The following is a 53,715-nucleotide window of genomic DNA, read 5'->3' as shown; positions in this document are numbered from 1 at the left end:
GCTTCCATCACCTGGGCGCGCCGGAGCACCTCCTGCGAGGTGAGGTCCACCTCGAAGTCGACCAGCGCGGACGCGCCGGAGGCGCCGGGCTCGTCCGGGGAAGGGATGGGGTGGTGAGGGGCCATGGAATCGAACTTAGGTATCCCTTCGTTTCCAGGTCAAGGGAGGGTGGGCGGAGTCACAGACCAGGGCCTCGTGCTGCTGGGCGACGCGCGGTGTCCCGTGGGGTGCCGGCCGGGCTGCGGTGTGGGCGGGAGACTGCCGCGCATGGACGTGGACGTGGACGTGGAGTCGGTGGCGGGGCAGCTGTACGGGTTGCGGCCGGCGGAGTTCACCGCGGCCCGGGACGGGTACGTGGCCCGGGCCCGCAAGGCCGGGGACAAGCGGCTTGCCGCCGCGATCGCCGCGCTGCGGCGGCCGACGGTCGCGGCGTGGACGGCCGGCCTACTGGCACGCCACCGGCCGAAGGAGGCCCAGCAGCTCGTCCGGCTGGGCGAGGCGCTCCGTGCCGCGCACCGGACGCTGGACGCCGAGCAGCTGCGGACGCTGTCGCACGAGCAGCACGTGGTGATCGGGCGGCTCGCGGGTACCGCGCGTGCTCTGGCGGCCGAGGCGGGGCAGACGGTGAGCGAGCCGGTGCTGCACGAGGTCGAGCAGATCCTCCATGCGGTGCTCGCCGATGCCGACGTCGCCGCGCAATGGGCGGCGGGCCGGCTGGTGAAGGCCCCGGACCTGGCGTGGGGATTCACCGGCCTCGAACCGCAGCCCGGCGCCGCTCCACCCCGACCGAAGCGGCCCGACCGCCCCGCCGAGCCCGCGACGCGGCCAGGTCGACCCCCGGAACCGGATGCGGACACGCGGGCGGTGCGGGCACGCCGCGAGCGTGAGCAGCAGGCCCGGGCTGAGGCGGCCGAGGCTCGAACCGAGGCGGAGCGCCTGGAGGCCGCACAGGCCGTGGCGCGGGACCTGGCGGAACGGGCCCGCGCGGCCGTGGCCGCGGCCGACGAAGACGTACGGGCCGCGACGGAGCGTTTGAAGGCGGCGCGGGCGGCGAGCACGGACGCGGTCGCCCGCCACCGCGAGGCAGAGCGAGCGGCAGCGCGGGCGCGGTCGCGCGCTGAGACAGCCGCGGGCAAGGTCGAGAAGCTCACCGGCCGGAAAGAGTGACCGGTTGGCCGTGTGGCCCGGACTCCACCGCCCGTACGGTCAGGCCGAGTTCCCGTCTGAGCAGTCCGGCAGTCGACCGGGTGGCCACCAGGCCATGCCTCACCACGTGCTCACGGTTGGTGCGGATCCGGTCCAGCAGATCGGACTTCCGTTCGTCGTGCGCGACTAGAGAGCGATCATCGATCGAAAGCCGGTGCTTGGGGCGTGGCCGCGCTCCGTCTGGATCACAGCGGCTGTTCGACCGCGCTGGTCCCGCTGCCCTCCTGGGACTCCCATGTCCACGTCTCCTCCAGGCGGAGACGGCCGTCGGGGAGTTCCGTCACGAGGGAAACGCAATGCCCGGAGGCGGTCGTACCGTCGGGGCGGAGCTGGACGTAGCGGAAATCGATGGTGTCGTCGGCCCGGGTGCCGACCAGATGACCCCTGACCACGTCCCCGCCCGAGTACTCGGCCCAGACTCGGCCGTCCTGCTCGTGGTACGTGAACCGGGTCCGCGTACCGACTTGTCCGGGTGCCTGGTCGGCCACGGGGACGAAGACGAGGCCGTCGAGCGAGCTGGCCATGGGCGACTCCTGAAGGAAGGCGGTGCTCCGGGTCGGGGTCGGCCCCCGGTTACATGGACGGTCCGGGCCACCCTAGTGCTGTGGGGCGGGCCTGGCGGTGCCCGCACGGGGCAGGCAGGCCGGACATGCCAGGTGGTGGTGTCGAAAATGCGGTGCCGTGCGGTCGGTGGAGATGCAGACTCGCTCCATGGTGGACATACAGGCGTTCAGGGACGAGATCAGCCGCCGAGCGGCCGGCGAGACCGGCGGGTCGGCGGGCGATCCGGCCGTGCGGACGGCGGTGTTGCTGGAAGGGCTGAGTGACCTCGCGGCCGTCGAGGCGCTGGCCACGCGGCGCGGCCGGGACCTGGCCGCCGAGGGGGTGTGCGTGGTGTCGATGGGCGGGGCGATGAACATCGGCCGCTACGCCGAGTTGCTGGGGCCGCCCGGCCTTGGCCTGCGCTTGGTGGGACTGTGTGACGAGCGCGAACAGCCCTTCTTCGACCGCGGCCTGAAGCGGGCATCGGCGCCGCACGGGGACGTCTTCGTGTGCGAGGCGGACCTGGAGGACGAGCTCATCCGCGCGTTGGGCACGGAAAGGGTCGAGGAGATCGTCCGCGCCGAGGGGGACCTCCGTTCCTGGCAGACCTTCCTGCGCCAGCCGGCGCACCACGGCCGTCCCCGGCAGCAGCAGTTGCGGCGCTTCCTCGGCACGAAGAAGGGCCGCAAGATCCGCTACGGCAGCCTCCTGGTCGAGGCCCTCGACCACGAACAGGTGCCGACCCCACTCGACGACCTCCTCGCGAGCCTGTGACCGACCTGCCAACTGCCGGGTCCGGTGGCCCTGGGCCCCTACTTCTCCACGAGTGGTTCCAGGACCACGGAGCCGGGCAGCGCCCTGGCCATGTCGTAGGCGTACACCCCGGGCCGCACCCAGATGTACCAGTCGCCGGCGGCGACGATGGTCTGCCGGTACGGACCGCTTCGCCGCGACGCAATGGAGTCGCCGACCTCGTCCCGGCCGAACCTCGCCGTGCTCAGCACCGAAATCTCGTTGTAGACGGTCGTTCCCCGGTGCTGCACCCCGCAGGTGGCATCCGAGCCCAACTTGTTCTCGTTCCGCAGGGTCACCTTGCACTCGAAGCCGCCCTTCGCCATGGCGGCGATCACGTCATCGGCCGCCCTCTACTCGGGACCGGTCGGCACCTGGCTCGGCATCGGCGTCAGTGGCTTGGGACCCCGGCCACCGCCGACGAGGCCGCAGCCGCTCAGTGTCAGGAGCAGAGCCGGCAGCAGCGGGATGGGTCTCCGTGTGCGCATGAGTTCTTTCCCCGGGTCTTGATGTCGCCGCCGCGGCTGCCCGACTCGTCACCGTACTGCTCGTTCAGCTCCCGCACCTCAGGGGTGTCCGCCGCGTAGAGGGTGAAGAGCTGCTTGTCCGTCCGCGCCGGGTTCCCCTAGACGTACTTGGTGAGTTCCGCGTCACTGAGACGCCCCAGGAACGTCCCGTCCGGCAGCGTGAACGCCCCCGGGTGGTTCTCCATCACCGCCCGCGCCCCACCCGGCGTGGCTCCGGCCGGAGGGGCTCGGTTGGGGAGTCGGTCGGGGTCAGGTGCTCGCCGCGTCGTACTGTTCGCGTGCCTGCTCGACCGCCGTCATCCGCTGCGCTGTCCACAGCGCGAGGCCACGAATCTGGTCGGCGGCTTCCCGGCCGAGATCCGTGAGGGAGTAGTCCACGCGGGGCGGGATGACGGGCTTGGCGTCGCGGTGGACCAGGCCGTCGCGTTCCAAGGTTCGCAGGGTCTGGGCCAGCATCTTCTCGGTCACCCTGCCGATCTCCCGGCGCAGTTCGCTGAAGCGGTACGAGCGGTCCAGCAGCGCGATCAGCACCAGGACGCCCCATCGGCTGGTGATGTGCTCCATGACGACGCGCTCGGGGCACGTCGTGTCGCCGTCGGTGTTCCGCACGCCGTCTACGAGCGTTCCCTTGCTTACTCCCATGTAAGTACCTTACTTCAAAGTGGGTACTTCCTGTGAGTTAGTGCCATGCCTAGGGTTAGCGCACGTAGCCACCCACAGAGGAGATGTCCGACCATGAGCATCGTCGTCACAGGCGCCACCGGAAGCCTCGGCCGTTTCGTCATCGAAGGCCTGCTGGAGAAGGTTCCGGCGGACCACATCACCGCCGTCGTCCGGAGCGAGGAGAAGGCCGCGGGCTTCGCCGCCCGCGGCGTGAAGATCGCGGTGGCCGACTACAACACCCCCGAGACCTTCGACGGCCTCTTCTCCGCCGGGGACAAAGTGCTCCTCATTTCCGGCAACGAGATCGACAAGGGCCGCGTCGGCCAGCACAAGGTCGTCCTCGGCGCCGCGAAGGCGGCCGGTGTCGCGCTCTTCGCGTACACCAGCGCCCCGGGCAGCCTGAGCGCAGCCCTCGCGGACGACCACAGGAACACGGAGACGGCCATCCTCGACTCGGGTGTGCCCTACGTACTGCTGCGCAACGGCTGGTACAACGAGAACTACACCGAGCATCTGGCGCCCGTGCTCCAGGCCAACGCCGTCACCCAGGCCGCGGGCGAGGGCCGCGTCGCCACCGCCGCCCGCGCCGACTACGCCGCCGCCGCGGTCGCCGTGCTCACCGGCGAGGGTCACGGCAACGCGACGTACGAGCTGAGCGGCGACACCGCCTGGAGCTTCGCCGAGTACGCCGCCGAGCTGGCGCGGCAGACCGGCAAGGAGATCGGCTACAACGCCGTCTCCGTCGAGACCTACACCGACATCCTGACCGACCACGCCGGATTCCCCGCGCCCGTGGCGGCGATATTGGGCGGCGTGGAGACGTCCATCGAGAAGGGCGAACTGGCCGTCACCAGCGGCGACCTGTCGCGCCTGACCGGGCGGCCCACCACACCGATCGCCGACTCGATCTCCGCCGCGCTCAAGGGCTGAAACCGGAACCCGAGCCCTGACGTCGTGTCGCTCACAGCTCGGTAACCGTGTCGCCGTGACGGTGAGCGACCCTCCATTCACCACCCTCACGGCGGTACACCTGCGTGACCCTCAACGTGTACGTGCGCGGCTGTCCGTCGACAGAGGCGGACGTGTGTTCAAAGCCGGCCGTGTAGGCCATGTCGCCCACGACGTCGTAGGCCTGCAGCTCGAACTCGTACGAGGTGCATTCCGAGAAGCTCTCCCCGAGCGCGGCAAAGAGCTCGTCGAGCTCCCGCCGGCCGTTGGCGTTGCGCCACGCCCCCAGCACGCTCACGGGCTCGTTGCGCGACCAGAGGGCTCGGCGTGGCGCCGGGTTTCCGTTGTGCAGTGCACGCTCCGCCTCGTACAGGGCGGTGTTGACCCACGCCAGGAAGGAATGGCGGTCGCTCGTTCCCTCACCGTGATGGCTCATCGCAGCCGCACCCCGAATTCCTTGATCATTTCGCCGACGGCCCCTTCGGCGCCCTCGGAGACGGCGAACATGTTGAGGAAGCCGTGGACCAGGCCGTCGTAGTTGCGGACGAAGACGTCGACTCCGGCGTCCTTCAGCACCCGGGCGTACGCCAGGCCCTCGTCGCGGAGCGGGTCGTGTGCGGCGGTGGCGATGACGGCGGGGGCGAGCCCCTCGTGGCTCGCCGCGCGCAGGGGGGAGGCCCGGAAGTCGGTGGCGACGGAGGCGTCTTCACCGAGGAGGATCGTCGTGAGGTCACGGAGGTCCTGGAGCGTGAGCAGAAAGCCCTCGGCGTTCTCGGTGTAGGACGGGTATTCGACCGTGGTGCGGTCCGTGGCGGGGTAGGCGAGCAACTGGGCCGCGAGCTGTTCCCCGGCGTCGCGGAAGGCGAGGGCGACGGAGGCGGCGAGGGCGGCGCCGGCGCTGTCGCCCGCGACGGCCAGCCGGTCGCGTCGGCCGCCGTGGTCGTCGATGCGGCCGGCCGCCCACCGGGTCACGGCAAGGCAGTCCTCGAACGCCGCCGGGAACTTGTTCTCGGGCAGCCGCCGGTAGTGCACGGCGATGACGACGGCCTTGAGATCGTGGCAGAGCCGGCGGGCGACGTGGTCGTGGGTGTCGAGGTCCCCCACGATCCATCCGCCGCCGTGGAAGAAGACGAGGGTCGCCGCAGGCCCATTGCCGGCAGGCCGGTAGATCCGCACCGGTACGGAGCCGGCAGGGCCCGGGACCGTGTCATCCGACACCGATCCCACGGCGATCGGCGTCCTCGGTGCCACCATGGCGTTCGAGTCGCGTTCGCCTTCTCGGAGTTCCGCGGGATCAGTTGTGATGATGCGCTTCTTCGGGACGGCGGAGACCTGCTGGAGGAGCGCGGCGATGGCCGGGTCCAGGGGCATGACGAAGGCCTTCCCGAGTGCCTACGACGGGTTTGGTGTCCCGATCGACTTGAGCCGAGACGAAAGGACTCCGCCGTCCAGGAGACACACCCCGGCGGGGCGGTAGGGGGAGGCGCGCCCTGAGCGGCCGCGTCGACCCTCCATCGGACCGATCACGCGGGTCGGTCGAGGCCGCCCGCAGGGTGCGGGCGGCCTCGGAGCACGGGGACCTCGACGCGCGGTGCGTCGTGACGGGGAGCGGCGCGGTTCAGTAGTGCTGGGCCAGGCAGAATTCGTGGTCCTCGGGATCGGCCATCACGACGACCACGCCCTCGTCGTAGTCGTGCCGTTCGCCGGTGAACCGGCCGCCGAGAGCGATGACCTGGGCGATGCCCCGGTCGATGTCGTCGACCACGACGTCGAGGTGCAGGCGTGCCTTGCCGCGCTTCGGCTCGGTCACGGGCTGGAAGACGAGGCGAGGTTGCGGATCGCCCGGATGCCCGAGGTAGACCCAGCCGGGCCGGGTCGGTCCCGGCCGGCGGTCCAGGAGCGTGCTCCAGAAGCCCGCCACCCGCTGCACGTCGACACAGTCGATCGTCACTCCGCCCCATCGGTTCGCCATGGTGTCAGCCCTCCTGTGTGGTCGTGTGGGATGTCGAACGCCCCTCGCGGACCCGTTGCTCCGCGAGCTGCCCGGCCGCGATCGCGGGTGTGGTCCGGTGGGTCCGGGCCGAGTGGAAGACCTGTCGGAGCGTGTCCGCGATTTCCGCGATGCGCTCGGTGATCCGTTCCTCGGATTCCCGGCGCAGTTCGACACCGGTGGCGTGGATGACTCCGCCGGCACTGACGACCACGTCCGGAGTCCAGAGGATGCCTCGCGCCGCGAGGAGGCCGGCGGTGGCCGGATCGTCGAGTTGGTTGTTGGCCGGGCCGGCGACGGCGGCGCACCGCAGCCGCGGCACCGTGCGGGCCGTCAGCAGGCCGCCGAGCGCGGCCGGTACCAGGATGTCGACCTCCATGCTGAGGGCGTCGTCCGGATCCACCCAGGTCGCGCCCAGCTCCTCGGCCAGCCTGCGTGCGGCCGGGTCGATGTCGGTCACGACGAGCCGTGCGCCGGCCCGGTCCAGGAGCCGGGCAACGTGGGCGCCGACCGCACCGAGGCCGATCACCCCGAAGGTCCGGCCCGCGAGCCCCGGTGAGCCGAAGGCCTCCTCGGCCACCGCGCCCAGTGCCGCGAGGGTGCCGCGCGCGGTGTGGAGGGAGGAGTCGCCGCTGCCGCCGTCCTCGACCGGCCGGCAGCAGACGTGCGCGGTGCGCGCGCCGATCACGGTCATGTCGGCCGGGCTGCTTCCCACGTCCGGGCCCGCGATGTAGCGGCCGCCGAGCGCTTCGATCGCATCGCCGAGATCGTGGAACAGCGCCGTACGCGCCGCTCCCGTCGGCCGTGCCGCCGTCGGCAGGGCGACGACGGCCTTCGCGCCGCCGTGGTCCAGACCGGCCAGCGCGTTCTTCTCGGTCATCGCCGCGGCGAGCCGCAGCGCGTCCGCGATCGGGGCGGCGGGGTCGGCGTAGTGAGCGATCCGGCACCCGCCGGCCGCCGGGCCGAGAGAGGTCGAGTGGATCGCGACGGTGATCGCGAATCCGGTGCGGTGGCCGCGTACGACCTGCACCAACTCGTGTGAAAGATTCGGAATGTTGAGGGACAGAGCTTGCTCAAGTGCGGCTGTCATGGGGCGAAGCTAGCCCTTCAAACAATGCTTACGGCCATCGGTCGAACAAAATTCGGTAGGGGGGCCATACTCGCCCCATGGACGAACTTGATTCGGCGATCGTCAGGCATCTGCAGCGAGATGCGCGGCAAACCAACCGCGAACTCGCCCGCACCCTCGGCATCGCCCCGTCGACCTGCCTCGAACGCCTCCGGGCACTGCGCGCCCGCGGGGTCATCACCGGCTACCACGCCGCGGTCGACCCGGCCGCCCTGAACCGCCACGTCCAGGCGCTCATCCACTTCCAGATCCGCCCCCTCAGCCGGGCGGTCATCGAGGCGTTCAAGACCTATGCCGCCGGCCTGCCCGAGGTCAGCACCGTCTATGTCGTCACCGGCGGCGACGACATGATCGTGCACGTCTCCGTGCCGAGCGTGGACTACCTCCACGGCTTCCTCATGGACAAGTTCACCGAGCGCCGCGAAGTCGTCGGATTCCGTACCTCTGTGATCTACCAGCACACCCACAACCAGGTGCTCGCCCCGCTCACACCTTGACCCGCCAGGGCACGGTCGGATGAGATGATCCAAATCGTCACACGGGAGACGTCAACGCATGACTACGCCACCATCGCCACTCGGAGCGGAGCGGACTGACGGATCATCCGTCAAGATCGGCGCTCTCGTTCCGCTGACTCGGCCCGGCTGGGTCGAGGCCGGCCGACACCTGCTCGCCGGCCTCGAGCTGGCCGTCCGCGAGGTCAACGCCGCCGGCGGGATCGTCGGAAGACCACTCGAGCTGGTGGTCCGAGACACCGCGGCTGATCCACAGAGGGCCGCGGCGGCCGTGGACGAATTGGCCCGCATGGGCGTGGCCGCCTTGGCGGGGGAGTACCACAGCGTCGTCGCTCGCGCCGTTGCCGCCAGAGCCGACGCCCTCGGCCTGCCGTACCTCTGCTCGTCGGCGGTTCTCGACGCGCTCACCGAACAGCCGACGGATTGGGTCGCGCGCCTCGCCCCCGCGCAGTCCCACGGCTGGCAGATCTACGCGGACTTCCTGCTCGGCGCGGGCCACGGTCGAGTCGCCGTGGCAGCCGAGCCGAGTGTCTACTGGGCATCGGGGGCCCGCATTCTGCGGGACCACCTCGCGCCACGCGGCGGCACCGTCATCGAACTCGACATGCGCGCGCTCACCCCCGCGGCCCTGTGCGACGAACTCGTCGACCATGGCGCGACAGCCCTGCTTCTTCTGGTCGGCCACCCGGAGCCGGCAGTGCCGATCGTCAAGTCCGTCCGCCGCGACCACCGCCTCGCCGAGATCATGATCGGTGCTCCGGCCGGGCAACCGGAGTTCGCCGAATGGGCGACGCTGCTGGGCGGCGACGGCGCCGCGGTCCCGTTCCTGCGCTACCTGCCCGAGCGCCTCAGTCCGCTCGGTGCGCGAGTCGACACGGCCCTGCGCGAGCGGCTGGCCGAAGCGCCCTCCTTCGTCGCCTTCGAGGGCTACGACACGGTCGCCGTCCTCGCGGATGTGCTGCGTTCTCACGGCGCGGACCGGGCGCGCATTGCCGAATCCTGGCCGCGCGTCGCGGTCGAAGGCACCCGCGGCCGGATCCGTTTCTCCCGCACGCCCGGCATCAACGTGTGGCAATGGGCCTGGACGCCCGTCCAAGTCGTCGATCGAGATCCGGCGGTACCCGATCGCTTTCGGATCCTTCACGCCGGCTGAGCACACGTACGGGCCCATCATGGACGGCATGACGACCGAATCACGTGCTCGTTCATTCAGTGCGGCGGCCGCGCGCTACGCCGCGCATCGTCCTTCCTACCCGCCCGTGCTCTTCGACACCCTGGCCGAACTCGCCGGCTTCCCGCTCGCGGGCGCGCGAACCGCCGACGTCGGGGCCGGTACGGGCATCGCCACCGCCCTGCTGGAGGCGCGCGGGGCCCGCGTCGTCGGGGTGGAGCCCGGCGAGGGCATGGCCGCGGAGTTCCGGCGCCGCAATCCCCGTACGCCGCTGGTGCGCGCGGATGGCAACCGGCTGCCGCTGGCCTCCGGTTGCCTGGACCTGCTGACCTACGCGCAGTCCTGGCACTGGACCGACCCGGCCCGCGCCGTCCCCGAAGCACTGCGGGTGCTGCGCCCCGGCGGGGCACTGGCGGTCTGGTCGAACGACCCGGACGTCACCGTCGGATGGATAGCGGACCAGCAGACCCGCATCGAGGAGCGGTTCGGCCCGGGCTGGTACATCAACGAGCGCACCCGCTCACAGGAGGGAGTGCGGTTCACCCACCGCCGCCTGCCGTGGTCGCGGCGCGTCCCCGTCGACACACATCTGGCCAAACTGTCCACGCACTCCCTCTTCCTCGTCGGCGAGCCGGGCACGGACGCCTTCCTCGCCGACGAACGAGCCCTCCTCATGGAGCGGTTCCCGGACGGATGGGTGAACGAGCACTACGTGGTCGACCTGAGCCTCGCCGTCCGCTCGAAGACCGGCTGAGGTCCGGCGGTTACGCTTCCGCCGTGAGCAGCGCGCAGTGGAGCCGTAGACGGGCGATCGGTGCCGGACTCGGTGCGGCGGCGTTCGCGCTGACCGGATGCTCGGGGGACTCCGCCCCGGTGCGGCGCCTACGCCTCGCGACGGGGCCGCAGGGCGGCCCGTACAACGCGTTCGGGCACGCCCTGGCACAGGCCGTCGCCGGGAGCGGCGGCCCGCTGGAGGTCGTACCGGTGAGCACGGCGGCCAGTGTGGACAATCTGCGGAAGCTGGACGACGGCTCCGCCGACCTGGCGCTGGCCATGGCGGACGTGGCCGAGGACGCCGTGCTGGGGCGTGAGTCGTTCCCCCGGCCCGCCAAGGTGACGGCGCTGGCCCGGGTCTACGTGAACTACACGCACCTCCTCGTCCCGGCGGACGGGCCGGTGCGATCGGTGGGCGGGCTGGCCGGTCGTCCGGTCGCGTCCGGTGCGGCGGGGTCGGGGGCGCAGGTCGTGGCGGGGCGGGTGTTGAGGGCGGCCGGGCTGAGCGACGGCCCGACGCCGGCACACGAGCGGCAGCTGGGTCTCGCGGAGTCGGTGAGGGCGCTGCGTGCGGGCACGGTCGACGCACTGTTCTGGTCCGGTGGCGTGCCCACACCGGCGCTCTCGGGACTGGCGAACGAGCTGCCGTTGCGGTTCCTGCCGCTGGACGGCTACGTGGGCACGCTGCGAGAGCGCCACGGCCCCGTCTACACGGCGGTCACCCTCCCGGCCTCGGTGTACGGGCTGGCGGAGCCGGTGGGAACCATCGGCGTCGGCAACTACCTCCTGGCCCGTGACGACGTACCGGCGAGTGCCGTACGCGCATTGCTCCAGGTGGTGTTCGACCGCTGGCGAGACCTGCTGCGCGAGGTGACCGCGGGAGCGCGGCTGGAGCCCCGGTTCGCCATCTCGACCGGGGAAGTGCCCCTCCACCCGGGGGCGGTCGCGTACTACCGCTCGGTGTACGGCTGAGGCGGTACGGGCGGCCGCGAGGAGGGGAGCCGGAACTCGACGACCAGACCGTGGGGCGCATTGGCGCCGACTTCGAGCAAGCCGCCGCTGATGCGGGCGATCTCGTCGGCGATGGCCAGTCCGAGTCCGCTGCCGCGAACGTTCTGGTGCTCGGGGGAACGTGTGAAGCGCCGTAGCACCAGGGCCAGTTGGTCCTCCCGAACTCCCGGACCGTCGTCGGCGACCCGCACGACGGCCATCCCGTCCGCGCCGCGCGTGGCGGTCACCTCGACGCGGCCGCCGCGCGGTACGAACTTGACGGCGTTGTCGAGGAGCGCGTCCAGGATCCGGCCCGCGGCGTCGGGCAGGGCGCGTGCCCGCAGGTCCTCGGCCAGCTCCGGGGCCGTCAGTCCCAGGCCGGCGTCGCGGAAGACCGGATCCCAGGCCCCCACCCGCTCCCGTACCGCCTGCGACACGTCCTGTTCGCTCGGCTCCGCCGCGTTGGACTCCACTCGCGCCAGGGCCAACAGGCCGTCGAGCAGCTCCTCCAGGCGTTCGGCCTCGTCCAGGGCGCGGGTGTGCTCGGCGCGGCCCGGACCGGGGGCGATGTACGGTTCGACGTTCTCCAGCTGCAACACCAGGGTGGCCAGCGGATTGCGCAGCTGGTGGGAGGCGTCGGCGACGAAGTCGCGCTGGCGGCCGATGGAGTCGGAGACGGCCTGCGCCATGGTGTTGAAGTGCTGCCGCAGATGGCGCAGTTCCGGCGGCCCGGTGCCGGAGACGGCTCTGGCCCGGAGGCTGCCGGCGGCCAGTCCCTCCACCGCCCGGTCCAGGTCCAGGAGCGGGCGCATCAGCCAGCGCGAGATCCCCGCCGCGACCAGGGCCGCCGCCGCGAAGGCGGCGAGCGCCCCGGCGGCGATGAGCGACCAGCGGACCGTCACGTCCCGGCGGGCCGCGTCGGTGCGTACGGTCAGCAGCACGGCCCCGCTGACCCGCTCGTCCCGGCCCACCGGCTCCGCGAGTACGACGGACGTCGGGCCCCAGGGGCGAAGGGTGGGCAGCCGGTCGGTGGACCGTCCGGTGAGGGCGCGTCGACGGGCTTCCGCAGCCGCGGAGGGCATTTCCGAAGCGGTACCTGAGCCTGATGGACCTGAACCGGTTCCGGCCCGTGTGACCGTCGCGCCCGCCGTGTCGACCACGACCACCCCCGCCCCGTACAGCTCGGCGTACCGCCTGATCTCTGCGGACAGTTCCGACCGGTCGGCGCCGGTTCGCATCCGCTCGGCGAGATCGGCGAACCGCACGGCGTCCGAGCGCCGCTGCAGGAGCAGGTGCTCCGTCCGTCCTCGCGCGTAGGCATCGGCCAGCGGGAGGCAGAGCAGCAGCGCCGCGACCCCCATGAGCACCATCAACACCGCGAGGAGCCTGCGTCTCACCGTGCGCCGTCCGACTCGCCGCGCGACGTGGGGGAGGGGGACCCGAGCTGGTAGCCGAATCCGCGGACGGTGCGCACCAGGCCGGACCGGCCCGTCTTGGCGCGGATGCCCGCCACGTGGACGTCCAACGAGCGGGAGGCGGCGAGGAAGGCGTCACCCCAGATCCGGTCCAGGATCTCCTCCCGGGAATGCACCTCGCCGGGACGGGCGGCCAGCATGGCCAGCACATCGAACTCGCGGCGCGTCAAGCGGACTTCGTCGCCCGCCACGGTGACCGTGCGGCCCGCCAGGTCGACTTCGACGTCTCCGGTGCGCACGGGCTCCCCGCCGGTGACGGCGGTGCCGGTGGAGTGCGTGTCCGTCCGGCGGCGCACGGTGTCGATACGGGCCATCAGCTCGGCCATCCGGAACGGCTTGACGACGTAGTCGTCGGCGCCCGCCCGCAGCCCCTGCACGATGTCGCGTTCCTCGCAGCGCGCGGTCACCACGATCAGCGGTGCGTCGCAGACGGTCCGCAGCCGCCGGAGCAGCTCTATCCCGTCCAGGTCGGGCAGGCCGAGATCGAGGAGGACGAACTCGGCCTCGCGGACGTGCCGCAGGGCGTCCAGAGCCCGGGCGACCCGGCGGACGGTGTGCCCGCGCTGGGCGAGGGCGGTGCCGAGCGCCTGGGCCATGCGGTCGTCGTCCTCTACGAGAAGCGCGTGCACGAACAGCCTCCTCGTGACGGGTAACCGGTAACCGGAAACGGCTACCGGTTGACCCGTGACAGGTTACCGGCGTGGATCAGCGCACGGCCTCGGCAGGACTCGCCGCCGACCGATTCCGATCGACGTCGGCCTCGGCGTCCGCGTCGGCCTCGGCGCGGCTCAGCGCCGCGTTGCGGGTGTCCGGCATCAGGACGTAGGTCACGAGCGAGACCAGCGCGCACCCGGAGACGTACCAGAAGAACATCGTCTCGCGGCCACTGCTCTTGAACCACAGCGCCACGTACTCCGCCGTGCCCCCGAAGAGCGCGTTGGCGATCGCGTACGGCAGCGCCACGCCCAGGGCGCGCACCCGGGTCGGGAACAACTCGGCCTTGACCGCCGCGTTGATCGAGGTGTAACCGGTGACGATCACCAGGGCGAGCAGGGACAGGCCCAGCGCGGACCAGTACGACGACGCCGACCCGAGGGCGGTCATGATCGGGTACGTGCCGACGGTGCAGCCCACCGCGAAGGTGATCAGCAGAGGTCGCCGGCCGATCCGGTCGGACAGCATCCCGGCGAACGGCTGGAGCACGGCGAAGAGGGTCAAGGCGGTGAAGCTCACCAGGGTGGCGGTCGTCTTCGCCATGCCCGCGCTGCCGACCAGGTACTTGGTGAGGTAGGTCGTGTACGTGTAGTAGGCCACGGTGCCGCCGAGGGTGAGCGCCATGACCAGGCCCGCCTGTCGCCGGTGCTCCCACAGGGCCTTCAGCGTGCCGCGCGCGCCGTCGTCGTGGGCGTCCTCGCCCGACGACTGCTCCTTGAAGGCGTCGGTCTCCTGGAGCCGCCGCCGCAGCCAGAAGACGACCACCGCGAACAGGGCTCCGAGGACGAACGGAATGCGCCAGCCCCAACTGCTCAACTGGGCGGTACTGAGCGTGTGCTGGAGGGTGATCAGGATGCCCAGGCCGAGCAGCTGTCCACAGGTCATCGACACGTACTGGAACGACGATCCCAGGCCGCGCCGGTTGCGGGCCGACGCCTCGGTGAGGTAGGTGGCGCTGGCCGCGTACTCGCCGCCGATGCTCAGGCCCTGGAGCAGACGCGCGAGCAGCAGCACCAGCGCGCCGAAGTAGCCGGCCTGCCCGTAGGTCGGGGCGACGGCGATCAGCAGCGCGGCGACCGACATCATGGTGACGGTGAGCGTGAGCGCGCTCTTGCGGCCGTGCCGGTCGGCGGCGCGGCCGAGGATCCAACCGCCGACGGGGCGCATCAGGAAGCCGACCGCGAAGATCCCCGCGGTGTTCATCAGTTGCGTGGTCGGATTGTCGCCCGGGAAGAAGGAGTCGGCGAAGTAGATCGCGAAGCTCGCGTAGACGAACCAGTCGTACCACTCGACGAGATTGCCGAGTGAGCCGCCGATCAGGGCGAGACGGCGTTTCTTGCGCTCGTCCACGGGAGGCGGTTCGGGCATGACGGTGGACGAAGACATGGCGGCTCCAGACGGAAGTCCCTGATGCGAGACGGAGAACTTCCCCAGCCCCCCGCGCTGGGGAAGTTCCCAGAGCATGCGGGCCCCCGTCGCACCCGGACAAGGTCCGGCACCCAGATCTAACGTTCCGCTAAGAAAGCTTCAGCCCCCCGCTCAGAACAGCCCGTTGGCGTGCGGCAGCTCGTCCGGGACGGGAGCGACGACGTCCCAGTGCTCGACGATCTTGCCGTCGGCGACGCGGAACAGGTCCCAATAGGCGACCGGCACACCGAACTCGCCCTCGGACTGCAGCAGCACGAAGTCGCCCTCCGCGACGACCCTGTGGATCGTCTTGTAGACCAGGTTCTTGCCCTGCCCGGCCCACACTGCGGCCGCTGCCCCGAAGCCGTCCAGGCCGTCGGCGGCCTCCGGGTTGTGCTGCAGGTAGGTCTCGCCGGAGATGTAGTCGGTCAGCACCGAGTAGTCGGCGCCCTTGAGGACCTTCTCCGCGAACTCCACGACGAGCTCGCGGTTGGCCTCGGTCCTGTCGCGGTCGGAGACCTCGACGGGGCCGTCGGTCTGCGAACGGCCGGAGGCCGTGTCCGACACGACCGGAGTCAGCGCGTCCCAGTGCTCCGCGAGCTTGCCGTCCGCGTCCACACGGAACAGGTCGAAGGCCACCAGCGGCTGCGGCCCGAAGCCGTGGTACGTACCGTGAAGTGCCACCAGGTCCCCGTCGGCGATCACCCGGGCGCCCTCGTATCGGAAGCCCTCCGGCAGTCCCGTCACCAGCCGACGCAGTGCCTCGGGGCCGTCCGCCGCGAGGCTGCTGTGCTGACGGTAGTCAGCGGACACCCAGCGGTCCACCGCGCTCGGGTCCCGCCGGCCGAACAGTTCCTCCGCGGCCTCGGTGACGATGTCCTTGCTGCTCATGACACGGCTCCTATCTGTGGTTTCCGGCGACACCTTGCCCGCCGGCTGCACTCCACTCTCTCGGGGTGCCGGCCGCGGCGCACGGTAGAGTCAGGCATGGCCATGGTCGAAATGGGACAACCTCCGTTGATCGAGCGGGGCTACCGCAATCCCACCCGGCCGGATCTCGGCCTGGAGGTCCTCGCCTTCGTGGACCTCAGGCACCGCCTGCCGGGCCAGGAGTTCACGCGCGTGCACCGGCTGGACTTCCACCACCTCACCCTCGTCCACCGGGGCGAAGGCACCGGCATGGTCGACTTCGTCGACCGGCCCTGCCGACCGGGGACCCTGCTGCACATCCGCCCCGGACAGGTGCAGCGCCTGCCCACGACACCCGACGGCGACCCCGCGGACCTGGACGCCACGATCGTCCTGTTCACCGCGGACTTCCCGCCGCGGCTCCCCGCTACCGCCCGGGTGACGGATGACCCGTTCGGCCCGGCCACCTGGCAGCTCGACCGCGACGACCACGACCGCTTCCAGCGGGCACTGGCCGACCTCACGACCGAGTACGCCACCCCTCCGGACCAGGAACCCGAGATCACCAAGGAGCTGCTGCGCCACCTCCTGGCCGGGATCCTGCTCCGCGTCGCCCGCCTCCCCGCTCCCGACGACGGTGCGCGTGCGGCCGTCGCCGGGCCGGAGCCGTACCGACTGTTCCGGCAAGAGCTGGAGCGCTCCTTCGCCGTCCTGCACCAGGCCCACGACTACGCCAACCGGCTGGGCTACTCCCTCAAGACCGTCAACCGAGCCTGTCGGCGGGCCACCGGCCACACCGCCAAACAGCTCGTCGACGCGCGCGTCACGCTGGAGGCCAAGCGCCTGCTGGCGCACACCGATCTGCCCGTGGCAGCCGTCAGCCACCGCCTCGGCTTCTCCGAACCCACCAACTTCGGCAAGTTCTTCGCCCGAGCGACCGGCCAGACCCCGGGCGCCTTCCGCGAGGACCAGAGCTGACCGGCGTCGGGCCGACGCGGCCCCGGCTCCTCGATCAGGAACGGGCACGGCCAGGTGCCGGGAAGCGCATCCCGGCACCTGGCCGTGTTCTTCGCTTGACCGTCCGGTTCAACGACGGCGCGGGCGTGACGTCACGGACAGGTCGTGCCACCGTTCAGCGCATGGCAACGGTGCGGGAGCCGGCCGGTCTGTAGTGGCCTCCCCGGCCGCGGCGGAGGTTCGTCCGCCGCGGTCAGGGTGCTGAGAATATTTCGTTCGGGACGCCCCGATATTTTGTGGGTGCGGAAGCGAAAAATCCCGGGCCCTGGAAGGGAAAATCCCGGTCCCGCAAGGTGGGGGCATCTCACACAACAGTCCGAGTGAAATTCTTCACCGGACAGGGTCGATCCCACTGTGCTACTGTGGATCTCAGTTGCAGTTGTGGTTCCCAAAACTCCAAGTGCCTCCGCCGGTCGATTCTGGCCGTCGGGAGCACTTTTGTATTTCCGGTCGTTTTCCGGTCGGGGTGATCATCGCGGCGACACGGAGTCTGCAGGGTGCAGACTCCGGCGCACTTCCCTCAAGGAGAATGACATGGCATCTGGCACCGTGAAGTGGTTCAACGCGGAAAAGGGTTTCGGCTTCATCGAGCAGGACGGTGGCGGCGCTGACGTCTTCGCCCACTACTCGAACATCGCCGCCCAGGGCTTCCGCGAGCTGCAGGAAGGCCAGAAGGTGAACTTCGACATCGCGCAGGGCCAGAAGGGCCCGACGGCCGAGAACATCGTTCCCGCCTGACGCATACCCGCAGTATGAGCTGGGGCCCGCACCTTGGGTGCGGGCCCCAGCTCGTTGCGTTTGAGGGTGTAGCCCCCTCGCGCATCCGGCATCCGGCATCGCTCGGAGACCCCCGCCGCGACAAGGCCCCGGAATTTGCGGTGACACCGTGTGGCGGCGTGCGGCGTACGTTCCCGGCTCCGGATGCATATTCCGTATGAGCCATAAAGTCGTGATTGCCGGCTCTCTCGCCCAGCTCCGCTCATGTCGGAGACGGCCCCACCGATGCTTCTGTCGGCCGGGCCCCATTTTCACTCTCGCTTTTCAGCCTGGCTCGTTCTCGCTATTCTCCGTGCTGCTCACTTACATCGGGAATTCCTTGATACGTGCCGCATCGAGGAAGGTTCCCCATGAACCGCACACGTACGAACGACCGCTCCTCCCGCAACCGCAAGAGCGGCGGCTACGCCGGTGGCTCCGGCGGCGCCGACCGGGGCAGCCGCTTCGGCTCGTCGGCCCCCAGCCGTTCCGGTGGCCCCAGCCGCTCCGGAGGGCCGAGCCGCTCCGGCGGCCACGGCCGCCGGCCCGCCGCCCTCCAGGGTGAGTTCGCCCTCCCCGAGACGATCACCCCCGCACTGCCCGCCGTCGAGACGTTCGCCGATCTCGACATGCCCGAGCAGTTGCTCGCCGCGCTCGGCGCCGAAGGCCTGAGCGTGCCCTTCCCGATCCAAGGCGCGACCCTGCCGAACACCCTCGCGGGCCGTGACGTCCTCGGCCGCGGACGGACCGGCTCCGGCAAGACCCTCGCCTTCGGCCTCGCCCTGCTGGCCCGTACCGCGGGCCGGCGCGCCGAGCCCCGCCAGCCGCTCGCTCTGGTCCTCGTACCCACCCGCGAGCTGGCGCAGCAGGTGACCGATGCGCTCACTCCCTACGCCCGCTCCGTCAAACTGCGGCTGGCCACGGTCGTCGGCGGGATGCCGATCGGCAGGCAGGCCGGCGCGCTCAGGGCCGGGGCCGAAGTCGTCGTCGCGACCCCGGGCAGGCTCAAGGACCTCATCGACCGGGGCGAGTGCCGGCTGAACCACGTGGACATCACGGTGCTCGACGAGGCCGATCAGATGGCCGACATGGGCTTCATGCCGCAGGTCACCGCACTGCTCGACCAGGTGGGACCGGCAGGACAGCGAATGCTGTTCTCGGCCACCCTGGACCGCAACGTCGACCTGCTGGTACGCCGCTACCTCACCGACCCCGTCGTGCATTCCGTCGACCCGTCCGCCGGTGCGGTCACGACGATGGAGCACCATGTGCTGCACGTCCAGAGCGCCGACAAGCACGCCGCCACCACGGAGATCGCGGCCCGCGACGGTCGCGTGATCATGTTCCTGGACACCAAGCACGCCGTCGACCGGCTGACCCAGGACCTGCTCAACAGCGGTGTGCGGGCCGCGGCCTTGCACGGCGGCAAGTCACAGCCGCAGCGCACCCGCACCCTGAAGCAGTTCAAGAGCGGTCATGTCACCGTTCTCGTCGCCACGAACGTCGCCGCCCGCGGCATCCACGTCGACAACCTCGACCTCGTCGTCAATGTCGACCCGCCGACCGACCACAAGGACTACCTGCACCGCGGCGGTCGAACCGCCCGCGCCGGCGAGTCCGGCAGCGTCGTCACCCTCGTCACCCCGAACCAGCGCCGCGGCATGGTCCGGCTCATGACGGACGCCGGGATCCGCCCGCACATCACCCAGGTCCGCTCCGGCGAGGCCGAACTGCACCGCATCACCGGAGCGCAGGCGCCCTCGGGCATCCCGGTCACCATCACCGCGCCCGTAGCCGCACGCCCCAAGCGCAGCACCACCTCGCGCCCCCGCCGCGGCGGCTCCTCCCAGGCGGCGCGCCGTACCGCCCAGCGACCCGCCTTCGACGCGGCGGCGTAGCAGCCTTCGGGTCGCTCACGCTGCGGGCCGCGCTGCGACGGCCCGTCGATAGGCCACGTGCCCGCCCAGCGCGCCGGTGACGGTGACGGCAGCCAGTCCGGCCAGGGACCACAGCCGACCCTTCGCCGAGCGGCCGTGGAGCCGAGCCGTCAGGGACGCGGTGTAGCAGGCCACCGCGGCCACATTGGAGACGGCGTGGGCCAAGCCGACCCGGGCCTGCTCGGGCGGCAGGTCCGCCCAGTCCACCCAGCCGGCCACCGCTGCCGGGGCGACCCCGGCCAGTCCGACGGCGGTGAGGGTCGTCGTCGCCCGCGGGCTCCCGGGTACGACGTCCAGTACGGCAGTCGACAGCCAGCATCCGATGGGCACCTGCACCAGCACCGGATGCACCGGGTGGCCCAGCGGCCTGCCACGCAACAGATCGCGCATCCCGCCCAGGGGAAGCGAGCGGATGCCCCGCTGGAGCACCCTGATCGCCGGGTCGGCCACCGTTGTCCGCTCGAGCCGGTCCAGGGCCGTCAGCCACCATGTGGAGGCGGTGTCGATCACCGCGGTCCGCCCGGCGATGGTCGAGGTGTCGGGGGTGTGTGAGTTCATACTCGACGCCTACCCGGCGTCACGCGGTGATCCCGCCCTGCCGCCGACTGCACCCGAACGACCGGCCTGCCAATGGGGGTACCGCGGCCGGCTGCGCGGGGTCATTGATCCGCGCTCGGGGGGCCGCCCGCAAGGGAAGGCTGCCGTCAGCGGTGCGCGGTTCGGTGGCCGAACCAGTGGCCTCGGCCGCGCGGGGTGTCCGCCACCGGCGCATGGGTCTCGGGGCGGGCGTCGTCGCGTTGCTCGATCAGATCGTCGCGGTCGCGGTCGCGGTCGACGGCGGCGGCCTCACGGCGTGACGTGTCGAGTTCCCGCCGGGTCTGCGCCGACCGACGGGCCGAACGACGGGCGCTCATGATGACGAGAGTCAGACCCAAGAGCGCTACGGCTCCCACGATGATCCCGCTCAGGAAGAGAGATCCGGTCGAACCAGTGGCGTGGTAGCCGAAAATCGAAAAGTCGTTGCCGACGCCGAGATCGTGCCCCGCACCGGTATTGCCGAATATTCCGGCCACGCCGACGACGAGAGCGGCGATCAGAATGATGAGCCCGAGGATGAGAATCATGGAACTGTCTCCTTGGATCCGCGCCCGGACAAGCCGCCGGACACGGCTGGCGCCTACCCCGGTTGTGAACCGTCAAGCCTGCGCCGGCCCCCCCCGTCCCTGTGGCTTGACCAGTCACGCCAGCAGGTTCACGGCGTGCTGGAACAGGCCGGGGAAGTGGGCCGCAGCGGGGGTGATCAGGGGCGCCAGCCGGGGCTGGTTCCGGGCCCACAGCAGGGACCTCGTCAGCAGCCGGTAGTTGCGGGACAGCCGGCACCACGCGCGTTCGTAGGCCTGCGGTCGGCCCTCGCGCAAGCAGCGCACCAGTTCGGCGGCGGCCGTGAGGGCGAGTGCGAGGCCCTCGCCCGTCAGAGCGTCGACATACCCGGCGGCGTCGCCCACGAACAGGACCCGGCCGGCCACCCGGGAGCGGGCCTGCTGGCGGAGCGGACCCGCGCCCCGGACCGGCGTCCGGCCCGCCGTATCGAGCCGGGACACCAACAGCGGGAATCGGGCCAGCTGGGCGTCGTAGGGGAGCTGTTCGGACGTCAGTACGGCGATACCGACCTGGCGCGGGCCCAAGGGAGTGACGTACGCCTCGCAGCCGGCCGACCAGTGCACCTCCACCAGGTCGCTCCACGGCTCGACGTCGTAGTGGCGCCGCAGTCCGTACCGCGGCGGCTGCCGAGAGGCTGCCGGCCGCACGCTCAGGCCGAGCGCCCGCCGGGTCGGTGAGTGCAGTCCGTCCGCCGCCACGAGATACCGGGCGGCCATCCCGTCCGCGGTGACGTACGCGTCGTACTGGCTCACCCGGCGAACGCGGCGCTGGAGGACCGGGACGCCGAGTCGAGCGGCCCGGGCGGCGAGCGCCTCCTGCAGCACGGTGCGGCGCGCGCCCAGGCCCTGGCCCGCCCGGAACACGGCTTCGGCGCGGCGCTCGCCGGCAGCGTCCACGTAGCGGATGCCGCGCAGGGGCCGGCCGGGCACCTCCACGCCCAGGGCGTCCAAGGCGCGCACGGCGCCCGGCATCAGGCCCTCTCCGCAGGCTTTGTCGATGGGCGTGGGACGCGGTTCGGCGACGACGACGTCGAACCCGGCGAGCGCTCCGTGGATCGCGGTGGCCAGTCCCGCGGGGCCGCCGCCCACGACGAGGAGGTCGATCACGGGGCCGCGCCCGGTACGGGGAGGGGGCGGGAGGGCGCCAGCGCGTCGTCCTCGCAGCGGATGCGTACGGTCAGCAGGGCGGCGTTCAGCAGCGAGAAGCCCAGGGCGGTGACCCAGGCGGTGTGTACCAGGGGAAGGGCCATGCCCTCGACGGCGACCGCGACGTAGTTGGGGTGGCGCAGGTAGCGGTAGGGGCCGGAGCTGATCAGCGGAAGGCCGGGGACGATCAGTACGCGGGTGTGCCAGCGGGGGCCGAGGGTGCTGATGCACCACCAGCGCAGCCCCTGGGCGGCCACCACCAGGACCAGCGCGGGCCAGCCGAGCAGGGGCAGGAAGGGCCGGTCGGCGGCCCCGGGCTCCACGAGGCAGCCGAGCAGCAGGGCCGTATGCAGGGCGACCATCGCCGGGTAGTGCCCGGCCCCGTGTTCGACGCCGCCCCGGGCCCGGCTCCAGGCACCGTTGCGGCCCGCCACGGCGAGTTCCGCGAACCGTTCGGCGATGACCAGGAGGACCAGCACGGTGTATGCCGTCATGGCGCACTCACCAGGCCAGCAGTACGAGTTCGGAGGAGAAGCCCGGCCCGAAGGCGATCATCAGACCGGTCGCTCCCGCCGGTGGCGCCGCCGCGCGGGTGTCGCGCAGGATCTGCAGCACCGAGGCGGAGGACAGGTTTCCCGTGGCGGCCAGGGCGCGGCGGGAGGGGGCCAGGGCCGAGTCCGGCAGGTCGAGCTCGTCGGCGAGCGCGTCCAGGATCTTCGGGCCGCCAGGATGGCAGATCCAGGCGGCGACGTCCCGGGGCTTGAGGTCGTGACCTGCGAGGAAGGACTCGATCTCCTCCGCCACGTGCAGCCTGACGAGCTCGGGGACCTCCCGGCCGAGAACCATGCGGAAGCCCCAGTCGCCGACGTCCCAACCCAGCAGGTGCCCGGTCCCCGGGTAAAGACGGCTGCGGGTGGCCGCGACCACCGGTCCCGACGGGCCGGTCCCGTGCGCTGTCGCGGAAGTGCCGTCGTCACCCACCGCCACCAGCGCGGCGGCCCCGTCTCCGAACAGGCTGCCCGCTACCAGATTCGCCATCGAGGTGTCCGCCGGCTGCAAGGTGAGCGAGCACAGTTCGGTGGACAGCAGGAGCGCCGTACAGCCCGGCCGGCCGGTGAGGAAGTCGTGGACCCGGGCCAGCCCCGCCGCACCGGCGGAGCAGCCGAGCCCGAACATCGGTACCCGCTTGACGTCGGGCCGCAGGCCGACTTGCGCGGCCAGCCGTGCCTCCAGGGAAGGCGCCGCGATGCCGGTCACGGTCGTCGAGACGACCAGGTCGATCTCCTCGGCCCGCACCCCCGCCTCGTCGAGTGCCCGCTCGACCGCTTCGGCACCCAGGGCGACGGCGAGTTCGCCGAACAGACGGTTGGTGTGGCCGAAGCCGCCGAGCTCCCTGTACCGGTCCAGAGGGAGGGCGAGGTGACGCGTCTCCACCTGGGCCGCCCCGTGCAGCCGGCGCAGGAGCGCGCGGTCGGCCCCGGACGGTAGACAGGAAGCGAGGACGTCGGTGATCTCCTGCTGCATGTAGCGGTGTGGCGGGAACACCGTGCTCACCGCGAGGACCCGTGTCATTGCTCCAACATAGGGACAGCGGGACGTCGGCACGCTGAACACGGCCGCCACGGGCGCGCCGGACCCATAGCGTGGTGCGGTGCCCGCCACCGACGAAGGAGCCACCGCGCTCACCGCGCCCACCGCGCCCACCGCGCCCACCGGGTCGACGGCGGCCCGGCGGCCCGCCCGCGTGGGCTGCCTGGGGCTCCTGAAGGCCAGTCACCCCGTGCCGGCCGCCGCCGTCACCCTCCTCACGGCCCTGCTGGCCGCCGCAGTCGGCCTCGGACCCGCAGCCGGGACCACAGCGGCGGCCGCGGTCGCCGCGGGCCAACTGTCGATCGGCTGGTGCAACGACCGGCTGGACATGCGGCGCGACGCGGCGGCCGGCCGCCGCGACAAGCCGCTCGCCGCGGGGGAGCTACGGCCCGGAGCAGTGGCCGTGGCCTCGTGCACGGCCCTGCTCGCCTGCGTCCCGCTGTCACTGGCCTGCGGCACCCGGGCAGGATGGGTCCACCTCGGCTGCGTCGCCGCCGCCTGGTCCTACAACCTGTGGCTGAAGCACACGCCCGCCTCCTGGCTGCCGTACACCGTCGCCTTCGGACTGCTCCCCGCCTTCCTGACCCTGGCTTCGCCGCCGGGCAACTGGCCGCCGGTCTGGCTGACCGTCGCGGCGGCTCTGCTGGGGACCAGTGCCCACTTCGCCAATGCCCTCCCCGACATCGACGAGGACATCGTGGCCGGTGTGCTGGGACTCCCGCAGCGGGTGGGGCGACGCGCATCCATCGCGTTGGCCGCCGGCCTCGCCTTCGCCTCCTGCGCGGTGGTGACCCTCGGCCCGGCCGGCCCGGTGACCCCCGCGGGTCGACTGCTGCTGGGCGTGACATCGGCCCTGTGCCTGTCGGCATTGGTCGCACCGCCCGTCCTCGCACGCGGCCGGATGCCCTTCCTGATCATCCTGGCCCTGGCCGGAGCCGACGCCGTTCTCCTGGTCTTGGCCGGACACGCCCTGCCCCTCGGCTGAGCGCGATCTCCGGGCGGACGTCCGGGGCACCGGCTCAGCTCGGCGGTCGGGACGGCGGGGCCATCGCCCACCGGATCGTGCGCGTCAGGGCGTGCCCGGACAGACGTACGCAGGCTGCCCTCGGGCCCGTCGCAGGGCGCAGGCCGAGAAGGGCGGGGGCCCACGGGGGCAGCAAGGCGATCGCGTTCGCGGCGAGCAACGCGTACGGGACGCGGCCCGGCCATGGCAGCGGAGGATGCCGGAGGATGAAGCGGGCCGCGTCGAGGGCCTCGGGCGTGGCCCGCAGTTCCGGTCGGTACGCCGCCAGCAGGGCTGTCAGCGCGGCCCGATCACGGGGCGGGTCCACCACGCCGAGGGCAGTGGCCACCCGAGCGGTGTCGGTGACGTAGGCGTCGTAGCCCGACGAGTCCAACGGGTGCGCGCCGAAGCGCTGGTGCGCCCGCAGGAAGCAGTCGACCTCGGCCGCGTGCACCCAGCCCAACAGGTGGGGGTCGGCGGCGTGATACGGCTCGCCCGCCGCGGTGGTGCCGCGTATCCGTTCGTGGACCGCCCGAACCCGGTCGACGGCGTCCTGCGCGTCCTGCGCGGTGCCGTAGGTGGTGACGGCCAGGAAGGTGCTGGTGCGCTGCAGCCTGCCCCACGGGTCGCCACGGTAGCCGGAGTGTCCCGCGACGGCGGCCATCGCGAGCGGGTGCAGGGACTGGAGCAGGAGCGCGCTCAGGCCCCCGATGAACATAGAGGCGTCGCCGTGCACCGTGCGGATGGGCCGCTCGGGGCCGAACCAGCGAGGTCCGGGCGTGTTGTGGATCCGGGCGCGGTTGGCGGGGCCCGACGGGCCGGCCACCCGGCTGAACAGCATCGAGCCGAGCCGCTCCCGGGGCTTCGGGCCTCCGCTCGCAGCCATGTCCATGATGGTGTCCTACCCGCCGTGAGCTCGGCTCATCGCCTCGGCCGGGGGCGATCGGGCTGGGTGGCCGCCGTGACGACGCCGGTCCCGGCACCCAGGAGGGGCGCCGGGACCGGCGTCATCGTGCGGGAAAGGGATCAGGCGGGGCGGCCGCCGAAGGGGCCGCCGGTGCCGTAGTAGGTGCCCAGCTCTTCCCGGTACCCGGCGTCGCCGAGGTGCTTGTCCCGGTGGAACTCGGGGGCGTTCTTGATCTGTTCCCTGGTGCGGTCGACGAAGATCTTCCGCTCCTCCGGGTCGACCTTGACGACCGTGCTCGCCGGGATCAGGGCCTCCTTGCCGAAGATCCACACTCCGGTGTCCACGACCAGGTAGGCGTCACCGACCTCGTCGGAGTGCTTGTCGACCTTGCCGATGCTCCCGTCGGTCGCCTCGACCTTGTAGCCGGTCAGGTCCGTACCGGCCAGGTGGCCCGCGGTCGGCTGGTAACTCCACACATGTTCAGTCACGCGAAGACAACTCCTCCGGTCAATGGGATACGGCGGGGGACGAATCCTCCGCCGATCCTCCTTGTTCCGTACGTTGCGCTCGGCGGATCTACTGCGTTCCGCCTGGACTTCGCCTGCCCCGCCTTTCAGATCTCACGCACCCGGATCGCATGCGGGACCGGGACGGCTGCCGATCGTCGGAGGTGAGCAGGTGGACCGCTCGGCCGAACACGGCCCGGCCGCATGCCGTCGATCACGCATCTCGTACAATCGAGGGGGTGAATCGAGACAACTCCCCTGAATCCAAGGGCACCCCCGACCCGCGTCTGCCGTGGATGAGCCACGGCGGCGAGAGCGCCGAGGAACTGCTGCGCGGAACCCATGCCCGGCTGCTGCCCGTTGAGTCGCTCACCCCGGAGATGGCCGGAAACCTGCGCTACGCGCGCGTCGTGGCCGACGGGCTCGTCTTCGCCTACGCCCTCGACGGACCCACCAGCGTGCGCATCCTCACCGACGACGACGTGGCGCGCGCCGGGCTCCAGGAGTTGGGACAGGCGGCGCACGCGAACCTGATGCGCGCACCCGTCACGCACGAGGAAGTGCCCATCGAGGGGCGGGCGATACTGCACTCCGTCTACGGCGACTCCCACTTCGTCGCCGGCAAGGCGCTCTACCTGTCAGAACTGGCGCGGCAGGTCACCGGCGAGACGCTCCCGGCTGCCGGCGCCCTCGTCGTCGTCCCCACCCGGCACCTGCTGGCCTACCACCCGATCGCCGACGGCTCGGTTGTCGATGCCCTCAACGACCTCGCCTCGTACGCGCTGGGCTCGTACGAGGACGGCCCCGGGGCACTGTCCCCACGGGTCTACTGGTGGCACCAGGGAGGCCTGACCTCGCTCACGGTCATCGACGACGACACCCGTACCTTCTCGCTGCAACCGCCGCCGCAGCTGCTCGGCCTGATGAAGGGTCTGGTCCGCCTCGACCGCGCCGGCCGGATCGCCACCCGCGCCGCGGACCGGGCCCCCGACGTCGCAGGACTCACCCGCACCACGGCCGAGTCGATTTCCCGCCTCTCGCAGGACCCGTCGGGGCTGGGCGACACCTTCGCCTCCGCCGTGGAACTCGCCCACGCCCACTGCGCCGCCGATCCCGACGTCGCGGACATCGCCACGTGGGACGCGTGGGCCACCGCCGTGCAGCTCGGCTCCGCGCTGTTCACCGGGGCGCCGCCGACGCGGTGTCACCTGGGCGAGGAGCACGTCGCGCAGCTGCCCGCCACGCCCGCCGACCCGCCCGCGGACGCCCGTGCCTGGCTCGACGCCCTCTACCTCGCGATCGTGTGCCGCGAGCACGACCGGGTCGCCCGGCTGTGCCGGGTTCCGCTTGAGACGCTGCGGCGGGACGACTCCGTCGACGCCTACGTGCTGCACTGGATCGACACCCTGCGGACCTACTTCTCCGACGGCTCCATGGACGCGGTCGTGGAGAAACTGCTCGCCACCATGCAGACTTCCATGCCCGATGCCCTGACCCACGCGCCGGACGACTTCGTGAACCGGATCGACTTCCAGCCGGTCGCGCTCTTCCACCGCCTCGTCGCGCGGGACCCGGACGCCTTCGGCAAGGCGCTCGCCGATGCCCTCGCGGAACACGGCGGCTACTGGGGTGACTCGGCGGCGCCGCGAGCCCGGGCGGCACTCGGCCCGCTCGCCATGGCCTGCCTCGCCCACGACCACGGCTTCCCGGTCGACCTGGCACAGCCCTACCTGCCCACGTACCTCGTCAACCGCCAACGGATCGAGACGATCGCCTGACCGCGGGCTCGGCCGCTGTGTGAGCGGGCGGTCGAGCAACCCACGACTTTCCTCCGAGGAGCAGCAATCCCTGCCTTCGGGGAGGGAGTTGTGTCAAAACCTCGTACGCTGCGGGAGAAGTGGAAGGCCGCGGAAGGGGGAGTCACATGTCCTTACAAAAAGGTGCCAACGTACCGGTTGCGAGCAGCAGGGTCCGGGTGGAGCTGGGGTGGCGGGGAGGTCCCGGCGCACCTGATGTGGATGTGTCGGCCCTGTTGCTGACGGCGACGGGCAAGGTGCGATCGGACGACGACTTCGTCTTCTACAACCAGCCCGTGCATCGCAGTGGGGCCGTGCGTCACGAGGGCAGGCGCCAGGACGGCACGGGCGTGCTCGAGACGATCGAGGTGGCGCTGTCCGCGGTGGAGCAGGAGATCGGGACCGTGGTGGTCGCGGCCTCCACCGACGGCACGTTCGGTCAGGTATCCGGCCTGTTCGTGCGCGTGCTGGACGCGGACAGCGGCGCCGAGAGGGCGCGGTTCGACGCCACGGGTGCCACGTCGGAGACGGCGTTCCTGCTCGGGGAGCTGTATCGGCGCAACGACGTATGGAAGTTCCGGGCGGTGGGCCAGGGATACGCCTCCGGCCTGGCCGGGCTCGCCACCGATTTCGGCATCACCGTCGACGAGCCCGCGGCGCCTCCGGCGCCGCAGCGGGCAGCTCCGTCGCCTCAGCCCCCTCCGCCCGCGCCACTTCCCCCCGCGCCGCAGGCTCCGCCGCCCGCGCAGGTCCAGCCGGTGCGGCTGTCGAAGATCACGTTGACGAAGGCGGCGCCAACCGTCTCGCTGACCAAGCAGGGCGCCACCTCGGGCGGCATGCGGGTCAACCTCTCGTGGAGCGCGGCCAAGCCGCAGCGTGGCTGGATGAGCAAGGGCAAGGACGCCGTCCGGCTGGAGGACGTGGACCTGGACCTCTCCTGTCTGTGGGAGCTGCGGAACGGAGCGAAGGGGATCGTCCACCCCATCAACAACCAGTTCGGCTCGTTCGACCACCCTCCGTACATCCTGCTGGACCAGGACGACCGGACCGGCGGGAGCGAGGACGGCGAGAACCTCATGATCAACCTGGATCACACGGCCGAGATCAAGCGGCTGCTGGTGTTCGTGTCCATCTACTCCGGGGCGTCCAGCTTCGCGGGTCTGCACGGGGTCGCCACGCTGTATCCGCCCGCCGGAGCGCCGATCGAGGTGCGCCTGGACGAGTGCACCGTTCCTTCGCCGGTCGCCGCGATCGCACTGATCGAGAACGTGGACGGGGAACTGATCGTCCGGCGAGAGGCGAAGTACCTCGTGCTGCCGCCCGGAACCTCCAAGCAGGAGGGCGTGGACATCGAGTACGGATGGGGAATGACCTGGCACGCGGCCAGTAAGGACTGACCGGCCAAAGAGGTGTGTGTCGTGGCTCCCGGATGGGGAGCCACGACCCGCACGGTCAGGCCCAGGGCTGGACGGCCGCGGCGCAGGCCGCCCACAGGGGCGGGACCAGCAGCACGACGAATCCGTCGTGCTGGACTCGGGAGTACCAGCGCCTGCCGCGTTCCGTCAGGTGTTCCCGGCGCAGCGCCGAGCGGGCGATCTCGTGTCCGGTCTCACGGGAGGCGGACAGGGCGGCGGGGAATGCCGCCACCGTCACGACGAGGTACCCGGTCAGCTCCGAACGGGGCAGGAACAGCCCGCCCACGAGTACCAGCGCGGTGATCACGAACCAGACTCCCGCCCGGAATCCGAGCATCGACATGGCCAGCATCCACGAGGGCTCGGACTTTCGTCTGATCCGCCCGGCGGGCGCGGACGCCGTCGTCTTGACGGCCTCCTCCGTCTCCGCGAGTTCCCGCGCGGCCTCCGCGCGGTCGCCGCGTGCCGAAACCAGGAGAAACGCGAGGGTGATCTTGCGGTCGGCCCACTGGAAGGGGCTCCTCGACGGGACTGCGCGCCTCGGGTGCTCCGAAGGCATGCCGGCTCCTCTCGATTTCCGGCCTTGGGCGGGGCGGTACGAAGGGGCATCGCTCCGCCTTCGGCCTGCGCTGACCGGCGGCCGCGGGTGGTCGTTCCGCTCACCGTAGAGCGAGTGGCGGGTGTCGTAGGACAACGGCCTGCCTCCGTGCGCCGTACCGACGTGGTGCGGCGCACGGAGGCGGCCTCACCCGCCCTTGCCGAGGGAGTCCAGGTAGTCGTCGAGGAGTTCGGTCTGCCGCGCGGGCGGGAACGCCGCGGGGGCGAGCAGCGCCTGCACCGTCAGTCCGAGCACGAAGGACTGCGCGCAGGTCGCGATGCGCTCCGCGTCGCCGGCCGGCAGTTCGCCGAGCCGCTGCGCGGCCGTGACCAGAGCGGTCAGCCGGTCCCGGCCTTGCGCGTACCGGGCGGCGTGATCCGCGCTGAGGGCCGGATCGGCCAGCGCGGTGTCCCAGGAGGACACCCAGATGCGGTTGCTCGTGGTGGCCTCGGCGGTCAGTGGGAGGACGCCGAGCAGGGCGGCTCGTAGGGCGGCCCGGCCCTGGCCGCCGGTCTGCCGGGGCCGGGCGGCGGTGCGCCGGGCGAGCAGGTCGAGGGCGTACGCCACCAGATCGCGTTTGGTGGCGAAGTAGTGCGTGAGCAGGCCGGTCGTGGCGCCGAGTTCGGTGGCGACGGCGCGCATGGTCAGCCCGCCGAAACCGTGCGCCGACAGCACGCGCCAGACGGCCTCCGAGACGTCACGGCGGCGAGCTTCGTGGTCTCCCTTGGTGCGTGGCATGCTGCTACGGTAATAGTCATAACAGTTGTTGTGTGAATGGGGTCCCGATGTTCTCCCTCCCGTTGCGGGACGGCGCCCGCCTGTGCCCGCTCGAGCTGCGGCACGCCGAGCAGTTCGCCGCCCACTTGGACCGGGCGCGGCAGCACATCCGGCCGTGGGTCGGCGCCGGCTTCGTCACCGAGGACGTCGACGGGGCGCGTGGCACGCTGCTGCGGTACGCCGAGCGCCAGGCGACTGACGGAGCCCGTCTCTTCGGCATCTGGCGCGCGGACGGCGTCCTCGTCGGCGGCGTCATGTTCACCGCCTTCGACGCGGACGGCGGGAACTGTGAGGTCGGCTGCTGGCTGGAGCCGGCCGCGGAGGGTCGCGGGCTGGTCACCGAGGCCTGCACCGTGCTGTTGGACTGGGCTCTCACCGACCGGGGCCTGCACCGCGCCGAGTGGCACTGCCGGGCCGACAACGAGCGCAGCGCTGCGGTGGCCCGGAGGCTCGGCATGTCCCTGGAAGGCGTCCGACGCGAGGCCTGGCCCTTCGGCGGCGCCCGTCACGACAAGCAGGTCTGGGCCGTCCTCGCCCCGGAATGGCGAGCCCACCGCGGCCGGACCCTGCCGTCGAACTAGTCGGACCATCGCCGGTTGCGCTTCAGCGAGGTCAGTCGGTGCCGTCCTCGAAGTCCAGATTGGCGGGGCGGCGGGGGAAGGGCGCGACGACGTCGGTTGTCGGAACGGAGTCATCGACGACGTTGAGCCGCACGTCGTCAAGCCAGATCTGGCCCGTTCGCTCCATGACTGCCCCGAAGTTGATGTAGGCCGCGGTCTCGGGGACGTCCAGCGCGATGCCGTATCTGCGCCAGCCGACGCTCCCGGCGATTCGGCGTTCCGGATCGCGCATGTTGTCGAAGGCGACAGCGTGATCGCGAGCGTCGTCCACCCTCATCCAGATTCCGGCCCAGCCGAGTACGTCCCGCGCCTTCACCATTGCCGTCAGGTGGAGTCGCGTGCCTCGATAGTCATCGGCCTTGATCGTCTGCACGAGCGCTGCGTGGCCATCGGGGTTCTCGTGGCGGGAGCGGATGAAGGCGCTGGCCCTCCCGACGGAGAACACCTCGAAGTCCAAGCCGACTTCGTAATCCTCGGGCACCGAACCCGAGACGTTCCACCCCTTCGGTGTGGTGTCCTGGGGGGCGACGGATGGCCTGCGCACGTCCATCTCGGCGAGGATCTTGGTGGTTTCGGCCCGGGTCCGATCTGCTTCGGCCTCCAACTTTCGGGCTTCCGCTCGCGCTTTGGGTCGAGTCGTCCAATAGGTGGTGAGTGCCACGGCGATTCCACCGACCAAAGGGCCGAGGAGTCCTACTGCCAACGCTGTCTCCACGCGCCCCCCTGCGTGTGCGGCTTCTGTCATGGCGCCAAAGCGAGGGTACGGCCTCGGGGGCGGCGCACGCCTGCGGTGTGGGAAACGATCGATCGACACTTCGATGACGCGCAACAGGTAAAGAATAGTTGACACAGTGTCCGGACTGCTTGACACTCCGAGTGTCTGGTTTTCTTGACATGGGGAGCGGGAGCGGGAGCGGGAGTGGCAGTCGAGGAGAAACGTGCCTGGAGCATGTTGGTGGTCGCCATCGGGTCGTACGCGGTCTACCTGTGGCTCGTGCTGGGGCGCCCCGAGGCGGTGGCGCTGATCCAGGCGCCTTACGTGGAAGCCCTGTTGTGGACGGTCGGCCTGTCGATCGTCGTATCGATCGCCGCTCACATCGTGATCGCCGCCTTCTCGCCGCGTGAGGCGAACGTGAAGGACCAGCGCGACCGGGAGATCCACCGCTTCGGTGAGTACGTGGGGCAGTCGTTCGTCGTGATCGGCGGGGTCGCCGGTTTGGTCCTGGCGATGGCCGAGGCGGCTCCGTTCTGGATCGCCAACGCCATCTACCTGGCCTTCGTCCTGTCGTCGGTGCTCGGTTCGGCAGTCAAGATCGTTTCCTACCGGTTCGGGTTCCACCCGTGGTGAAGCCGACGAGGGTCACCAACACCATCCGGGCCCACCGCTTCGCCCACGGCGAGATGACCCAGGCCGAACTCGCCCGCCACATCGGCGTCAGCCGCCAGACCGTCATCGCCATCGAGCAGGGCCGCTACTCGCCGTCGCTGGAGATGGCCTTCCAGATCGCCCAGGTCTTCGGCGTTCCGCTCGACGGCGTCTTCCGGTACTCGGCCCACCCCGGCAACTCAGCCCACCCCGACAACACCGGCAACTCCGACAACACCGGCACCGAGGGAGACACCTCATGAGAGCCATCGTCCACGACGTCTACGGACCTCCCGACGTCCTGCGCCTCGACGAGATCGACCAGCCCGTGCCAGGCGGCGGCGAGGTGCTGCTGCGCGTCCACGCCGCCGGTGTCGACCAGGGCGTCTGGCACCTGATGGCGGGGATGCCCTACGCGATCCGTGCGGCGGGCTTCGGCCTGCGGGCGCCCAAGCAGCGCGTGCGGGGCATGGACGTCGCGGGCCGTGTGGAGGCCGTCGGCCCGGGCGTCACCCGCTTCCGGCCGGGTGACGAGGTGTACGGCACCTGCGCCGGCTCCTTCGCGGAGTACGCGTGCGCCAAGGAGGACGAGCTGGCTCCCCGGCCGGCCCGGCTCACCCCCGAACAGGCGGCGGTCGTCACGATCTCCGCGAGCACCGCACTCCAGGCCCTGCGCGCGGGCCGGCTGGAGCCCGGCCTGCGGGTCCTGGTCATCGGAGCCTCGGGCGGGGTGGGCACGTACGCCGTACAACTGGCCAAGGCCCTCGGGGCCGCCCATGTCACCGGGGTCTGCAGCGGGGCCAAGGCGGACCTGGTGCGCTCCCTCGGCGCCGACGAGGTCCTCGACTACACCCGTGAGGACCCCACCGACGGCACCCGCCGCTACGACCTCGTCCTCGACATCGCGGGCAACCGGCCCCTGGGCCGACTCCGCCGGGCCCTGACCCCGCGCGGGAGCCTGGTGATCGTCGGCGGTGAGACCGACGGCCGCTGGATCGGCGGCAACGACCGGCAACTGCGCGCCCTGCTGCTGTCGCCCTTCGTCCGCCACCGGCTGCGCGGACTCGCCTCCGTCCCGCGCCCCGAAGACCTCCGAGTCCTCGGCGAGCTCATCGAGTCCGGCTCGCTCACCCCGACCGTCGACCGTACCTACCCACTGGCCGAAGTGGCCGATGCGATACGCCGTCTGAGGGAGGGGCAGGTACGGGGCAAGATCGCGATTCGCGTAGAGGGGCCCGGCCGCCCTTCATCCCAGTAGAGGAAACGGGGGCACCGCCCAGGCGCGGCGCGCCGCTCCGTGCCTGGGCGGCTCGAATGCTGCCGGTCTTCGGGGACCGTCAGCCGGTGCAGCCCGGGACCGCATCGGACGGGCCGCAGTTGTTCTGCCGGTTGTCGCGAATGACATCGACGTGTTGTCCGTGATGGCGCCGCCGGTCACGGTCAGCCGGCCGGGCTCCGGGCTGCCGTTGGCGACGGCGGCGCGTGCGAACCCGCCGCCGGCGGCGCCACCGTGTCGCTCACGCTCCCGGTGCCGGGACTGCCGATGGCGCCGCCCTGGGCGAAGACGTCGGACTTCGACGTGTTGCCGACGAACTTGCTGCGAGGCCCGGGAGATCGTCCGCGAAGAACAGGCAGTCGACGGCGAAGCCACCCCGCTGCGGATCTCGGCAGCCGGTACGTGCACTTGTGCGCCAGCCGGATCGTGTCCGGTCCGGGTGAGGTGTTCGCGGCGTTGATCGCCGCGGCGAGATCCGGGACCGAGCAGGGCACCGTCACCGCGGCGGCGTTAGCGGCCGGGGCGGGAACCGCCACCAGCGCGCCCGCGACAGGGCCGGGCCGAGGACGGCCGGGACATGCCGACGAGACATCGGGGACTCCTCTTCGGTGGTGCACGGCGGCCGGCCGCCAGGGGACCGCAACAGCCGAGCACAGCCGATCAGGCGCAACCGCCCGCGGCTTCCCGGCGTGATCCGTACGGGGCGAGCGATGACCCGGACAGAGCACGAAGACGCGCGAACGGGCAAGAACGCGCGAACGGAGCCCGCCCTCCCGCGACGCCCCCACGGTCGGCGGGCCGTGCGCGCCCCGCCCCGCGGCCGTGGCATCGTGGCAACCCTGTGATCGATCGGAACGGTGGCCGGCGCGCGGGCAGGTGGAATCATGAACGGACCCGTCATCGACTACCAGGCGGTCTTCAACGCGCTACCGGGCGGGGTCGCGCTGCTGACCCCCGATTTGGTGTACGCGGACGCCAACGAGGAGTACTTCTCCACGTCCGGGCGCAGCCGCGAGCAGGTGATCGGACGCTACCTGTTCGACGTGTTCCCCGAAAACCCCAACGACCCGGGCGCGACCGGCATGCGCAACCTGTACGCCTCCCTACGACGGGTCGCGGCCACGGGGGAGCGCGACAGCATGGCGCTCCAGCGCTACGACGTGGAGCACCCCGACCGGCCCGGGGTGTGGGAGGAGCGGTACTGGAGCCCGGTCAACGTCCCCGTCCGCGCCGCGGACGGCACCGTCGCGCTGCTGCTGCACCGGGTGGAGGAGGTGACGGAGCTCATCCGTGCCCGCGGTGATCGCGCCGGTGGGGGGCGCGCCGCGGTCCTGGAAGCCGAGCTCTACACCCGTGCCCGGGAGCTCCAGGAGGTCAACGAACGCCTGCGCCAGGCCCATGCCCGCGAACGGGAAGTGGCACTCCACCTCCAACAGGCGATGCTTCCCGCGCCCCCGCCACTGGCCCACCACCAGGCCGCCGTGCGCTACCGGCCCGCCCTGGGGGCCCTGAACGTCTGCGGCGACTGGTACGACCTCGTGGACCTGGCCGACCGTCACCGCACCGCTGTGGCGGTCGGCGACGTCGTCGGCCACGGACTGCGCGCGGCCGGTGTCATGGGCCAACTGCGCAGCGCGCTGTCCGCTGCCTCCCGCGTCGCCGACGGTCCCGCCCGGGCCCTCGAAGTCGTCGACCTGTACGCCCGCTCCATCGACGGGGCCGAATCCACCACCGCCGTGTCGGTCTTCATCCACTGGACCAGCCGCACCCTCGTCTACAGCAGCGCCGGCCACCCTCCGCCCGCGCTGTGCGGGCCGGACGGCACCGTCACCTTCCTCGACCAGGCCACCGACCCCCCGCTGGGGGCCCGCCCCGAACACGTCTCCCGTCCCCAGGCCCAGACCGCCTTCGCCGAAGGGTCCGTCCTCGTCCTCTACACGGACGGGCTGGTCGAACGCCGTCGGGAGGACATCGACACCGGCCTCGACCGGCTCGCCGACTCCCTCGTCCGCCACCACACCGCCGACTCCGAGACGCTCGCCGACGCCCTGCTGGCGCACCTCATCCCGGCCGCGGGAATCACCGACGACACGGCCCTGGTCGTACTGCGCCTGTGACACCTTGGCGGACATCCGAGGCTCGTCCTCTAAGGTGGCCCACCGGATGGTCCGTGCACCACGGGTCGGCGAAGGGTCATGGGGGACGGGGGAGTTCGTGGAGTCTTTGCGGCCCGGAGACCCGCTGGAGATCGGGGGGTACCGCCTGCTGGCGCGCCTCGGCGCGGGAGGAATGGGCGAGGTGTTCCTGGCCCGGACGGCGTCCGGCCGGCCGCTGGCCCTGAAGACGGTGCACCGCGAGCTGAGCCTGGATCCGGACTTCGCCGAACGGTTCGCCCGCGAGATACGGACCAACGACCGTGTGCGCAGCGCGTGGACGGTCTCGGTGGTGGATTTCGGCCCACCGGGGGCGTTGCCCCAGTGGCTGGCGACGGAGTACATCCCCGCGCCGTCGCTCGGCGACTGGGTGCACCGGAACGGGCCGCTGGCCGCCCCGGCCGTGGAGTGCCTCGCCCGGGAGCTGGCAGCCGCGCTGGTCACCGTACGAGCGACCGGGGTGGTCCACCGCGACATCAAGCCGGCCAACGTCCTGCTCGGCCCCGAGCGGCCCTTCCTCATCGACTTCGGCATCGCCCGCGCCGTGCGCGATCCGCGCCACACCCAGACGGGCACGGTCATCGGCACGCCCGGCTACCTCGCGCCGGAGCAGGCGAGGGGCGCCGTGGCATCGGCGCCGGCCGACGTGTTCTCTCTCGCCGCGGTCCTCGTGTACGCGGCCACCGGGCGCGGTCCCTTCCTGCGGCGCGGCGAGGAGCTGGAACTGCCTGCCCTCCTGTACCGGATCGTTCACGACGAGCCCCTCCTCGACGGCCTGCCGGAGATGCTGCTTCCGCTGGTGAGGGAGTGCCTGGCGAAGGACCCGAACCATCGCCCGTCCGCCGAGGAGGTACGGTCGCGGCTCGGCGCACCGGCGGAGGAAGAGGAGTGGCGCGGCACCGTGCCACCGGCGCTGGTCGCGGACATGGGCCGCCGGGAGGCTGAACTCCGCCGGCTGCTGGCCGCATCACAGCCGCCCGCCCACGCCCACGTCCACGCCCGTGCCCACACCCCTGCGGGAACCGGCACTTCGCCCGTTCCCCCGCCGCAGCCGCCGCCCCTGCCCGCCCCCATCACGCCGGTGCCCCCGTCCACGGCTCCTGCCACTCCACCGTCCACGCCCGTTTCCTCCCCGCGCCGGAGCGGATGGGCCTCCCGCCGACCACTGGTGATCGGCGCGGCCTCCGGTGCCGCCGTCCTCGCGGCCCTCGTCACGCTCGCGATCCGGTTTCCGTGGGGAGGCGACGGTGGCAGGGCCGCGCCCCCCACCGCCTCGCCCACGCCGTCGCCGTCCGCGAAGTCGTCCTCCGCGGTCACGCTGCCGGAGTCGTGGTTCGGTACGTGGTCCGGCGTCGGGCCCGGGACACCGGACGCCGACGGCATTTCCCGAGCGAGGACGGGGGAGTTCGATGTGACGGTCACGCTGCACGCCGGGGTCGTGGGGGAGCTCGTCGGCCGGCAGGTCAGCGACGTCAAGGAGGCCTCCACCGGGCTGAACCTGGGGTGCACGGAGGCCCTTGAGCTGCGGCAGATCAGCCGGAACAAGGCGGTCTTCGCGGCAGTGACCAGCCACCCGACCGACCGCGCGGCCACCTTCGACTGCCCCCGGGGCAACCTCTACGTGCTGACCCAGGACGGACCGGATCGCCTGACGCTCGAATCGGAGGGAGCGCAGTCCGCCGGCGCCCCCGCGTCCCTGACCCGCCACCCCTGAGCCCACGGGCCGGCCGCCGTGTCGTACGGCGAGCCGCCCTCACAGGGCAAGCGCGTCTCCCTCGCCGAGGCCATACGAGAACTGCCCGTCGTGCCCCGCCGGCCGGACGGGGAACAGCGCCCGACGCAGGGCGTACACGCGGCCCTCCCGCATCCTCGACGACACCTCGGTGCCGGCGATCGACGCGCAGCCGTGGAAGGTACCGGGGTAGTGGTGCAGCTCGGCGCCGACGCCCGCCTGGACCAGCCGTTGTGCGTAGTCGATGCCTTCGTCCCGGGCCGGGTCGAACTCGCACACCGCGACGTACGCGGGCGGCAGCCCCGGAGGTCGGCCGCCCGGGCGGGAGCGGCGTACGCGGACACTTCCGGGCCGCCGGCGCCGGAGCCGATGTAGTGGAACCAGTTGTACGCGGCCTGCAGGCGGTCCAGCACCGGGGTGTCCGCGTACGTCCGGGCGGAATCCGTGTCGAGCCGGTCGTCCAGGAGCGGCGTGCTCAGCAGCTGGAAACAGGGGCGCACGCCGATCCGCTCCCGGGTGAGCTGGCACAGCGCGGCCGCGCTGCCGGCGCCCGCGTCCTCGCGCATTCGTCGTGTCCGGTCTCCAGGTCGCCGGTGACGAATCCTCCGGCGTGGAAGTAGAGGATCGCGGGCAGGGGAAGGCGCCCCTCACCCCGGCCGGTGGGCTCGTACACCCGCACCGGGACCGCGGCCGCTCCCGCCGGGCCGGGCACCACCGTGTCCCAGACCCACAGCCCGTCGGGCACCGCGCGCAACGGCCGCTGGAACTGGTCCGCTTGCACGTGTTCCTGTGCCGCCACCGGGTCGCGGAGATCGACCGGCGGCAGTACCGGAGCCCACGGGACCAGCTCTCGGTCATATGCGTACACCATCAGAATCCAGCACCTTCTCGGTCGTCGCTCCCTCTTCCGGGAATCGGGAATACGTGTCGACGAAATATGCCCACCGTTTCCTGAAAGGCGGCCAGAACCTGAACAGAAGCTCAGTCTGGGAGGGGGAATCAAGGAGTTCCATGGGATTCCAGGACCAAAAGTCCCGGGTGAGTCGGGACTTTGGACCCGCACAGCTGAATTCAGCGGCCGTTCGGTCCCGACCCGCCCGTGGCCGGGGCCGCGGCGGGCAGCCGCAGGACGAACCGGGCACCGGTGGTCGGCTCGGCGGGTTCTTCCGCCGTGAGCGTGCCGCCGTGAGTGGTGGCGATGGTGCGGGCGATCGCCAGCCCCAGGCCGGCGCCTCCGTCGTCCCGGTTGCGGGCCTCGTCGAGCCGGGTGAAGCGCTCGAAGATCCGCTCTCGGTCGGGCGGGGCGATCCCGGGCCCGTGCTTCCCGGTACGCCGTAGTGTCGCCCGCCCCGGCGAAAAGCACCTCGGATGAGGGAAACTGGAATGATGATCACAGTGGATTCGTTCGAGAGGTTCGGCGAGCAGGCGCCGTTCGACCCCGTTACCGCGTCACTCGGACCGGTGAGTCGCCGCGCCGGATCGCTCGATGACAGTGGGAAGATCGCCGGCCACTTCGGTCGGCTCGGTGAGACTCTCGCGGTCCTCTACCGGTCCGAGGGAACACTTCGGCTGCTCCTGGGCGACGAGGACATCGTCATCACCGGAGGCGTTGAGGTGCGCCACGAACGAGGGCACACCTTCAACAGGCTCACCGTGGGCACCCGCCACATCGACTACCCGCGTCCGGCGGACGAGCTGGACGAGAATGATCTGACGGCCTGTGCGGAGCCGGAGGATTTCGATCTCGGCCTGTTCCTTGCGAACGTCCTGGGTGACCCGGCACGCTGCGAGCGGATGTACCGGTTGCCCACCGAGGTGTCCGAGGACGCCGACTGACGCATGCCGGCCAGGGCAACGGGCGGTTCGCGCATCGCGGGGGAGCCGTGGCCTTCGCCCACTCCTGCGCGGACGACGTCAGTAGACGAGTTTGTAGGTCACGTCTTTCGGGACCGGGGACGGCGCGGTGTCCGTGTAGACGAGTCGGATCATGGTGAAGCGCTGCACGTCGGGGTGGGTCGGCCACGGCTCCGGGCTGCTCAGGGTCACCGTCACCGGGTAGGGCCGGAAGCGGCCCGCCGCGCAGTAGGGCTTGCAGTCGTTCACCATGTCGGTGCCGGTGGCCGTCGCGGTCCGCGGCCCCCAGGTGTCCCAGCGGAGCCCGACTAGGCGGTTGTTGCCGTCCCCGCAGGCCAGCAAGTACTCCTCGGGCCGTACCTGGGCCTCCGAGAAGCAGTCGACCACGACCGGATCCGACGGCGGAGCCGTTACGGCCGGGGTCAGCGCGGAAGCCGGGACCGTGGCCGCGGCGAGAGCCGCCGCCGCGCACAGCACGGTGGCCGTCCGCACCTTGGACCTGAGTGCGCGAGCGAGCCGGCCGTTTCCTGAAGCGTGCACGAGGCCCTCCTCGCCCGTCTGTCCCACCGTCGGCACAGAGACCAAGTCCAGCTTCCCGCATCCCGGCGAACCCCGCACCCGCAGAGCGCGGGGGCGCCGGCCGGGGTCCCGCCCCTCCGCGATGCGTACGTCGCCCAGGTCCACCGGGAGAGCGGGGCACCGTCAGGACCGGCGCCACCAACGGCGCGGAGGCCTCGCGTCGTGCCGTTCCTGCTGCTGCTCGGCGTGGGCCCGGCGGGCGGCCGCGGCGGCCTCCGGGTCGTTGTACTCCTGGGAGATCAGCTCGATCCGCCCGGTGGAGTGGTCGATGCGGATGGTGTCCAGTCCCATCCGGTCGAGGTCGGCGATCTGGGCCGCGTGGGTGACCCGGTGGAGTGCGAGTGCCGAGATCATCGGGTCATCCGCGCCGATCGTCAGCTCCTCGTCCAGCAGGGTCTCGACGAACCGCTGGGATTCCGGCGACGGGAGTTCCTCGTTCACAGCCATGTGCACCATGAGGTGCTCGTTGCCGGTGTCCAGCCAACGGACGTGCGAGACCCAGACGCAGTCGATGGCGGGGAACTCTCGCAGACGCCGGAAGGCCGCGTCCCGCAGGGCCACGGCGAGCGGGTGGGTGGACCAGGTGAGCTTGAGCCGCTGCCCGTTGCCCTGTTGGCCCCGCCGGGCCATGGCACGGAACAGCGACGGGAACGGGATGACGACCGACGCCCCGTCCGAGGCGAACAGCAGCAACTGCTCGGCACCCGTCTCCCGGGCGATGTCCATCAACCGCACCGCGTCGCAGCGGACGGTACCCGCGGCCTCCGGCAGGTGCTCGGCGCAACACGCCTCGCTGACGCAGGCGAGCACGGCCGGGGCGTCGTTCTCGCGGTGCGGCAGGTGGTGGAGCGAACCGTCGTGGTGCACCGGTACGAACACGCCCTGGTCGATCAGGGCGGCGAGGACCCGCTCCATGCCCGTCTCGGAGGAGCCCTGGTCGCGGAGGAGATCGGCCAAGGCCGCGTCGAGTATCACCGGGCGATGATAGGACACCGACAAACTTGTCAGGAGCGGGTGAGCCCCCACGTCTGCAAGCTGAAGGGCCGTCCCTTCTCCTCGCCGGTGATCAGCGGTACGTCGAGCAGTTGAAAGCCCGCCTTGGTGGCCACGGCGACACTGGCGCCGTTCTCGGCCTCCAACTCCAGGATCACCTGCTCCACTCCCAGTTGCTCGAAGGCGTAGGCGGCCATCACCCGCACCGCTCGCGCCGCCAGGCCCTGGCCGCGGTGTGCGGGGCCGACCGCGTAGCCGATCTCGGTACCCTCGGGGGCACGCCGCAGCATCACCTCCCCGAGCGGTGCGCCGCCATCGACGGTGATGGCGAGAAGGATCGTCGTGCCTTCCGCGCGGAGCTGCCGGTCCCGGCTCAGCCGCGCGAGGGCGGCCGCGTCGTCGAAGGGGGAGACGATCGGTGTCCAGTACGCGATGTCGGGGTGGTCGAAGAGTTCCGGCATCGCGGCCAGGTCCGCCTCCGTCCAGTCGCGCAGGACGAGACCTTCTCCCGAGAGCTCGATGCGCTCGGGAAACGACGGCGTTGTGTTGCTCATGATGAGGTTCCTCCGTGGATCGTTCGCGACGAGGCAGGGTAACCGCAGGCAGGCGTGAGGGCACCGGAATTTCCGTGGCACTCCCGGCGACGGCTCCCACCCTGCGGGACGGCCGGGGACCAGCCGGGCGGCCACGGGCCGCGACCGCTCCACGTGCGTGCGTACGAGCCACCCTGTAGCGTCGAAAACGCGCGTTCCGCCCAAACCGCTGCGGCCTGGCCCGGCAGGGTCACCGCCGATGTCGGCACAGGAACGAGATCACATGCCAAAGCACAGCATCCCCGCGGTGACTGCCGGGGCAGCTCTGTTCTGCCTGACAGCATTTGGCCCCACACCCGGCAGCGCCGCGTCGCCACCCGCCCAGCCCGCGGGGCAGCCAACTCCGGCAGCCCCGTCCCGGTTCGTGCCCGGACCCTGTCCGAAGCCGCCCGAACCCATCGAAGCGCTGAGCGACGCACGGTGCGGCTTCCTCGAGGTCCCAGAGAACCGCTCCCGCCCGGGCAGCCGGACCATCAAGCTGGCCGTGGCGGTCATTCCGGCCGTCACGCCGGCGAAGCCCGCGCAGGACCCCGTGGTGTTCATGGCGGGCGGCCCCGGGGGCGACACGTTCGACGACATTCCGTTCCTCGTCGACTCCGGCCTGAACAAGGACCGCGAACTGATCATCATGGCTCAGCGCGGCAACCTCTACGACCAGCCGAACCTCGCGTGCCCGGAGATCGACCGGTTCAACGCGCAGGCGGTGGGCCTGCGCTATGGCGCACAGCCGGCGCAGCAGCTCATGCTGAAGGCGGTGAAGGAGTGCCGGGACCGCCTGGTGGCCGACGGCGTCGACCTGAGCGCCTACAACACCACCGAGAACGCAGCCGACTTCGCCGACCTGCGCAAGGCCCTGGACCTCCCCCGGTGGAACGTCTACGGGTACTCCTACGGCAGCGATCTGGCCCTCACCTACCTGCGCCTGCACCCCGAGGGGATCCGCGCGTTCGCGATCGACTCGATCACGCCTCCCCAAAGCGCGGTCCTGCCGTGGGGATGGAGCAGCGCCGCTGAGGGGATCGACAACATCTTCGAGGCGTGCGCGGCGCAGCCCGCCTGCAAGGACCGGTACCCGGACCTCCCCCGCATGCTGACGGAGCAGGTGCGCAAGCTGGAGGCACAACCCCTGACGCTGGACGTCCCGCCGCCGAGCGGAGGGAAGCCGGTCAAGACCGTTCTCGACGGGGGCGCGCTGCTCAACCTGATCGTCGCCTTCAACCCCCGGCCCAAGGACATCCCGGCGGCGCTCGACGAACTGAGCAACGGTAACCCGGAGCGCTTCGCCAAGGCCCGCGCGGCCGGCTCGGTCCAGAAGAAGGTGGGCGAGTTCGCGCACGGCCTGACGAACTCGGTGTTGTGCAGCGAGTTGGCGCCGGGGTACTCGGAGTCCGACGTGCTGGACGCGGGGCGCAAGGCCTTCCCCGGATGGCCGGACACGGTCCTGGCCCAGGTGCCGCAACTTCCCTTCCAGTACCCGGCGTGCCGGATCTGGAACGTTCCGGACCGCGCCTCCGTCCAGCGGGTGGCCACGATCAGCTCGGTCCCGGCGCTCGTCATCTCCGGCACGTTCGACGCGAAGACCGGGATGAGTTGGGCGCGGGACGTGATCCGTGACCTGTCCGGCTCGACCGCCGTGCAGATCCCCGGAATCGGCCACTGGGTGGTCCCGCAGTCGCCTTGCGCGCAACGCGTGCTGGCCTCGTTCCTCGCTCGCCCGACCGCGCCCGACACCGGCTGCGTGGACGATCTCGAGCCCGAACCGTTCACGATCATCCCGAAGTGACCGGGAGGACAGATGACACTCCACCAAGCGCCCCGTCGTCGGCGCACCACACGACGACTCCTGGCCACCTCGGCCGGCATGGCGACCGGTCTCCTCGTCACCGGCCTGCTCTCGGCGCCCGCGCAGGCGCAGCCAAGCCCCGACACCACCCCCGGGGCACCGATCGGCACGACCGCCCGGACGGTGGGCGACGCCCGCTACCAGCCGGGGCCCTGCCCGAAGACGGTGGAACCGATCGAGGCGTTGGAAGGGGCCCGCTGCGGAACGCTCACCGTGCCCGAGAACCGCGCCAAACCAAGCGGCAAAACGCTCAAACTCGGTGTCGCGATCGTGCCCGCCGCGGCCGCCACGCCGAAGCCCGACCCCATCGTGTGGCTCGCGGGCGGACCCGGAGACGATGCGGTGGGCGAGGCGAAGATGGCGATCGACGGCGGCCTGAACCGCGACCGGGACGTGATCTTCATGTCCCAACGCGGTACGTACTCGGCCGACCCGGCGCTCCTCTGCCCCAACATCGACGAGTTCAACGCACGCGTGGGCCTCGCCTTCGACGCTTCGTCCACCGGGAGCCTGCACGTCGAGGCCACGAAGGCCTGCCGCGACAAGCTGGCGGCCACCGGGGCCGACCTCAGTGCGTACAACGACACCGAGAGCGCCGCCGACTACGACGACCTGCGCACCGCACTCGGCCTGGAGCAGTGGAACCTGTTCGGCATCTCCTACGGCACCGACCTGGCGCTGATCTACATGCGCCTGCACCCCGAGGGGCTCCGCTCGGTGGGCATCGACGGCATACTGCCGCCGTCCAAGGCGGGGTCCGTCGTGGCCTGGGCCAGCTTCCGGCAGGGCGTCGACGGCCTGTTCAAGGCCTGCGCGGACCAGCCGGCGTGCAACAAGCGCTATCCGAACCTGGCGGCCACCTTCGAGAAGCTCGTCAGCGACCTCGAAGCCAAACCGGTCACCACCACCGTCACGGTCCCCGGCAACGACAAGCCTGTGAAGGTCGTACTGGACGGCGGAGCCCTGGTGACCTGGCTGGCCACCGCGACCCACGCGGCGGAGGGCGTACCCCGCTCCCTCGACGAGCTGGCGAACGGCAACCCGCAGCGGGTCGCCCAGCAGTGGGCGGGCTGGAGGACCAATCCCAAGGGCATCGGGGTGACTTCGCACGGTCTCGCGAACGGCATCTTCTGCAGCGAGTGGACTCCGTACGAGAGCAAGGAGGCGGCGATCCAGGGTGGACAGGAGGCGTTCCCGTCGTTCCCCCGCTCGGTGCAGGCCCAGGCTCCGCAGCTCCCGTTCCTCCACGAGGACTGTGACGTCTGGGAGGTCCCCCCGGCCGCACCCTCGATCCGGGACGTCACGTCGGGCGACATCCCCACCCTCGTCGTGTCGGGTTCGTTCGACGCCCAGACCGGGGCGGACAGCGGAACGTACGTGGCCCGTACGCTGAGCAAGGCCAAGGCCGTCACGGTCCCCTACGAGCCGCACGTGGTGTTCGCGACGTCCAAGTGCGCCCAGGAGATCACCGTCTCCTTCTTCGAGACCCCGGACGCGCCGAAGACCGAATGCCTGAAGACCCTCGAGGCGCCTGAGTTCGAGATCGCGCCCTGAAGTCCGCTCGTGGTCCGCGACATCGCCCACGACCTCACCATCCACTTGGCCGCCCGCGCTTTCCGCGGGCGGCCACAGCTCTAGGTCGGGCGGGCGTCGTCCGGACGGAGGGCGGTGCGTACGCCGGTGATGACCACGGCGATCAGGCACAGGGCGATGATGGTCTCCGCCCACAGGAAGGCGAACCAGTCCAGCACGCAGCCGATCGGGGGTGTGCCGGGGGCGTTGTTGCGGAACGCCGAGAGGGCGAACAGGGTGGCGGCCATCCAGCCGAGGGCGGCCCAGACGAGGCCCTCCCGGCGGGTCGTCAGGTACCAGGCACCCATGAGCACGGACGCCGCCAGCGCCCACATCACGCCCATCATGAAGACCGCGAAGGCGAGCAGGCTGCCCGATCGGGCCAGCCCCAGCCCCAGGACAGCGTCTTGGGGGGCGGACGTGGGTGTCGTGGAGACGGAGAAGAGCGTGGCGTTGTTGGAGAACAGCATCCGCACCGGCACCTGCTTGCCACCCAGCAGTGCCCAGAACTCGATGTCGGTCTCGTAGGTGTCGAACGGGTAGTCGCTGATCGATCCACCCGTGATCGCGACCTGCACGTCCCTGATCGCGAGCCGCTCGTGGGCCTTGAACTCCAGGTCGCCGAGGGTCGCCGCGGAGGTCTGGAGGCTGAGATCGGCCACCGGGGCGGCCCCTCCCTCCTCGCCGAGGGTTCCGCGCGGGGTGACCCGGACCCGTAGCACCAGCTCTCTGGCCGAGGCGTCGACGTGTTGGACGGTGGCCTCCACGTCCACCCTGTCGGCGGCCCCGGATCCGACCGTGTGGACCGTGTCGAGCGTCTGCCGCTCGGTGAACTGCAGCCATGACCCCACGGCCACCGCCACGAACATCAGGACCGCGATGGGAAGCAGGACCGGCAGGATCGACGTCGGCAAGCGGCGTGGGCGACGTGAGTCCGAGGGTGGGGCCATGGTGACTCCGACGAGGTGGGAGGGGGGAACGGACTCGTCCGGCCCGACGCCGGAGCGGACCTCGCGCCCACGCGGCGCGGTCCGCCGGAGCCGGGCATGCCCGTCGCGGGCGGCTGCCTTCTCCGAGACGCGGGGCGCGGGCGGTGGCCGCAGTGCGATCCTCGTCGACCCGGCCGACGATCCACGGCATCCGGGCCGGCGTGTCGGCCCCGACCAGCGGCCCGATTGCCCGGGGGCATCTCAAACGGAGTCAGCCCGCACCGGCCGTGAGCCGTCGGTCGACCACGGCCAGGCCGGCCAGGGTGACGGCCATCAGGGCGGCCGGCACCGCGAAGGCCGCGGTGACGGCACCGGGGGAGCCGTCGGTGAGCAGGACGGAGGTGACCTCCGCGCCCACGGCGGTGCCGAGGTTTCGCAGCAGCACGTTGACGCCCGCGCTCGAGCCGCTCTCCGACGCGGGTACGGACTGCACTGCCAGTGCGCCCATGGCCGAGTAGCCGAGGCCCAGGCCTGCACCCCGTACGACGTTCATGGTGGCCAGCGCGGCGAGGCTGCCGTGCGCGAGGGTCGCCGCGAGGTACCCGACGGCGATCAGGGCGCAGCCGAGGGCCAGGGTCCGGCAGGTCCCGTACCGCTTGATCGTCCGGCCGGCCAGTGCTCCGGCAGCCATCAGCGCCAGCCCGGTGGGGAGTTGGACCAGCCCTGCGGCGGTGGCGGATCCGCCGAGGCCGAAGCCGGTGTGCGGCGGGGCCTGGACCAGCAGGGGGATCACGATCCCGGCCGCCATGAAGGCGTAGCCGCAGGCCAGGGCTGACCCACCCGCGGCCAGCAGCGCCGGGGAGCGCTGGGCTCGCAGGTCGATGACGGGGCGGGGGGACCTCAACTCGTACGCGGCCCAGGCGACCGCGCCGAGCAGCCCGGCGGCGGTGAGTGCCAGGGTGCCCGGCGACCCCCAGCCCCAGTGCCCGCCCTGGGAGGAGGCGAGCAGGAGCGCGGACAGCCACAGAGCGAGCCCGAGGGATCCCGCGACGTCCAGGCGGCGCCATGCCTGCGGCGGGTCGCCCGGCGCGGCGGTGCGTTCGGGCGCCGGGTCGGCGGGGACGACGCGGAGCGTGCCGGCCAGTGCCGCGACGCACAGCGCCAGGGGGAGGAGGGAGAGCGAACGTGTCCCGAGCAGCGCCGTCATCGGACCGCCGAGGACCCAACCGCCCGAGGCGCCGAGGCCGATCGCGGTCGACAGGACGCTGATCCGCGGAGCCACCTTCTCGGTCGCGCTGAGCGTGCGGACCAGGGCGAACGTCAGCGGCAGGGCGGCGCCTCCGACACCTGCCAGCACCCGGCCCGCCACGAAGAGGGCCAGTCCGTCGGCCACGGAGGCGAGGGCCAGGCCGAAGGCGCCGATCCCGAGCGCGGCGGTCAGGACGCGGCGGTGGCCCCAAAGGTCACCCATCCGCCCCGCGAGGGGGGTGGTGACGGCGGCGGACAGGGTGAAGCCGGTCAGAGCCCAGGTGATGGCGGTGCCGGAGGCTCGTAGGTCGATGGCCAGCTCGGGCAGGGCCGGCATGACCAGGGATATCGACAGGGCGTAGGCCGTCACGGCGGTCAGCAGGACGGCGGTCAGGGCCCGCCCGGCGGCGCTCGGGCGAGCAGGGGCGGTAGGGGTGGTGGGGCTGGTGGGGGCGCCGGTCACCGGACCTCCCGGTGCGGAGCGCCGGCGGCCCAGAGCTGCTGAGCGCCGGAGATGTTCTTGAGCACCCGGGGCGGCCCGGCGGGCTGGAAGTCGAAAGCCCCGGCCCCTGCCGCGCGAACCCGCTCGGACACCAGCACCTGGCCGGGCTCGGCGCCGGCGCAGCAGCGGGACGCCAGGTTGACGGGGTGCCCCAGCAGTGCGAGCGCCGACATGGGGCCGAGGCCGAGCCGCCCGTGGTGCACGTCGCCGATGGCGACGCCGCAGCGGAGCCCGACCTGCCAGATCCGGGGGTCGGGTGCGCCGCTGTGCGCCACCCAGCGGTCGGCGATACCCGTGAACTCCGCCCGCAGCTCGGCCGCGGCGGTGAGGGCCGACCGGGCGAGGTCGGCGTCGGGGCGGTTTCCGGCGGCAGGGGTGGCCGGACCGCCGAGGGAACTGCCGAAGACGGCGATCAGGCCGTCACCGAGGAACTTGTGGACGACACCGTGGTTGCGCTGTACGGCCAGGACCGCGCTGGTGAGGAACTCCTGGATGTTGCGGAGGAGTTCAGCGCTGTCGTGCTGCAGGGCGTCCGCAATCCGGGAGTAGCCGGAGATGTCCCAGAAGACGACGGCCGCCTTGGTCGTGCGCAGGTCCAGGGCGGCGCGGTCGGAGGCCAGCGCCGCGGCGAGGGCCGGGTCGAGGAAGGTGCCGGGGTCGCCGCCGCTGCGTTCGGCGCCCGGGATGCCGGCGCCGCTCACGGGGCGGACGCCAGAAGACGGGGCAGGTCGGCGAGGCCCGCGATGGTCTCGACGCCCGAATCACCGTGCCGGCCGGTGCGGTCGAGCAGAATCGCACGGATGCCCGCGGCCTGGGCGCCGGCGATGTCGGTGGCGGGTGAGTCGCCCACCATGACGCTCTGCCGAGCGGTCCGGCCGAGGCCGGAGAGAACGGCGCCGAACGCCGCGGGGCTGGGCTTGGCCGCGCCCAGTTCCTCACTGATGAAGACGTGGTCGACGTGCGGGGCCAGGCCCAGCGCCCGGATCTTGGCCCGCTGACCGTCGGACGGCCCGTTGGTGAACAGGGAGAGCTCCGCCCCGGCGGCGCGCAGGGAGCCGAGAGCGGGCAGCGCGTCGTCGAACAGCTCGATGTCGGTGTTGGCGCTCGCCACGTACGCGGAGTTGGCCAGGGCGGCGGCCGCCGAGGCCGTGGCCCGGTCCGTCCCCGCGTCCGTCGCGGGGATCTCGAACCGGAGCCGGCGGTACTCCTCACGGGCCAGCTCGCCGGCGGTGAACCGGGCGAACAGCACGGGGTCCAGTTCGTCGAACCGGGCCCAGTAGGCCGGGCCGGCCTGCACGCCGTGCTCGTTCAGCAGCAGATCGATCTTCCGCTTCGCGCGTTGACGGGCGGCCCCGTAGTCACACAGCGTGTCGTCCAGGTCGAAGATCACGGAAAGCATCGCTCAGCCCTCCCAAGCCACTCGGAAACCGATGGACGCCGAACCGGCGATGTACCACCTGCCGCGTCGGGCGGCGCAGGCGAGCAGGGCGGCGGACTTGTTCCAGGCCCCGCCCTTGACGACCTTTTCGTACGTCTCGGCGGCCGACGGGGAATCCCGGTCCCTGCGGTGCGGGGTGAACCAGTCGGAGCTCCATTCCTCCGCGTTGCCGGCCATGTCGGTGAAGCCGAGATCGTTGGCGGGGTACGCGCCGACGGGCGTGGTGCTGCCGACGTTCTCGCCGAAGTTGGCGGCGGCTGCGGTCGGTTCGCCCTCCCCCCACGGATACGTCCGGCCGACGTACCCGGCGGTGGCGCAGTGCTCCCACTCGTCCTCCGAGAGCAGCCGCCCGCCGAGGGCCTCGGCCGCGAGCCGGGCACCCAGCCACGGCACGCCGACGACGGGGTGCTCCTCCAGGCCGGGCCGCACCCGGTAGCGCCCCGCCGCAGGGTCGTACCGGAGCGGGAGTGCGGGGTTCTTCGCGTTGATGTAGAGGGACATGCCGTCGCCCTCGTCCGGAATCCTCAGCGCGTTGAGCAGGTCCGCGTAGTGGTGATTGGTCATCAGGGCACGCATGACGAGGAGAGGGGGCCGCTCCGGTCCTTCCGGTGCGAGGGCGGAAACGGCGACGGCCGTCGCGCGCAGGGCGCGCCGCAGCTCAGCAGGCATATTCGTACTCCTCGAAGAAGGACCTGAGGCCGCCGGTCAGGCGGGCCTGCTGCTCATCCGTGAGTCGGCTGCGCCAGGAGTTGAGCACCGCGTCGCGGGAGCGGTAGCTGGAGTACCGGCCGCCGCGGCTGGACTGCTGGGAGTAGGCGATGAAGTCCCGTTGTTCGACGGTGGGTTCGAGGTCGAGAAATTTCATCAGCGGACCGAGTGCGTCCTCGGGGTGCTCGACCAGGTCCTCCAGGCGTACGGTGATGTGCTCGAAGGCGGCCAGCGACTGCCGCGCGAGCTCCCAGCGGATGCCGATGCTGCGCAGGCAGAGTTCGAACGGGTCGAGCCCGTCGCCGGTCGGGTGGCCGAGCTGCTGCTCCAGATAGCGGGTGACGGTCACGCTGTACTTCCACAGCTCGTCGGCCTCCGGCACCTTGAGCACGGACGCGGCGATGGCTCGCGGGTCGCGCACCAGGTGGATGATCCGCAGCCCGGGAAGGTACGCGCCGAGCCAGGGGAGCTTTTCGTAGAGCAGTGTCTCCTTGAAGCCGCGCCGACAGCCGTCGGGGGAGGAGCCAAGCCACTTCCGCAGCTCTTGGAGGAACAGCACGATCTTCGGATGTGGGTACAACTCCGGGTGCAGGACGGCCTGGTCGTACTCGGCCGCGGACCAGGGCCGGAGGTCGTTGTCGCGGAAGAAGTCGGTGTGCATGGAGAACGGCTCGTTGGCGCAGGCGACGGCCGGGTTCTGCTGGAGCAGTTCTCCGAGGAAGTTCGTGCCGGATCGGTGGTGGCCAATGATCAGAAATGGCGCACTGTGGTGCATCGGTTGGTCGGTCCCTGGATTCGCGGCGGCGGCTCGGACCGCCGACGCCTGGTGTCGGTGTCTCGGGGCTGCCGCGGAAGGAGCGGTGATCGGCGGCCCAGGTCGGTGTATTGGTCCGGGCTGGTGGCCCTTGGCGGGCGCGGTCCCCGACCGCCCGGCCGTGGCGAACCCACCGGGAATCCCGTGCGGGTTCACCACGGCCGGGCGGTTCCCGCCCCCTCGGACGCGGCTCCCACGGTGCGGGCCGGCGTCCGGTGAAGATCATCTCCCGGGATTGTGAACGGGCTGTCTCGGCAGCGCCAACGGGCTGCGAAGCCGCGTGCGCCGCGCGACCGGTTGCTCGTGGCGGTGCGGGCCTTCGGCTTGCCCGGGTTGCGCGGACCAGCCCGCCATGGATTGGCTCTACAGTTGTAGAGTGAGGGGCCTGCGGCTGTAGAGGGCGTCCGAACCGAAGGGAGAGGTGTTCCATGCCGAAACGTCACGCCGTGGTGGCCGGGGCCGGAATCGGCGGTCTCACGGCCGCCCTCGCACTGCGCCGGCGCGGTTGGCACGTCACCGTCTGCGAACGTGCCCCCGAACCTCCCACCACCGGCGCGGGCATCGGCCTCGCCCCCAACGCCCTGCGCGCACTCGATGCGATCGGCGTCGACGCCGCCCGCGCCGCCGGCAGCGCCGTACCCGCGACGATGGGGGTGCGCCGCGCCCAAGGCCAGTGGCTCACCCGTGCCGGCACCGCGGACATGGCGGCTCGCTACGGTGTGCCCCCGATCGCCGTCCCGCGCCCGGCCCTCACCGCCTACCTGGCCGCCGCTCTCCCGCCGGACGCCCTTCGCTACGGCACCACCGTGACCGCCGTCGACGACGCCGCCGGCAGCCCTGTCGTCCGTACGGAAGTCGGCCCGGCCCTTCCCGCTGATCTGGTCGTCGCCGCCGACGGCATCCACAGCCCGCTGCGCCGGGCGTACTTCCCCGCCCACCCCGGCCTGCACTACATCGGCGAGACCGCCTGGCGGACGATCGTGGACGCCCCGGACCTCCGGATACCGGCCATGAGCGAGACCTGGGGGCGGGGCGAGCGGTTCGGGGTCACCCCGCTCTCGGACGGTCGGTTCTACCTCTACGCCACCGCGGTCGTGCCGGCCGGAACCCGGTCAGCCGACCCCCGTGCGGAACTCCGGCGCCGCTTCGGCTCGTGGCACGATCCGATTCCCGCCCTGCTCGACCGCGTCGCCCGCCTCGACCCCGCCGACGTCCTGAGCAACGACCTGTACGACCTCGCCGCCCCGCTCCCACGCCTGCACCACGGCAGGATCGCCTGGCTCGGCGACGCCGCCCACGCCATGGCCCCCAACCTCGGCCAGGGCGGCTGCCAGGCCATCGAGGACGCGGTGGTCCTCGCCCACCTGCTTCCCGCCGGAGACGTCGGAGACGGCGGAGGCAGCGGAGGCAGCGGAGGCAGCGGAGGCAGCGGAGGCGCGACCGACTCCGTGTCGGCCGCCCTCGCGGCGTACACGGCCGCCCGCCGCGACCGCACCGACGCCGTGCGCGTTCGCGCCCGCCGCGTCGGCCGCCTGGGCGCCCTCCGCCACCCGCTCGCCGTGGCGGCCCGTGACCTCGCGGTCCGTGCCACCCCCGCCCGCCTGGCCCTGCGCGGCATGGACGACCTCTTCGACGGGTTCCGCCTCCCCGGCTAGCAGTCCGGACCGCGGTGGCGGGGGCTACCGGGTTCCGGGGGCGGTCAGTGTGTGCAGCCGGGCGCGCAGGGCGGTCAGCCGGATGCGCAGTCGCTGCGGCGGTGTGAGAGGCAGGCCCCGGGAGCTGCCGCGCGCGTAGTACCGCTCGACGTAGTACTGGCCCGCGCTCAGCACGGTGGTGACGGCGATGTACCAGAGGGTGGCGACCATCAGCAGCGGGATGACCTGGTAGTTCTGGTTGTAGACCAACTGCACCGAGTACAGCAGGTCGTGCACGGCCAGCACGCTGACGATGCTGGTGCCCTTGAGCGTGCCGATCAGCATGTTCCCGGCGGTCGGCACGATCGAGCGCATCGCCTGGGGCACGACGATCCGGCGCAGTGTGCGGCGTCGGCTCAGGCCGAGGGCCTGAGCTGCCTCGGTCTGGCCGGGGTCCACGGAGAGGATGCCGCCCCGCACCACCTCGGCCGCGTACGCCGTCTCGTGCAGCGTCAGGCCGATGACGGCGGTGAGGGTCGGGCCGAGCAGGTTCACCGTCTTGATGGTGAAGAGTTCGGGGCCGTACGGGATGCCGAGGCCCAGCGTGGGGTACAGGGCGCCGATGTTGAACCAGAACAGGAGCTGCACCAGCAGCGGCGTGGACCGGAAGATCCACACGTAACCCCAACTCAGCGTCCGCAGAACCGGGTTGGCGGAGAGCCGCATCACCGCCAGCACGGTGCCGAACAGGAAGCCGAGCACCATCACCGCGCCGGTCAGCCACAGTGTCAGCAGAAGCCCGTCGAGCACGGCGGCGGTGGTGAAGTGCTGACCCACCACGTCCCATTGGAAGGCTTCGTTGCGGACGACGGAGACCAGCACCATCGCGAAGACCAGCAGCGCGGCGGTGGCGGACAGCCCGCGGCCGATGCGCCGGCGCGGGACGATCGGAGGCAGCTCGGTCTCGGGGGTGCCGTGCGCCCCCGAGGGCTTCGTCAGGGGGGCGGCAGCCGTGGCGGGAGCGGCGACGGAGTCGGATACGTCGGAGACATCGGAAGGGGTGGCCATGGGAAGGGCTCCAGGGAAGGGGGCGCGGGCGTGGATGACCACCCGGCGGCACGGCGCGCTGAAGCGCGGCACATCCTCCGCGGATGCGGTGCGGCCGGGAATCGGTACTCGTGTCGTCACGCTCGCCGCGTCCCTCAACGCGGGCGGAGGGGCTTCCGTGCACGGCGGAGCCGCTCCGTGGTTGATCGTATGTGCCTACCGCCCGGCCGTGTCAACCACGTCCGGGCCGGCGGCCGTCCGAAGCCGGCCGCGATCCGAGCCTTGCTTGACGAAGAGCAGCATGTACTGCTCAAGTAGTCGCATGAATGCCCATCAGCGCTTGGTCTCGCGCGACTACATCGACTTCGGTCGGGTGTGGTCCGCGGCGTGTTGCGCCTGATGCGGCAGCGGGCTGTCTGATCGGCCCTTCCCTCCCTCGGTGACCCCGTCGCG

At 71.6% G+C, this 53,715-nt stretch carries 56 protein-coding genes and 2 pseudogenes (1 of these 58 running past the window's edge); 23 read left to right on the top strand and 35 right to left on the bottom strand.

The features are described from left to right. Positions 1-125, bottom strand: partial view of a DUF6400 family protein gene (locus ACFV9H_RS03855; protein WP_385392864.1) — the beginning only. The gene continues 160 nt to the left of window position 1, outside the view; only the first 125 of its 285 coding nucleotides appear in the window; its start codon is at positions 123-125; its stop codon lies beyond the left edge, outside the window. A 142-nt stretch (positions 126-267) separates the two neighbouring features. Between ACFV9H_RS03855 and ACFV9H_RS03850 the strand changes: the two genes are divergently transcribed. Next, positions 268-1,167 (top strand): hypothetical protein, encoded by a 900-nt coding sequence (locus ACFV9H_RS03850; RefSeq protein ID WP_385392862.1) that lies wholly within the window; start codon positions 268-270, stop codon positions 1,165-1,167. 224 nt (positions 1,168-1,391) lie between these two features. Here the strand turns inward: ACFV9H_RS03850 and ACFV9H_RS03845 are convergent, their stop codons facing one another. Beyond that, positions 1,392-1,730, bottom strand: a complete 339-nt coding sequence (locus tag ACFV9H_RS03845) for a hypothetical protein (RefSeq protein ID WP_385392859.1) — start codon at positions 1,728-1,730, stop codon at positions 1,392-1,394. A gap of 187 nt (positions 1,731-1,917) precedes the next feature. Here ACFV9H_RS03845 and ACFV9H_RS03840 point away from each other — a divergent pair, with 187 nt between their 5' ends. Then, positions 1,918-2,523, top strand: a complete 606-nt coding sequence (locus tag ACFV9H_RS03840) for a TOPRIM nucleotidyl transferase/hydrolase domain-containing protein (RefSeq protein WP_385392856.1) — start codon at positions 1,918-1,920, stop codon at positions 2,521-2,523. A gap of 38 nt (positions 2,524-2,561) precedes the next feature. Here ACFV9H_RS03840 and ACFV9H_RS03835 read toward each other — a convergent pair whose 3' ends face one another. Both ACFV9H_RS03835 and ACFV9H_RS03830 read right to left on the bottom strand, forming a co-directional pair. Further along, positions 2,562-2,879: a hypothetical protein gene (locus ACFV9H_RS03835; protein ID WP_385392853.1), complete on the bottom strand. Its 318-nt coding sequence runs from the start codon at positions 2,877-2,879 to the stop codon at positions 2,562-2,564. 438 nt (positions 2,880-3,317) lie between these two features. Further along, the gene (locus ACFV9H_RS03830) at positions 3,318-3,710 is read right to left on the bottom strand and encodes a winged helix-turn-helix transcriptional regulator (protein ID WP_385392850.1); all 393 of its coding nucleotides are present in this window, start codon (positions 3,708-3,710) and stop codon (positions 3,318-3,320) included. 93 nt (positions 3,711-3,803) lie between these two features. On the opposite strand from ACFV9H_RS03830, the gene ACFV9H_RS03825 reads away from it, so the two are divergent. Beyond that, the gene (locus ACFV9H_RS03825) at positions 3,804-4,661 is read left to right on the top strand and encodes an SDR family oxidoreductase (RefSeq protein WP_385392847.1); all 858 of its coding nucleotides are present in this window, start codon (positions 3,804-3,806) and stop codon (positions 4,659-4,661) included. 31 nt (positions 4,662-4,692) lie between these two features. Here ACFV9H_RS03825 and ACFV9H_RS03820 read toward each other — a convergent pair whose 3' ends face one another. The 4 genes from ACFV9H_RS03820 to ACFV9H_RS03805 all read right to left on the bottom strand — a co-directional run bounded on the left by ACFV9H_RS03820 (position 4,693) and on the right by ACFV9H_RS03805 (position 7,759). Further along, positions 4,693-5,115, bottom strand: a complete 423-nt coding sequence (locus tag ACFV9H_RS03820) for a nuclear transport factor 2 family protein (protein WP_385392845.1) — start codon at positions 5,113-5,115, stop codon at positions 4,693-4,695. Next, on the bottom strand, positions 5,112-6,050 hold the full coding sequence (locus ACFV9H_RS03815) for an alpha/beta hydrolase (protein ID WP_385392843.1): 939 nt from the start codon (positions 6,048-6,050) through the stop codon (positions 5,112-5,114). Before ACFV9H_RS03815 ends, ACFV9H_RS03820 begins: the two co-directional genes overlap by 4 nt. A gap of 247 nt (positions 6,051-6,297) precedes the next feature. Further along, positions 6,298-6,651 (bottom strand): VOC family protein, encoded by a 354-nt coding sequence (locus ACFV9H_RS03810; RefSeq protein WP_385392840.1) that lies wholly within the window; start codon positions 6,649-6,651, stop codon positions 6,298-6,300. 4 nt (positions 6,652-6,655) lie between these two features. Beyond that, the gene (locus tag ACFV9H_RS03805) at positions 6,656-7,759 is read right to left on the bottom strand and encodes a Glu/Leu/Phe/Val dehydrogenase dimerization domain-containing protein (RefSeq protein WP_385392837.1); all 1,104 of its coding nucleotides are present in this window, start codon (positions 7,757-7,759) and stop codon (positions 6,656-6,658) included. A 77-nt stretch (positions 7,760-7,836) separates the two neighbouring features. Between ACFV9H_RS03805 and ACFV9H_RS03800 the strand changes: the two genes are divergently transcribed. The 4 genes from ACFV9H_RS03800 to ACFV9H_RS03785 are packed head-to-tail and all read left to right on the top strand — an operon-like array spanning position 7,837 to position 11,230. Further along, on the top strand, positions 7,837-8,295 hold the full coding sequence (locus ACFV9H_RS03800) for an Lrp/AsnC family transcriptional regulator (protein ID WP_385392836.1): 459 nt from the start codon (positions 7,837-7,839) through the stop codon (positions 8,293-8,295). 58 nt (positions 8,296-8,353) lie between these two features. Further along, positions 8,354-9,466, top strand: coding sequence for an ABC transporter substrate-binding protein (locus ACFV9H_RS03795; RefSeq protein ID WP_385392834.1), 1,113 nt, complete (start codon positions 8,354-8,356; stop codon positions 9,464-9,466). A gap of 28 nt (positions 9,467-9,494) precedes the next feature. Continuing rightward, complete coding sequence (locus ACFV9H_RS03790; RefSeq protein WP_385392831.1) at positions 9,495-10,238, top strand: class I SAM-dependent methyltransferase; 744 nt, start codon at positions 9,495-9,497, stop codon at positions 10,236-10,238. 23 nt (positions 10,239-10,261) lie between these two features. Next, positions 10,262-11,230, top strand: coding sequence for a TAXI family TRAP transporter solute-binding subunit (locus ACFV9H_RS03785; protein WP_385392828.1), 969 nt, complete (start codon positions 10,262-10,264; stop codon positions 11,228-11,230). Here ACFV9H_RS03785 and ACFV9H_RS03780 read toward each other — a convergent pair. The 4 genes from ACFV9H_RS03780 to ACFV9H_RS03765 all read right to left on the bottom strand — a co-directional run bounded on the left by ACFV9H_RS03780 (position 11,209) and on the right by ACFV9H_RS03765 (position 15,735). Beyond that, positions 11,209-12,645 (bottom strand): ATP-binding protein, encoded by a 1,437-nt coding sequence (locus ACFV9H_RS03780; RefSeq protein WP_385392826.1) that lies wholly within the window; start codon positions 12,643-12,645, stop codon positions 11,209-11,211. The two genes, ACFV9H_RS03785 and ACFV9H_RS03780, sit on opposite strands and share 22 nt — an antisense overlap. Then, the gene (locus tag ACFV9H_RS03775; RefSeq protein WP_385392823.1) at positions 12,642-13,352 is read right to left on the bottom strand and encodes a response regulator transcription factor; all 711 of its coding nucleotides are present in this window, start codon (positions 13,350-13,352) and stop codon (positions 12,642-12,644) included. Before ACFV9H_RS03775 ends, ACFV9H_RS03780 begins: the two co-directional genes overlap by 4 nt. A gap of 76 nt (positions 13,353-13,428) precedes the next feature. Continuing rightward, on the bottom strand, positions 13,429-14,805 hold the full coding sequence (locus ACFV9H_RS03770; RefSeq protein WP_385393080.1) for an MFS transporter: 1,377 nt from the start codon (positions 14,803-14,805) through the stop codon (positions 13,429-13,431). A gap of 171 nt (positions 14,806-14,976) precedes the next feature. Continuing rightward, positions 14,977-15,735, bottom strand: a complete 759-nt coding sequence (locus ACFV9H_RS03765) for a nuclear transport factor 2 family protein (protein WP_385392820.1) — start codon at positions 15,733-15,735, stop codon at positions 14,977-14,979. Between the two features lie 96 nt (positions 15,736-15,831). Here ACFV9H_RS03765 and ACFV9H_RS03760 point away from each other — a divergent pair, with 96 nt between their 5' ends. From ACFV9H_RS03760 to ACFV9H_RS03750, 3 genes are all read left to right on the top strand, one after another. Then, the gene (locus ACFV9H_RS03760; protein WP_385392818.1) at positions 15,832-16,731 is read left to right on the top strand and encodes an AraC family transcriptional regulator; all 900 of its coding nucleotides are present in this window, start codon (positions 15,832-15,834) and stop codon (positions 16,729-16,731) included. A 573-nt stretch (positions 16,732-17,304) separates the two neighbouring features. Next, a complete protein-coding gene (locus tag ACFV9H_RS03755) occupies positions 17,305-17,508 on the top strand; it encodes a cold-shock protein (protein ID WP_014047008.1) in 204 nt (67 codons plus the stop codon). Between the two features lie 389 nt (positions 17,509-17,897). Then, complete coding sequence (locus tag ACFV9H_RS03750; protein WP_385392815.1) at positions 17,898-19,424, top strand: DEAD/DEAH box helicase; 1,527 nt, start codon at positions 17,898-17,900, stop codon at positions 19,422-19,424. A 15-nt stretch (positions 19,425-19,439) separates the two neighbouring features. Here the strand turns inward: ACFV9H_RS03750 and ACFV9H_RS03745 are convergent, their stop codons facing one another. From ACFV9H_RS03745 to ACFV9H_RS03725, 5 genes are all read right to left on the bottom strand, one after another. After that, positions 19,440-20,021, bottom strand: coding sequence for a DUF2231 domain-containing protein (locus ACFV9H_RS03745; protein ID WP_385392812.1), 582 nt, complete (start codon positions 20,019-20,021; stop codon positions 19,440-19,442). Positions 20,022-20,167: 146 nt separating this feature from the next. Then, positions 20,168-20,587: a hypothetical protein gene (locus ACFV9H_RS03740; RefSeq protein WP_385392809.1), complete on the bottom strand. Its 420-nt coding sequence runs from the start codon at positions 20,585-20,587 to the stop codon at positions 20,168-20,170. 114 nt (positions 20,588-20,701) lie between these two features. Then, positions 20,702-21,730, bottom strand: a complete 1,029-nt coding sequence (locus ACFV9H_RS03735) for an NAD(P)/FAD-dependent oxidoreductase (RefSeq protein ID WP_385392807.1) — start codon at positions 21,728-21,730, stop codon at positions 20,702-20,704. After that, the gene (locus ACFV9H_RS03730; RefSeq protein ID WP_385392804.1) at positions 21,727-22,263 is read right to left on the bottom strand and encodes an isoprenylcysteine carboxyl methyltransferase family protein; all 537 of its coding nucleotides are present in this window, start codon (positions 22,261-22,263) and stop codon (positions 21,727-21,729) included. The genes ACFV9H_RS03735 and ACFV9H_RS03730 overlap by 4 nt, the downstream gene beginning before the upstream one ends. A gap of 7 nt (positions 22,264-22,270) precedes the next feature. Next, complete coding sequence (locus ACFV9H_RS03725; RefSeq protein WP_385392801.1) at positions 22,271-23,341, bottom strand: type III polyketide synthase; 1,071 nt, start codon at positions 23,339-23,341, stop codon at positions 22,271-22,273. A gap of 79 nt (positions 23,342-23,420) precedes the next feature. On the opposite strand from ACFV9H_RS03725, the gene ACFV9H_RS03720 reads away from it, so the two are divergent. Further along, complete coding sequence (locus ACFV9H_RS03720; protein WP_385392798.1) at positions 23,421-24,344, top strand: UbiA family prenyltransferase; 924 nt, start codon at positions 23,421-23,423, stop codon at positions 24,342-24,344. Between the two features lie 34 nt (positions 24,345-24,378). On the opposite strand, the gene ACFV9H_RS03715 is transcribed toward ACFV9H_RS03720, so the two are convergent. Both ACFV9H_RS03715 and ACFV9H_RS03710 read right to left on the bottom strand, forming a co-directional pair. Then, positions 24,379-25,254, bottom strand: coding sequence for an oxygenase MpaB family protein (locus ACFV9H_RS03715; RefSeq protein ID WP_385392796.1), 876 nt, complete (start codon positions 25,252-25,254; stop codon positions 24,379-24,381). Positions 25,255-25,388: 134 nt separating this feature from the next. Then, on the bottom strand, positions 25,389-25,757 hold the full coding sequence (locus ACFV9H_RS03710) for a PRC-barrel domain-containing protein (RefSeq protein ID WP_385392793.1): 369 nt from the start codon (positions 25,755-25,757) through the stop codon (positions 25,389-25,391). Positions 25,758-26,014: 257 nt separating this feature from the next. Here ACFV9H_RS03710 and ACFV9H_RS03705 point away from each other — a divergent pair, with 257 nt between their 5' ends. Beyond that, the gene (locus ACFV9H_RS03705) at positions 26,015-27,553 is read left to right on the top strand and encodes an immunity 49 family protein (RefSeq protein ID WP_385392790.1); all 1,539 of its coding nucleotides are present in this window, start codon (positions 26,015-26,017) and stop codon (positions 27,551-27,553) included. A 146-nt stretch (positions 27,554-27,699) separates the two neighbouring features. Next, complete coding sequence (locus tag ACFV9H_RS03700; protein ID WP_385392787.1) at positions 27,700-28,968, top strand: TerD family protein; 1,269 nt, start codon at positions 27,700-27,702, stop codon at positions 28,966-28,968. Between the two features lie 55 nt (positions 28,969-29,023). On the opposite strand, the gene ACFV9H_RS03695 is transcribed toward ACFV9H_RS03700, so the two are convergent. Further along, a complete protein-coding gene (locus ACFV9H_RS03695) occupies positions 29,024-29,545 on the bottom strand; it encodes a hypothetical protein (RefSeq protein ID WP_385392784.1) in 522 nt (173 codons plus the stop codon). Positions 29,546-29,731: 186 nt separating this feature from the next. Further along, positions 29,732-30,322: a TetR/AcrR family transcriptional regulator gene (locus ACFV9H_RS03690; protein WP_385392781.1), complete on the bottom strand. Its 591-nt coding sequence runs from the start codon at positions 30,320-30,322 to the stop codon at positions 29,732-29,734. Positions 30,323-30,369: 47 nt separating this feature from the next. Here ACFV9H_RS03690 and ACFV9H_RS03685 point away from each other — a divergent pair, with 47 nt between their 5' ends. Further along, positions 30,370-30,942 carry a GNAT family N-acetyltransferase gene (locus tag ACFV9H_RS03685; RefSeq protein ID WP_385393077.1) on the top strand — a complete coding sequence of 191 codons (573 nt, stop codon included), beginning with the start codon at positions 30,370-30,372 and terminating at the stop codon, positions 30,940-30,942. A 31-nt stretch (positions 30,943-30,973) separates the two neighbouring features. On the opposite strand, the gene ACFV9H_RS03680 is transcribed toward ACFV9H_RS03685, so the two are convergent. After that, positions 30,974-31,642, bottom strand: a complete 669-nt coding sequence (locus ACFV9H_RS03680) for a hypothetical protein (protein ID WP_385392779.1) — start codon at positions 31,640-31,642, stop codon at positions 30,974-30,976. Between the two features lie 258 nt (positions 31,643-31,900). Here ACFV9H_RS03680 and ACFV9H_RS03675 point away from each other — a divergent pair, with 258 nt between their 5' ends. The 5 genes from ACFV9H_RS03675 to ACFV9H_RS03655 all read left to right on the top strand — a co-directional run bounded on the left by ACFV9H_RS03675 (position 31,901) and on the right by ACFV9H_RS03655 (position 37,490). Further along, positions 31,901-32,329: a hypothetical protein gene (locus tag ACFV9H_RS03675; RefSeq protein ID WP_385392776.1), complete on the top strand. Its 429-nt coding sequence runs from the start codon at positions 31,901-31,903 to the stop codon at positions 32,327-32,329. Then, positions 32,323-32,610 carry a helix-turn-helix transcriptional regulator gene (locus ACFV9H_RS03670; RefSeq protein ID WP_385392774.1) on the top strand — a complete coding sequence of 96 codons (288 nt, stop codon included), beginning with the start codon at positions 32,323-32,325 and terminating at the stop codon, positions 32,608-32,610. The genes ACFV9H_RS03675 and ACFV9H_RS03670 overlap by 7 nt, the downstream gene beginning before the upstream one ends. Continuing rightward, entirely contained in the window at positions 32,607-33,605 is a 999-nt protein-coding gene (locus tag ACFV9H_RS03665; RefSeq protein WP_385392771.1) for an NAD(P)-dependent alcohol dehydrogenase, read from the top strand. Before ACFV9H_RS03670 ends, ACFV9H_RS03665 begins: the two co-directional genes overlap by 4 nt. Before the next feature lie 902 nt (positions 33,606-34,507). Beyond that, entirely contained in the window at positions 34,508-35,740 is a 1,233-nt protein-coding gene (locus tag ACFV9H_RS03660; protein ID WP_385392768.1) for a SpoIIE family protein phosphatase, read from the top strand. A 97-nt stretch (positions 35,741-35,837) separates the two neighbouring features. Beyond that, positions 35,838-37,490 carry a serine/threonine-protein kinase gene (locus ACFV9H_RS03655; protein ID WP_385392765.1) on the top strand — a complete coding sequence of 551 codons (1,653 nt, stop codon included), beginning with the start codon at positions 35,838-35,840 and terminating at the stop codon, positions 37,488-37,490. A 39-nt stretch (positions 37,491-37,529) separates the two neighbouring features. On the opposite strand, the pseudogene ACFV9H_RS03650 reads toward ACFV9H_RS03655, so the two are convergent. From ACFV9H_RS03650 to ACFV9H_RS03640, 3 genes and pseudogenes are all read right to left on the bottom strand, one after another. Beyond that, positions 37,530-38,074, bottom strand: a pseudogene (locus ACFV9H_RS03650) (alpha/beta hydrolase fold domain-containing protein). Continuing rightward, positions 37,984-38,379 (bottom strand): hypothetical protein, encoded by a 396-nt coding sequence (locus ACFV9H_RS03645; RefSeq protein WP_385392763.1) that lies wholly within the window; start codon positions 38,377-38,379, stop codon positions 37,984-37,986. The pseudogene ACFV9H_RS03650 and the gene ACFV9H_RS03645 overlap by 91 nt, the downstream one beginning before the upstream one ends. Positions 38,380-38,579: 200 nt before the next feature. After that, positions 38,580-38,825 (bottom strand): annotated as a pseudogene (locus ACFV9H_RS03640) (ATP-binding protein); the annotation flags it as partial. Positions 38,826-38,891: 66 nt separating this feature from the next. On the opposite strand from ACFV9H_RS03640, the gene ACFV9H_RS03635 reads away from it, so the two are divergent. Further along, entirely contained in the window at positions 38,892-39,344 is a 453-nt protein-coding gene (locus ACFV9H_RS03635) for a hypothetical protein (protein WP_385392760.1), read from the top strand. A 78-nt stretch (positions 39,345-39,422) separates the two neighbouring features. On the opposite strand, the gene ACFV9H_RS03630 is transcribed toward ACFV9H_RS03635, so the two are convergent. The 3 genes from ACFV9H_RS03630 to ACFV9H_RS03620 all read right to left on the bottom strand — a co-directional run bounded on the left by ACFV9H_RS03630 (position 39,423) and on the right by ACFV9H_RS03620 (position 41,491). Continuing rightward, complete coding sequence (locus ACFV9H_RS03630) at positions 39,423-39,902, bottom strand: hypothetical protein (protein WP_385392757.1); 480 nt, start codon at positions 39,900-39,902, stop codon at positions 39,423-39,425. Positions 39,903-40,064: 162 nt separating this feature from the next. Continuing rightward, positions 40,065-40,916: a hypothetical protein gene (locus ACFV9H_RS03625; protein ID WP_385392754.1), complete on the bottom strand. Its 852-nt coding sequence runs from the start codon at positions 40,914-40,916 to the stop codon at positions 40,065-40,067. Positions 40,917-40,945: 29 nt separating this feature from the next. Further along, positions 40,946-41,491, bottom strand: coding sequence for a GNAT family N-acetyltransferase (locus tag ACFV9H_RS03620; protein ID WP_385393074.1), 546 nt, complete (start codon positions 41,489-41,491; stop codon positions 40,946-40,948). A 520-nt stretch (positions 41,492-42,011) separates the two neighbouring features. On the opposite strand from ACFV9H_RS03620, the gene ACFV9H_RS03615 reads away from it, so the two are divergent. Next, the gene (locus tag ACFV9H_RS03615; protein WP_385392751.1) at positions 42,012-43,310 is read left to right on the top strand and encodes an alpha/beta fold hydrolase; all 1,299 of its coding nucleotides are present in this window, start codon (positions 42,012-42,014) and stop codon (positions 43,308-43,310) included. Positions 43,311-43,322: 12 nt separating this feature from the next. Next, positions 43,323-44,924 (top strand): alpha/beta fold hydrolase, encoded by a 1,602-nt coding sequence (locus tag ACFV9H_RS03610; protein WP_385392748.1) that lies wholly within the window; start codon positions 43,323-43,325, stop codon positions 44,922-44,924. 80 nt (positions 44,925-45,004) lie between these two features. Here the strand turns inward: ACFV9H_RS03610 and ACFV9H_RS03605 are convergent, their stop codons facing one another. From ACFV9H_RS03605 to ACFV9H_RS03580, 6 genes are all read right to left on the bottom strand, one after another. Further along, positions 45,005-45,892: a DUF4436 family protein gene (locus ACFV9H_RS03605; protein WP_385392745.1), complete on the bottom strand. Its 888-nt coding sequence runs from the start codon at positions 45,890-45,892 to the stop codon at positions 45,005-45,007. A gap of 250 nt (positions 45,893-46,142) precedes the next feature. Next, on the bottom strand, positions 46,143-47,582 hold the full coding sequence (locus tag ACFV9H_RS03600; RefSeq protein ID WP_385392742.1) for an MFS transporter: 1,440 nt from the start codon (positions 47,580-47,582) through the stop codon (positions 46,143-46,145). Beyond that, a complete protein-coding gene (locus ACFV9H_RS03595) occupies positions 47,579-48,322 on the bottom strand; it encodes an adenylate/guanylate cyclase domain-containing protein (protein WP_385392739.1) in 744 nt (247 codons plus the stop codon). Before ACFV9H_RS03595 ends, ACFV9H_RS03600 begins: the two co-directional genes overlap by 4 nt. Next, complete coding sequence (locus ACFV9H_RS03590; RefSeq protein WP_385392736.1) at positions 48,319-49,020, bottom strand: HAD family hydrolase; 702 nt, start codon at positions 49,018-49,020, stop codon at positions 48,319-48,321. Before ACFV9H_RS03590 ends, ACFV9H_RS03595 begins: the two co-directional genes overlap by 4 nt. Positions 49,021-49,023: 3 nt before the next feature. Beyond that, the gene (locus tag ACFV9H_RS03585; protein WP_385392733.1) at positions 49,024-49,728 is read right to left on the bottom strand and encodes an SUMF1/EgtB/PvdO family nonheme iron enzyme; all 705 of its coding nucleotides are present in this window, start codon (positions 49,726-49,728) and stop codon (positions 49,024-49,026) included. Beyond that, the gene (locus ACFV9H_RS03580; RefSeq protein ID WP_385392730.1) at positions 49,718-50,542 is read right to left on the bottom strand and encodes a sulfotransferase family protein; all 825 of its coding nucleotides are present in this window, start codon (positions 50,540-50,542) and stop codon (positions 49,718-49,720) included. The genes ACFV9H_RS03585 and ACFV9H_RS03580 overlap by 11 nt, the downstream gene beginning before the upstream one ends. A 467-nt stretch (positions 50,543-51,009) precedes the next feature. Here ACFV9H_RS03580 and ACFV9H_RS03575 point away from each other — a divergent pair, with 467 nt between their 5' ends. Beyond that, entirely contained in the window at positions 51,010-52,236 is a 1,227-nt protein-coding gene (locus ACFV9H_RS03575) for an FAD-dependent oxidoreductase (RefSeq protein WP_385392728.1), read from the top strand. Positions 52,237-52,260: 24 nt separating this feature from the next. Here the strand turns inward: ACFV9H_RS03575 and ACFV9H_RS03570 are convergent, their stop codons facing one another. Continuing rightward, positions 52,261-53,283: an amino acid ABC transporter permease gene (locus tag ACFV9H_RS03570; protein WP_385392725.1), complete on the bottom strand. Its 1,023-nt coding sequence runs from the start codon at positions 53,281-53,283 to the stop codon at positions 52,261-52,263. Positions 53,284-53,715: the final 432 nt, after the last annotated feature.

Origin of the sequence: Streptomyces sp. NPDC059874 (genome assembly GCF_042731135.1) — a bacterium.
In the GTDB taxonomy this organism is placed as follows: Bacteria; Actinomycetota; Actinomycetes; order Streptomycetales; family Streptomycetaceae; genus Streptomyces.
This window is presented reverse-complemented; position numbering and strand designations above follow the sequence as displayed.

What these genes read in the sequence shown, in the direction of transcription:
- ACFV9H_RS03850 (WP_385392862.1), top strand. Translation starts at nt 268, where the DNA reads ATGGACGTGGACGTGGACGTGGAGTCGGTGGCGGGGCAGCTGTACGGG.
- ACFV9H_RS03845 (WP_385392859.1), bottom strand. Translation starts at nt 1,730, where the DNA reads ATGGCCAGCTCGCTCGACGGCCTCGTCTTCGTCCCCGTGGCCGACCAG.
- ACFV9H_RS03840 (WP_385392856.1), top strand. Translation starts at nt 1,918, where the DNA reads ATGGTGGACATACAGGCGTTCAGGGACGAGATCAGCCGCCGAGCGGCC.
- ACFV9H_RS03830 (WP_385392850.1), bottom strand. Translation starts at nt 3,710, where the DNA reads ATGGGAGTAAGCAAGGGAACGCTCGTAGACGGCGTGCGGAACACCGAC.
- ACFV9H_RS03825 (WP_385392847.1), top strand. Translation starts at nt 3,804, where the DNA reads ATGAGCATCGTCGTCACAGGCGCCACCGGAAGCCTCGGCCGTTTCGTC.
- ACFV9H_RS03820 (WP_385392845.1), bottom strand. Translation starts at nt 5,115, where the DNA reads ATGAGCCATCACGGTGAGGGAACGAGCGACCGCCATTCCTTCCTGGCG.
- ACFV9H_RS03815 (WP_385392843.1), bottom strand. Translation starts at nt 6,050, where the DNA reads ATGCCCCTGGACCCGGCCATCGCCGCGCTCCTCCAGCAGGTCTCCGCC.
- ACFV9H_RS03810 (WP_385392840.1), bottom strand. Translation starts at nt 6,651, where the DNA reads ATGGCGAACCGATGGGGCGGAGTGACGATCGACTGTGTCGACGTGCAG.
- ACFV9H_RS03805 (WP_385392837.1), bottom strand. Translation starts at nt 7,759, where the DNA reads ATGACAGCCGCACTTGAGCAAGCTCTGTCCCTCAACATTCCGAATCTT.
- ACFV9H_RS03800 (WP_385392836.1), top strand. Translation starts at nt 7,837, where the DNA reads ATGGACGAACTTGATTCGGCGATCGTCAGGCATCTGCAGCGAGATGCG.
- ACFV9H_RS03795 (WP_385392834.1), top strand. Translation starts at nt 8,354, where the DNA reads ATGACTACGCCACCATCGCCACTCGGAGCGGAGCGGACTGACGGATCA.
- ACFV9H_RS03790 (WP_385392831.1), top strand. Translation starts at nt 9,495, where the DNA reads ATGACGACCGAATCACGTGCTCGTTCATTCAGTGCGGCGGCCGCGCGC.
- ACFV9H_RS03770 (WP_385393080.1), bottom strand. Translation starts at nt 14,805, where the DNA reads ATGCCCGAACCGCCTCCCGTGGACGAGCGCAAGAAACGCCGTCTCGCC.
- ACFV9H_RS03765 (WP_385392820.1), bottom strand. Translation starts at nt 15,735, where the DNA reads ATGAGCAGCAAGGACATCGTCACCGAGGCCGCGGAGGAACTGTTCGGC.
- ACFV9H_RS03760 (WP_385392818.1), top strand. Translation starts at nt 15,832, where the DNA reads ATGGCCATGGTCGAAATGGGACAACCTCCGTTGATCGAGCGGGGCTAC.
- ACFV9H_RS03755 (WP_014047008.1), top strand. Translation starts at nt 17,305, where the DNA reads ATGGCATCTGGCACCGTGAAGTGGTTCAACGCGGAAAAGGGTTTCGGC.
- ACFV9H_RS03750 (WP_385392815.1), top strand. Translation starts at nt 17,898, where the DNA reads ATGAACCGCACACGTACGAACGACCGCTCCTCCCGCAACCGCAAGAGC.
- ACFV9H_RS03745 (WP_385392812.1), bottom strand. Translation starts at nt 20,021, where the DNA reads ATGAACTCACACACCCCCGACACCTCGACCATCGCCGGGCGGACCGCG.
- ACFV9H_RS03740 (WP_385392809.1), bottom strand. Translation starts at nt 20,587, where the DNA reads ATGATTCTCATCCTCGGGCTCATCATTCTGATCGCCGCTCTCGTCGTC.
- ACFV9H_RS03730 (WP_385392804.1), bottom strand. Translation starts at nt 22,263, where the DNA reads ATGACGGCATACACCGTGCTGGTCCTCCTGGTCATCGCCGAACGGTTC.
- ACFV9H_RS03725 (WP_385392801.1), bottom strand. Translation starts at nt 23,341, where the DNA reads ATGACACGGGTCCTCGCGGTGAGCACGGTGTTCCCGCCACACCGCTAC.
- ACFV9H_RS03715 (WP_385392796.1), bottom strand. Translation starts at nt 25,254, where the DNA reads ATGGACATGGCTGCGAGCGGAGGCCCGAAGCCCCGGGAGCGGCTCGGC.
- ACFV9H_RS03700 (WP_385392787.1), top strand. Translation starts at nt 27,700, where the DNA reads ATGTCCTTACAAAAAGGTGCCAACGTACCGGTTGCGAGCAGCAGGGTC.
- ACFV9H_RS03695 (WP_385392784.1), bottom strand. Translation starts at nt 29,545, where the DNA reads ATGCCTTCGGAGCACCCGAGGCGCGCAGTCCCGTCGAGGAGCCCCTTC.
- ACFV9H_RS03690 (WP_385392781.1), bottom strand. Translation starts at nt 30,322, where the DNA reads ATGCCACGCACCAAGGGAGACCACGAAGCTCGCCGCCGTGACGTCTCG.
- ACFV9H_RS03685 (WP_385393077.1), top strand. Translation starts at nt 30,370, where the DNA reads ATGTTCTCCCTCCCGTTGCGGGACGGCGCCCGCCTGTGCCCGCTCGAG.
- ACFV9H_RS03665 (WP_385392771.1), top strand. Translation starts at nt 32,607, where the DNA reads ATGAGAGCCATCGTCCACGACGTCTACGGACCTCCCGACGTCCTGCGC.
- ACFV9H_RS03660 (WP_385392768.1), top strand. Translation starts at nt 34,508, where the DNA reads ATGAACGGACCCGTCATCGACTACCAGGCGGTCTTCAACGCGCTACCG.
- ACFV9H_RS03645 (WP_385392763.1), bottom strand. Translation starts at nt 38,379, where the DNA reads ATGGTGTACGCATATGACCGAGAGCTGGTCCCGTGGGCTCCGGTACTG.
- ACFV9H_RS03635 (WP_385392760.1), top strand. Translation starts at nt 38,892, where the DNA reads ATGATGATCACAGTGGATTCGTTCGAGAGGTTCGGCGAGCAGGCGCCG.
- ACFV9H_RS03610 (WP_385392748.1), top strand. Translation starts at nt 43,323, where the DNA reads ATGACACTCCACCAAGCGCCCCGTCGTCGGCGCACCACACGACGACTC.
- ACFV9H_RS03605 (WP_385392745.1), bottom strand. Translation starts at nt 45,892, where the DNA reads ATGGCCCCACCCTCGGACTCACGTCGCCCACGCCGCTTGCCGACGTCG.
- ACFV9H_RS03590 (WP_385392736.1), bottom strand. Translation starts at nt 49,020, where the DNA reads ATGCTTTCCGTGATCTTCGACCTGGACGACACGCTGTGTGACTACGGG.
- ACFV9H_RS03585 (WP_385392733.1), bottom strand. Translation starts at nt 49,728, where the DNA reads ATGCCTGCTGAGCTGCGGCGCGCCCTGCGCGCGACGGCCGTCGCCGTT.
- ACFV9H_RS03580 (WP_385392730.1), bottom strand. Translation starts at nt 50,542, where the DNA reads ATGCACCACAGTGCGCCATTTCTGATCATTGGCCACCACCGATCCGGC.
- ACFV9H_RS03575 (WP_385392728.1), top strand. Translation starts at nt 51,010, where the DNA reads ATGCCGAAACGTCACGCCGTGGTGGCCGGGGCCGGAATCGGCGGTCTC.
- ACFV9H_RS03570 (WP_385392725.1), bottom strand. Translation starts at nt 53,283, where the DNA reads ATGGCCACCCCTTCCGATGTCTCCGACGTATCCGACTCCGTCGCCGCT.